Here is a 57,255-nt window from a genome sequence, read left to right as displayed (position 1 = left end):
ATCTGCTTGCCGCTCAGCGGTTGCGAACAGGCCGAACACAGCAGCAGCACGGAGAACGGGTGGTCCGAGTCGCGGTGCCGGAACACGACCGCGGGGCCCTCCGGTGCGAGGAACCAGCGCTGGCCCCACTCGATCGCCGACATGACCACCGGGAAGAACGCGCGGCCCTTGTCGGTCAGCCGGTAGTCGTGCCGGTCGGCGCGGTCGGCGTCGCCGAAGGCCTCCAGCACCCCCAGCGCGCGGAAGGCGCGCAGCCGGTCGGCGATGACCGTGGCGGGGGCGCCGAGCCTGCGCTGGAACTCCGAGAACCGGTGCGCGCCGAGGTAGGCCGCACCGAGCATCGCCGCCGACCAGCGGTTGCCGATCAGCGCCCGGCTCTCCGGGAAGAACCCCGGTCCCAGGTTCGCCGAGCCGCTGGAGCGCCTGCGCATGGTGGTGTTCGGCGCCGACCGGGGCCACGAGCCGCTCGGCCCGAACGCGCCGGTCACCTCCCGCGGCGTCACCACGTCGCCGCACTCGCGGCAGGCCATCAGCGGGTCGAACAGGTTGCCGCAGGTCAGGTGGCGCATCCGGGGCAGGTGCTCGGGGTGCCCGCCCGCCCAGCGCACCTCCCAGGCCCAGATGGTGACCAGCACCGGCCACAGCGCCGCCCCGCGCGGGGTCAGGTGGTACTCGCACCGCGGCGGGTCCCGGTCGTACTCGACCGGGTCGAGGATGCCCAGCTCCGACATCCGGCGCAGCCGCGAGGTCAGCACCGCCTCGGGGATCGGCAGCAGTTCCCGCCACCGCTCGGGGCGGCGCACGCCGTCCTGCATGGCGTGCCGCAGGATCAGCAGCGTCCACTCGTCGGCGGCCACGCCGATGGCGAAGGCGATGGCGTTGTCGCCGCCCGCGCCCAGTCGGCTCGGGCGGTCCGGTGGGTGCATCACGGGGAGGACAGCCCCACGGCCGCCGCCGGGTCCTCGGCGGTGCGCCAGCCGGGGAGCTGCGCGCCCGCCGCCCAGGTGCTGTGCGTGCCGCTGGAAACCCGCTCGGGCAGCCGGACCCTGGCCACCGGCCCGTCGCCGACCCGGGCGGCGTCGAAGACCAGGCACTCGGAGCGGTCCTCGGCCACGTCGGTCGTCATGGTGATCACGTAGCCGTCGTCCTCACCGCGCGAACCCACCCTGGGGGCCACCGCGGTCTCGCTGCCGAACACCCCGTCGCCGTAGCGGTAGCGCTCCTGCGCGCCGGTCAACAGGTCGTGCTTGACGAAACCGTCGAACAGGAACCAGCCGGGAACCCCGGTGGAAGCGTAGGTGTAGCGGTAGGGGCGGCCCGCGTGGCCCGCGTTGACCATGCCGAACTCGGTGATCGAGTCGGTGAGCCGCTCCTCGGTGGTCCGCCCCGTCACCAGGTTCAGCCGCCAGCGGTGCAGCCGGGTCTGCAAGCCGTCGAGGGAGAGCATCCGGAACATCTTCGCGTAGGACTGCTCACCGGGGAACACGCTGCCGCGCCCCTCCGGGTCGGACTGGAAGAAGCCGTCCAGCACGATCTCGTCACCGTCCTCGTAGGCGTTGACGAAGTGCAGCACGAACGTCGACTCCGCCTCGAACCACCGGATGTCACCGCCACCCGCCCGCCTGGGGAGCACCCCCAGGCGCATCGGCATGTCCCGGTGGAACCGGGCGGAGTGCACGCCCCGGGCGAGGAGTTCCGGCTTCCAGAACAGGGGGCAGTCGTTGAGGATCGCGTAGTTCTCGGTGAAGGCCATGTCGTGCGGCAGCCGGGGGCCGGGCAGCTCGACGTCGGTGTAGTGCACGAGCTTGTTGTCGGGGCTGATGACGCCGTAGTGCATGTACGGCGCTTCCGTGCCGTAGTTGAAGAACAGCAGCTCACCGCTCACCGGGTCGACCTTGGGGTGCGCGGACACGCCCTCGGCGGGGAACGCCCCGCCCCAGTCGGCCTTGCCGACGGTGTCGAGGGTGAGCGGGTCCAGCCGGTAGAGGTCGCCGCACTGGTAGAAGCTGGTGAGCGCGACACCCGCGTGCACGACCACGTCGGTGCTGGAGGCGTCCTTCATCCGACCGCGGGCACCCCACCCGTCCTGGCGCAGCGCGTCCTCCGGGCGCTCGGCCACCCCGGCCCACAGCGACTTGCCCGCGTCCTGCTCGGCGAGGAACCCATCGGTGCGCACGAACCTGTTGCGGTAGAAGGCTTTGCCGTCGCGGAAACCGACCACGTGCACCATCGAGTCACCGTCGAACGGGTGATAGTTGGTCAGCGCCGGGTGCACCGGGTTCTCGGTGTTGCGCAGGTACACCCCGTCGAGGTCGGCGGGCAACTCCCCGATGACCTCGCACTCGCCCACCGCCCGCTCAACCGACTGCGGGCGCCACGGCCCGCTGCGGTAGGGGTGGTCGTCGTCGTCGGGCAGCGTGCTCAGCACCCGGCCCAGGATCTCCACGTCCACGCCTGCCATGTGCCGACCGCCTCCTTGCCCCCACCGGGAAATCGAGGCTACAACTGGCGAAGTTCCCAGGCCAGCCCCGGGGAACGAGGGGGTGTCGACGGCATGGGCGACGAGGTCTACCTGCTCGACTACGTCCGGACGCCGCTGGGCCGCGGCCGACCGGGCGGCGGGCTGCACCGGCTGAGCCCGTTGGACCTGGTCAGCGGCCTGCTGCGGGCACTGGCCGCGCGCACCCCGGCGCTGGACCCCGGCCGGGTCGACGACGTGCTGCTCGGCTGCGCCGCCCAGGTCGGCGAGCAGGGCGGCAACCCGGCGCGGACCGCGACGCTGCTGGCGGGCTGGGGCGACCGGGTGCCCGGCGCGACTGTGAACCGCTCCTCGGTCTCCGGCCTGGACGCGGTCGCCCAGGCCGCGGCCAGAATCCGCGCGGGCGAGGCCGACCTGGTGGTCGCCGGTGGTGTGGAGAGCCCGTCGCGGGTCGCGCCGCGCGCCGACCGCGCCCCGCAGTGGGACGACGCGGAGCTGGTGCGGCGCACCGGGGCCGTGCACCCGGGGGTGGCCGCCGACCTGACCGCCACCCTCGACGGCTTCACCCGCGACGACCTCGACGCCTACGCCGCGGCCTCGCACCGCAGGGCAGCGGCGACCACCACCCCGTCCCTGGTCCCGTTCGCCGGGCTGGCCCGGGACGAACTGGTCGACGGCGCCACCTCGGCCGCGGTCCTGGCCCGCCTGCCGCCCGCGTACGCCGCGCTGGGCGCGAACGGCCAGGACGCGCTCGCCCTCGCCGGGCGCGGCGGACCGGTGTCGGTCGACCACGTGCACACCGCGGCCACCTCGGCGGCCCCCGCCGACGGAGCGGCGCTGCTGCTGCTCGGCAGCGCCCGGGCAGCGCACGCCCTTGGCCGGGCACCCCGGGCGCGGGTGGTCGGCTCGGCACTGGTGGCGGGCGACCCGGCGACCACGCCGTTCACCGGCCCGGCGGCGATGGCCGAGGTCCTGCGCCGCACCCGGTTCCCCCCGGACCGGATGGCGGTGCTGGCCCTCGCCGAGGTGTTCGCCGCCCCGTGCCTGCGGGTGCGGCGGGACTTCGACGCGGGCCCCGACCGGCTCAACCCGGCGGGCGGCGAGCTGGCCACCGGGCACGCGGCGGGCGCGGCCGGGGCGATCGTGCTGGGCGGGCTGCTGGAGTCGCTGGAACGCGCGGGCGGGCGGCTCGGCGTCGCCGGGATCGGTGGCGGCGCGGGCCTCGGCGCGGCCGTCCTGCTCGACCGCGGCTGACCGCATCGCGGACCCCACTCCCACCCAGTGGGAAGGCGGCGGTCTGTCCACTCATCCACGCGCAGTGTGACGGCTGTCCCACTCGGCTTCGATGACAAATTCTCAGATCATCCGCCGAAATGCTTGTCCTCGGGTTGCGACGTTGGGGAATAACGCACTAGCGTCGATTTCAGTAGCCCCGGTTCCCCGGAACCGCCGGAACTACTGGGATTCACTTGTTTGTCCACCTCAACGATGAGAGGAACTGCCAGTGACGACAGCCATGGCTAGCAGGACGAAGCGTGCGGTGACCGGTGGCGGAGTGGTGGCTGCCCTCGCCGCGCTCGCGCTGTTCCTGTTCGGCTCGGGCAACGCCCTCGCCGCGGACAAAACACTCACCTTCTCCGGCGAGTTCCCGCTGATCGGCAAGCAGCAGGTCTCGACCGTGGTGCACGTGGACATCCCCGCGACGGCCACCCCCGGCCAGACCGTGTCGGTGCCGTTCAGCATCGATGTGGACGCCGGCGCCTCCGCCTCCGACGGCCTCCGCCTGGTCGGGGCCACCAAGATCTCCGGCAACATCAAGGCCGCGAGCGTCGTGACCCTCAGCGACGGCCAGTCGGTCTCCATCCCGGTCGAGCTGCCCATCGCCGAGACCCCGGTCCCGGCCACCGGTTCGCTGACCTTCACCGCCGAGGGCTCGGTGGACTTCACCGTCCCGACCGGTGTCGCCGCCGGTGACGCCACGGTGAGCGTCGACCCGGCCGCGGTGTCGCACATCGTGACCGACAGCTCGCTGGGTGAGTTCGACGTGAACCTGTCGCTCGACCCGACCGACCAGGACACCACCCTGGGCACCACTACCGTTGGCTGACCCCCGGGTTGTCGAGGGACACGGGATTCAGCGATACGGGGTTTGAGCACGAGAGTATGTGAGTGATTCCGACGGGAGCGGCGGACATGGGAAACCATGTCCGCCGCTTTCGTCTGCCGGGCGGCGGATATCCCTACGCGGATTCCACCGGTATTCCCGGACGCATTGTGGATCTCTGGGTTGCGATCTCGGGATGGTCCTCGGGTTGCGATCTCGATCGCATCTCGGGCGGATCAGCCCCAGCCCCCACCGGCGGCGTCGGGAATGGCGAGCAGCCTGCGCGGACCGGTGTCGTGCCGCGAGGGCGGCGGCCCCACGGTGAACCGACCACCGGTGACGAACGCCCCCGCGGCCGAGACGAGGATCGGCTCCACCGCGGCCGCCCGCACCTCCGGGACGTCCTCGGCCAGGGCGGCCACCCGCAGCACGAGCCGCTCCAGCGCGGCCAGGTCAGCGGGCTCCCCGCCGCCGTACCCGGCCAGCAGCGGCGCCGCCCTGGGCGCGCGCACCAGCGCGGCGGCGTCGGAGTCGGTCATCGGCACCGCCCGGTGCGCCCGGTCCCCGAGTAGGTCGCTGACCATCCCGGACAGCCCGAAGGAGACCAGGGTGCCGAAGGAGGGGTCGTCCTGCAGCCCGACGGTGCAGGAGTTGCCCTTGGGCGCCATGCGCTGCACGTAGACGCCGTCCTCGCCGGAGACGGCGCGCAGGTCGGCGTACGCGGCGCGGATGGCGTCGGCGCTGGTGAGGTCCAGCCGCACCCCCACCAGGTCGGCCCGGTGCCGGAACCGGCGGCTCGCGGTCTTGAGCGCGACCGGCAGCCCCAGTTCCACCCCCGCCACCACGGCCGCCTCGGCGTCGTCGACGATCCGGAACGGCACCATGTCGATGCCGTAGCAGCCCAGCAGCCGCACCACCTGGTTATCGGTCAGCTCCACGACACCCCCGCCCCCACCGGCCAACGCCTCGGCGACGACGGCCACCGCCCCGGCCCGGTCGATCCCCTCCGGCCGGGTGAACGTCCCAGCGGGTGACAGCCGCCAGCGCGCGTACGCGGTGGCCCGCGCCAGCGCCAGCGCCGCCCGCTCCGGACTGGGGTAGGAGGGCACCGAACCCCGCCCCGGGGCGCCGTCGGGCCCGGGCACCACCAGCTCCGCCGGGATGCCCTCGGCGGCAAGGAACGTGCTGACGATCGGCTTGCCCGCCGCCTCGGCCGACTCGGCCACGGCCTCCCGCAGGGCCCGCGCGTAGGCGGTGCCCGGGATGGCCAGCGGCGGCACGAACACCACGATCAGCGCGTCCACGTCGGACCGCAGCAGCGCGTCGGCCACCGCCGAGGCGAACACGTCCGGACCGGCCTGCGCCCCCACGTCCACCGGGTCCCCGGCCAGGGTCAGCCCCTGCCCCACCGCGGCGTCCGCGGCCAGCAGCCCGATCGCCGAGGAGTTGCCGACCACCGCCACCCGGTCCCCCGGCGGCAGCGGCTGGTGGGCCAGCACCAGGGCGGTGTCGAACAGTTGCGCGATCGACTCGACCCGGATCACCCCGGCCTGCTCGAACAACGCCTGCACGCTGTTCTCGTCCACCGCGACCCCGGTGGCGGACAGCGCGGGCAGCACCCCGCGGGCCCCGGACTTCACCGCCACCACCGGCTTGGTGCGGCTGAGCCGCCGCGCCAGCCGGGCGAACTTGCGCGGGTTGCCGAAGGTCTCCAGGTACAGCAGCACCACGTCGGTCGCGCTGTCGGTCTGCCAGTACTGCAACAGGTCGTTGCCGGACACGTCGGCCCGGTTGCCCGCCGAGACGAACGTGGACAACCCCAGCCCGCGCGCGGCCGCGTCGGCGAGGATGGCGGTCCCCAGGGCACCGGACTGGCAGAAGAACCCGGTCCGCCCCGGCCCCGGCAGCGTCGGCGCCAGCGTCGCGTTGAGCCGCACCGCCGGGTCCAGGTTCACCACCCCGAGCGCGTTCGGCCCCACGACGCGCATCCCGTGCGCCCTGGCCTCCTCGGCCAGCCGCCGCTCCGCCCCGCGCCCGTCCGGCCCGGTCTCGCCGAACCCGGAGGTCACCACCATCAGCGTCTTCACGCCCTTGGCCAGGCACCCGTCCATCACCTCGTCGACGCTGGCCGCGGGCACGGTGACCACGGCCAGGTCGACCGGGTCGGGGATGTCCAGCACGGAGGGGTAGGCGCGCACCCCGCGCACCGAGCGGTGCTCGGCGTTGACCGGGAACACCGGCCCGGCGAAGTCGGCGGCCAGCAGGTTCCCCAGCACCGCCCACCCGATCTTGGTGGGGTCGGTGGACGCGCCGATGACCGCCACCGACCGCGGGTGCAGCAGGTTGTGCACGCTGCGCGCCTCGGCGGCCTGCTCCCGCGAGTGCGCCACCTCCACCGAGGCCTCGGTCGGGTCGATGTCGAACTCCAGGTGCAGCACCCCCTCGTCGAACGCCCGGCTCACCACGTACCCCGCGTCGCGGAACACCCGCACCATCTGCGCGTTGTCCGACAACACCTCGGCGACGAACTTGTCCAACCCGCGCTCCCTGGCCGCGGCGGCCAGGTGCTCCAGCAGGATCGACCCGAGCCCCCGCCCCTGGTGGTCGTCCTCGACGACGAACGCCACCTCCGCGGAGTTCCCGTCCGGCAGCCCCTCGTACCGCCCGACGGCGATGATCTCGTCACCGAGCAGCGCGATGAACGCGACCCGGCTGTGGTGGTTGACGGTGCTGAAGCGCTTGAGGTCGCGGTCGGGGATGCGCGGGTACGGCCCGAAGTAGCGCAGGTACCGGGTCCGCTGCGACAACCGCCCGTGGAACGCCCGCAGCACCTCGGCATCACTGGGCACGATCGGTCGCAGGTGGACGGTCCCCCCATCCGACAACACCACATCGGCCTCCCACCGACGCGGGTAGTCGTACGGGTCGTCCGCCACCACCCCACCCGAGCCCGATCCGGAGCCCGCGCTCACCGCTGCGCCACCGCCCGCACCCGTCCCGGCACCCGCGCTCACCCCACCACCCGCACCCACCCCGGCGCCCAAGCTCGCCTCGGCGCCCGCACCCACCCCGGCAGCCGCGCCCACCCCGCTGCTCGCACCTGCCCCCGCCCCGGTACTCGCACCCGGCCCGGCAACCGTGCCCATGCCAGCATCCGCACTCACCCCACCACCACCCGCACCCATCCCGGCGCCCGAAGTCACCCCGGCACCTGCTTTCGCCCCGGTGCCCGGAGCGGCGCCCGGGCTCAGGCCCGCGTTCCCCGCAGAGCCGGGATCAGCACCCGAGCCCGCGCCCGCGGGCATACCGGTGCTGGAGTCGGTGCCCGGGCCCAGGCCCGCGTTCCCCGCAGAGCCGGGATCAGCACCCGAGCCCGCGCCCGCGGGCATACCGGTGCTGGAGTCGGTGCCCGGGCCCAGGCCCGCGTTCCCCGCGAAGCCGGGATCGGCACCCGAGCCCGCGTCCGCGCCCACGGGCGCACCGGTGCCGGGGTCGGCGCCCGAGGCCGGGGTCGTGCTTCTGTCCGCGTCCTGGCCGGCGTCCGCCATGTCAGTCCCTAGGGTCGTCCGGGTCGAGGCCGTGCAGCGGGAAGATCGCCCGGCGCACGTCGCGGATGGCCGCGTCCACCGGCGTCTCCAACGCCCCGTCCCACGGGGCGAAGGCGGTGTCAGTGCCCTCCCCCATGGCCAACGGCAGGTCGGCGTTGGGCGCGACCCGCCGCACGGTGTCGAGCCACTCGGTGGGCACCCGCGTCGCCGGGTCGAGGTCCCGGTCGAGCACGGTCGCCAACAGGTGGGTCCACGACCGGGGTACCACGCGCAGTAGCTGGTAACCCCCGCCGCCGGTGGCCAACCAGCGCCCACCCGCGTGTTCCTCGGCGAGCGCCCGCAGCGCCCGGTAGGTGGCCCGGTGCCCGTCCACCGACAGCGACAGGTCGGCCAGCGGGTCCTCCTCGTGGGTGTCCACCCCGCACTGGGTGACCAGGACCTGCGGCTTGAACGCCCCGAGCAGCGAGGGCACCACGGCGTGGAAGGCCCGCTGCCAGTCCGGATCACGGGTGCGCGGCGGCAGCGGCACGTTCACCGCGCTGCCCTGCGCCGACCGCGAGCCCAGTTCGGTGACGAACCCGGTCCCCGGCCACAGCGTCGCCGGGTGCTGGTGCAGCGAGATCGTCAGCACCCTGGGGTCGTCGTAGAACGCCGCCTGCACACCGTCCCCGTGGTGCACGTCCACGTCGATGTAGGCGACGCGGTCGAACCCGTTGTCCAGCAGCCAGGAGATCGCCACCGCGCAGTCGTTGTACACGCAGAACCCGGCCGCCCGGTCCCGCATGGCGTGGTGCAGCCCACCGGCGATGCTCACCGCCCGCAGGCTCTCCCCCGCCGCGATCCGCTGCGCCGCCAACAGCGTCCCCCCCACCACCAACGAGGAAGCGGCGTGCATCCGGTCGAACACGGGGTTGTCCGCGGTCCCCAACCCGTGCCCGACGTCCCACGACGCCATCGGCGCCTCCCGCACAGCGGCGACGTAGGACACCTCGTGCACGCGTTCCAGGTCGGCGTCGCTCGCGGCCTCCGGCACGTGCAGCTCCACCCCGTCGAGCACCCCGAGCGCCCGGGCCAACCGCATGGTCAGCTCCAGCCGGATGGGGTTGAACGGGTGGTCGCCGCCCAGGTCGTAGTCGAGCAGCGCGGCATCCCAGACGACAGTGGCGGCTCCATCACCCATGCCAGCACCCTAGTGGCCCACCCACCCCCCGGAGCCGTGAGTGCTCCGCGCCACTGACCACCGCCCTGCGGCCCAGCCCCCACGACCACAGCGATCCAGCTCCAAAGCCCCGCGCCTGACGCACAGCAAGCAGGGCACCTCGGTGGCCCGAGCCCAGCGGGCTGTAACCCAGTGGCTGCACCCCAGTGACTCGACCTCAGTGGCTTGCCCACCGAGCAGGCGCCTCGGCACCCAGCCGCACGGGACCGGCACCCTGGCAACTCAGGCCCGGCCGCCGGACAGGTCAGTGGCCGGGTTCGTCTCCCGTCGCGGCGGGGCGGGTCGGGTCAGCCGACCAGGCCGACCACGAGCCCGCGTACAGCGCGGCGGGCGCCTGCGGCCCGGTCACCCCGGCCACCTCCAGCGCCAGCACCACCGACGACGCCGTCACCCCCGACCCGCAGTAGGCGCCGACCTGACCGCCCGGCACGACCCCGAGCCCGGCGAACCGCGCGGCCAGCGCCTCGGGCACCAACCACCGACCGTCCGGCCCCACGTGCCCGGCGAATGGGGCGTTGACCGCTCCCGGCACGTGCCCGGCCCTGGGGTCGACCGGCTCGACGTCACCCCGGTAGCGCTCCGGTGCCCGCGCATCGAGCAGCACCCCGGTCCCGGCGAGCGCGGCGGCGCCGTCCGCGTCGAGCACCGGCATCCCACCCGGACGCACCACGACATCCCCCGGGTCGGGCGTCGGCACCGTCGTGCTGACCGCCCCGCCCCCGGCCACCCAGGCCGCGTACCCGCCGTCGAGGACGGCCACGTCCACGTGGCCCGCCCACCGCAGCAGCCACCAGGCCCGGGCGGCGACCGACCCGTTGTCGGCGTCGTAGACCACCACCGGCCGGTCCGCGCCGACCCCCGCCGCGCGCAGCACGCGTTGCAGATCGGCGGGGTCCGGCAGCGGGTGCCTGCCCCCGGCCCCCGGCGGGGAGGCCAGCTCGGTGTCCAGGTCGACGAAGACCGCCCCGGGGACGTGCCCGGCGTCGTACTCCTCACGCCCAGGCGGACCCCCGAGCCGCCAGCGGACGTCCAGCAGGACCGGCGGGAGGGGTCCGACCAGCGAAGTGGCGAGGTCGGCGGCGGACACGAGCGGACTGGTGAAGGTACCCACGCCGCCCATCCTGCCGAAGCCACCCCACCGGGGCCGAGCCGGTCACCCACCGCGACGGGCACGCTGCTCCGGAGGGGGGAGCGGCTAACATGGTGGTGACGAAGGGGAACCGACGTGAACGATCTCATCGACACCACCGAGATGTACCTCCGCACCATCTACGAACTCGAAGAGGAGGGCGTCGTCCCCCTGCGCGCCCGGATCGCCGAACGCCTCGGGCAGAGCGGTCCGACCGTGAGCCAGACCGTCGGCCGGATGGAGCGCGACGGGCTCCTCGTGGTCGCCGGGGACCGGCACCTGGAGCTGACCGACCACGGCCGCTCCCTGGCCGTCGCGGTCATGCGCAAGCACCGGCTCGCCGAGCGCCTCCTGGTCGACGTGATCGGCCTGGAGTGGGAGCACGTGCACAGCGAGGCGTGCCGGTGGGAGCACGTGATGAGCGAGGCGGTCGAGCGCAAGCTGGTACGCCTGCTCGGCAACCCCACCACCTCCCCGTACGGCAACCCCATCCCCGGGCTGGACAAGCTCGGCGACGGGGAGCCCGCGCCGCCGGTCGAGGCGGGTCTGGTCCGCATCGACGAGGTGGCCAGGCGCGGCGGCGGCCAGGTGGAGATCCGCCGGATCGCCGAGCACGTGCAACTGGACCCGGACCTGATGGCCGACCTCAAGTCGGTCGGCATCCTGCCCGGCAACGTCGTCGACGTCGGCCCGTCCAAGGGCGACGGCAACTCGATCGAGGTGACCGGCGCGGGCAACTCCGCGGAGCTGGCGCCCGCGGTCCTGCACGCGGTCCTGGTCCGCGCGAGGTGAGCCCGTTCGATCGAGCCGCCGAGCGGTTCCGGCGGCTCCTCGACCACCCCCCGGACGGGGTGTGGTCGGCCCCCGGTCGGGTCAACCTCATCGGGGAGCACACCGACTACAACGACGGCCTCGTGCTGCCGTTCGCCCTGCCGCACCGGGTGGCGGTCGCCGCGTCCCCGCGCGCGGACGGCAGGCTCACCATGATCACCGTCGGGGACGACGGCGTGCCGCAGCGCGCCCGCCCCGCCGCGGTGTCCGATTTGGAACCCGGCTCGGTGACCGGCTGGGCGGCCTTCCCCTCCGGCGTGGCCTGGGCGCTGCGCGAGGCCGGTGTCGCCGAGGGCGGTGCCGACCTGGTCATCTCCGGCGACGTCCCAGCCGGAGCGGGACTGTCCTCGTCGCACGCGTTGCAGTGCGCGGTCGCCCTGGCCCTGCTGGGTCTGGCGGGGGTGGTCCCGGACGAGGACTCCTCCCCCACCTTGGCCGAGGTCGCCCGGTGGGTGCAGCGCTCGGAGAACGACTTCGTCGGCGCCCCCACCGGCCTGCTCGACCAGACCGCCTCGCTGTGCTGCGTGGCCGCGCACGCGCTGTTCCTCGACGTCCGCTCCGGGGCCCGCGAGCAGGTCCCGTTCGACGCGGCCGCCGCGGGCCTGGAGGTGCTGGTGATCGACACCAGGACCAAGCACTCGCTGGCCGACTCCGCCTACGGCGAGCGCAGGCGCGGTTGCGAGCGCGCCGCCGCCCTGCTCGGCGTGCCCGCCCTGCGCGACGTGCCCGCGGCGGGCCTGGCCGAGACGCTGGCGGCGTTGCCGGAGGACCTGCGGCCGCTGGTGCGGCACGTGGTCACCGAGAACGAACGGGTGCTGACCGTGGTGACCGCGCTGCGGGCGGGCGCGCTGGCCGACATCGGTCCCCACCTGACCGCCTCGCACACCAGCCTCCGCGACGACTACCGGGTCTCCTGCCGCGAACTCGACGTGGCGGTGGAGGCGGCTGTCGGCGCGGGCGCGCTGGGGGCCAGGATGACCGGCGGTGGCTTCGGCGGCTCCGCGATCGCGCTGGTGCCCCTGGACCGCTCTGACGCGGTGCGCGAGGCGGTGTCGACCGCCTACGACCGCGCGGGCCTGGGCGCGCCGCGGATGTTCACGGCCGTGCCGTCCGCGGGCGCGCGCCGCGACGCGTGACATCCGCTCGGCCCCGGGCACGAGCCGGAGGACGCGGGGCACCCGCGGATGAGAGATCCCGAACAACAGACGAACGAAGGCGAGGAACACGGTGAAGCTGCTCGTGACGGGTGGGGCCGGGTACGTCGGCAGCGTGTGCGCGGCCCGACTGGTCGAGACCGGCCACGACGTGGTCGTGGTGGACGACCTGTCGACCGGCCACGAGGACGCGGTGCCCGAGGGTGCCCGGTTCGTCCGCGCCGACATCGGCGAGGCGGCGGGCGACCTGCTGGCCGAGGGGTACGACGGTGTGCTGCACTTCGCGGCGAAGTCACTGGTCGGCGAGTCCATGGTGGACCCGGCGAAGTACTGGAACGGCAACGTGCTCACCTCCTTGAAGCTGCTGGCGGCCATGCGCGAGCACGGCACGCCCCGGTTGGTCTTCTCCTCCACGGCGGCCACCTACGGCGAGCCGGAGCAGGTGCCGATCCTGGAGACGGCACCCACCCGCCCGACCAACACCTACGGCGCCACCAAGCTGGCCATCGACCACGCGATCACCTCCTACGCCAAGGCGCACGGCCTGGCCGCGGTGAGCCTGCGGTACTTCAACGTCGCGGGCGCCTACGGCGGCTTCGGCGAGCGGCACACCACCGAGACCCACCTCATCCCGATCGTGTTGCAGGTCGCCATGGGCACCCGGGACAAGATCTCGATCTACGGCGAGGACTACCCCACCGCCGACGGCACCTGCGTGCGCGACTACATCCACGTGCTCGACCTGGCCGCCGCGCACCTGCTCGCGCTGGAGCACGCGGTCAAGGGCGAGCACCAGGTCTTCAACCTGGGCACCGGCACCGGCTTCTCCAACCGGCAGGTCGTGCAGACCTGCCGCGAGGTCACCGGCCACCCGATCCCCGCCGAGTTCGCCGCCCGCCGCGCGGGCGACCCGGCCGTCCTGGTCGCCTCCGCCGACGCCGCCGCCGAGGTGCTCGGCTGGTCCCCGGAGCGCGCCGACCTCACCACCATCATCAGCGACGCCTGGGAGTTCACCCGGGCCCGCGGCTGACCGCCCCCGGTCGGGGCCACCGGGTGCGGTGGCCCCGACCGGTCCGGCCGCGGCGCGCCGGTGCCGACCGGTCATCAGCCGATCGACCGGGTGATCATGTCGCGGAATTCGTCCGGCGGCAGGGCCCGTTCCAGGCAGGCGCGCATGAGCGCGGCGAGGTTGTTGTCCGCGTCGGCCGCGTTCGCGAGCTCGAGTGCCATCTGAGCGAGGGCGCCGTCTCCGCGCAGGTAGGCGTGCACGGCCAGCAGGCAGGCGGGAACCGACCGGTGCGGGTCGGGGAGCATCCGGACCAGGCGCGTCCACAGGCGTTCGGCCACCCCGGCGCGTTCGGTGAGGGCGATGGTCAGGCAGTGGCCCCGGATGTCCGCATCGGACAGCGCGATCGCCAGCCCGGCGACCAGGTCGTCGTCGAGCTCGGGTTCCGGTGCGGGCGGGTCGCTCGCACCGGCGGCGAACATCTCCGAGATGGTCTCGTCGATCAGCGACGGGTCGGGCGGCGTGGTGGCGGACCGGATGAGCGCCGCGCGGCGGGCCAGGTCGACCCGGGGGTCCGGGGTCAGGGTGTCGGCGAGCGACTGCCGGTCGGGGTAGCGCACGGCGCCCGCCACGGTCATCGCCACGGCCAGGGCCGAGGTGTCCGGGTCGACGACCGTCCCGGTGCAGGCGCAGTCCGCGTAGCACCACCACGGTTGGCCCTCGACCGTCGCCGGGGCCCACAGGGCGTGCGGGACGGTGACGGAGGCGGCCTCCAGGTTGACCACCACGCGCCGCACCAGGTCCTTGTGCGCCAGGCGTTCACCGCCCACCAGCACGAGGAACGCGGCGGACGCGGAGTGGCCGGTGGTGATCTCGGTGAGGTGTCTGGCCATCCCCCCGTAGTCCTCGGGCACCGGGATGTCGGCCCGGATCACGGTGCCGATGGCGGCGTCGCCCCCGCCGCGGCGCTCGACGACCGTGATCAGGACGAGCGAGTCGACCGGGTGGAAGCCGAGGAGGTTCGGCACGGCGGCCACGAGGTCGCCGCCGTCGTGCAGGGCCAGGGTTGTGCGCAGTGGCGTCGGTGTCATGGGTCCACAGTGCGACCGCGGCCGTGGCGGCCGAAAGGGGTTCTTCCCGCCTGTGGATGAATTTGACCCATGTGGACAGGAAGGCCCGACGGGGCCGCCGGATCAGCGGACTTGTCGGGCCTTCCTGCTAACCTCCGTCGGCCGGGCCGACTGTCCTCTGTAGAGTGAAGAACCTAGCCGCAGTGCTCGAAAGCGCTGGTGTAGGTCGACGAACCCGCGGACCCGCCCCACTTCACGCACTTGGCCGCGGCCGACTTGGTGACCGGTCCGGCGTAGTAGGCGAACGACCCGGAGTCCGTGGTCCGGGTGCCGCCCTGGACCTCCAGGAAGGCGGACACCGACGACGCCGAGCCGATCGAGGTGGACTTGATCGTGGCGACGCAGTTGCTGCCGGTGGAGGCGTTGTACATCAGGTAGACGCGGCCCGCGGTGCCCAGCGCGGCGGAGTCGATCTGGCTGAACGCGCTGCCGCAGACCTCCTCGGCGGTGTACGGGTTGGAGCTGCCGGAGCACCTGTTGTTGCTCGTGTAGTTCTTCGTGCCCCAGTAGAGCGCGGTGGCACCGTTGAACACAGCTCGCTGGGCGACGCCGTTGAGCAGTTCCTCGAAGTGCAGGTGCGCCCCGGTCGACCCGCCGGTGTTGCCGACGTTGCCGATCTGGGCGCCCTGGGCGACGCTCTGGCCCACCGAGACGCGCTGCGCGGAGAGGTGGGCGTACCGGGTGCGCCAGCCGGAGCCGTGGTCGATCTCGATCCACCGGCCGTAGCTGGTGCTGCCCTCGTTGGCGACCCGCGACACGGTGCCGCCCGCGGCGGCGACCACCGGGTCCCCGTCGTCGTTGGTCCGGTTGAAGTCGACCGCGTTCGCCGGGCTGTGGTTGGTGCGGGTCTGCCCCGACCACACCTGGTTGCACGGGAACGGTAGCTGGAACGAAGGCGCCGCGGACGCGACACCGGCCCCGACGACGAGCACACCCGCAGTCACGACGGCGGTGCCCACCAGGGTCATGAGCTTCCGTACCTTACCCATCTCCACCTCCGCAAACGTCGATTCGGAGCGATACGACCACGCTCCGTGCGCAGACCCAAAGCCTTTCCCACCGATTAAGGGGTGAGGGTTTGGCGAACAAGGGGGTGTCCGGGTGACCCGCGACCGCAGGCGATCCGGGGACGGGTGCCGGGTCCGGTGGGTAGCCTCCCCGGCGTGGAGACTCGCGTGGAAGCCCCGATCGTCGCCGTGACCGTCTACCCCGGACAGGCCAGGGTGACCAGGCGCGGCAGGGTGGCGGTGGAGCCCGGGGAGCACCGGGCGCGGGTCGGCGGGCTGCCGCTGGGCCTGCACCCCGACTCGGTCCGGGTCAGCGGCCGCGGCCCGGCGACCGTGCTGGGAGTGGACGTGCGCCACGAGCACAACGCCCGCACCCCGGACGGTGCCCTGGCCGAGCTGGAGGCCGGCCGCGACGCCCTGCGCGCCCGCCTGCACGAGCTCGGCGACCAGGACACCGTCCTCGGCGCCCGGGTCGACCTGCTGACGGCGTTGGGCACGCGCACCGGCAGCACGTTCGCCCAGGCCCTGGCGAAGGGCGAGACCGAGCCCGCCAGGGTGGCCGAGGTGGGCGACGCGCTCGCGGGCCAACTGGCCGCCGTGCTGCGCGAGCGGCGCGCCCTCACCGAGACCCGGCAGCGCGTGCAGGCCGAGCACGACGAGGCGCAGCGGCGGATCGCCGACCGCGGCCGCGAACGCGCCCCGGACCGCCGGGTCGTCGAGGTCGAGCTGGGGGCCGACCAGGCGGGCGAGGTGGAGCTGGAAGTCTCGTACCTGGTCGACGCGGCGGGGTGGGAATCGCGCTACGACGTGCGGCTGACCGGCGGCACCCTGCGGCTGACCTGGTACGGGCTCGTCACCCAGCACAGCGGCGAGGACTGGCCGGAGTGCGAGCTGCGGCTCTCGACCGCGCGCCCGGCGACCACCGTCGAGATCCCGGAGCTGGCACCGTGGTACCTCGACGTACCGCGCCCGCCCGCACCGAGGATGGCCGCCCAGGCGAACTACGGCGCGGCCATGCCGATGGCCGCGGCGCCCGGTGGCGCGGTCCCCGCCCCGAAGGCGATGACCGAGGCGGTGGCCGCGGTCGAGCACAGCACCGCGTCGACCACCTACCGCCCGTCGCGACCGGTCGCGGTGCCCTCGGACGGCGGCGCCCACCGCACGACCGTGGCCGCGGTGGACCTGCCCGCGGCGGTCGACCACGTGACGGTCCCGCTGCGCGGTCCCGAGGCCTACCTGCGCGCCACCGTGGTCAACACCTCCGAGCACGCGCTGCGGCCGGGCCGGGCGTCGATCTTCCACGACAGCGAGTTCGTCGGGGTGACGGACCTGGCGCCGTGGGCGCCGGGCGAGGAGATCGAGCTGACCCTGGGCATCGACGACCGGGTGCGGGTGGAGCGCGAGCTGGTCCGGCGCGCGGCGGGCAAGGCGGTGATGGGCGGGACGCGCAGGCAGGAGGTGTCCTACCGGATCAAGGTGGGCAACTACGGTCCGCACCCCGCCCGGGTCACCGTGATCGACCAGCTCCCGGTCTCCCGCGTCGAATCGGCGGTCGTGCGGGACGTGGCCCTGCACCCGCAGCCCGCCGAGACCACGGAGCTGGGCGAGGTGACCTGGCGGATGGAGCTGCCGCCGGGTCAGACCGGTGAGATCTCCTTCGGGTTCCGCGTGGACATCGCCAAGGGCGTGACCATCACCGGCTGGCGCGACTGACGGAGGACCCGCAACGGTCGTCCCCCCGCTGCGATCGGGCCTGTGGACAACTTCCCCGGCCCGACCCGGCTCGGTGGCAAACTGGCCCCATGACCGACGCCGACACCACCAACGACCCCCACCTCTGGCTCGAGGACGTCACCGGCGAGCAGGCCCTGGCCTGGGTGCGGGAGCGCAACGCCGAAGCCGTCGCCGCGCTGACCGGCGGCGAGCGGTTCGAGACGACCAGGCGCCGGCTGCGCGAGGTCCTCGACGCCGACGACCGGATCGCCTACCCCCGCCGCCGCGGGGAGCACCTCTACAACTTCTGGCAGGACGCGGCGCACCCGCGCGGGCTGTGGCGGCGGACCACCCTGGAGGAGTACCGCGGCGGCGACCCGGAGTGGACGGTGCTGCTGGACGTGGACGCGCTCGCCGAGGCCGAGGGCGAGAACTGGGTGTGGGCGGGCGCAGCGGTGCTGCGGCCCGACTTCCGGCTGGCACTGGTGGAGCTGTCGCGCGGCGGGGCGGACGCGGCGGTGGTCCGCGAGTTCGACGTCGAGGCGCGCGAGTTCGTCGCCGACGGGTTCACCCTGCCCGAGGCCAAGTCCCGGGTGGGCTGGATCGACGCGGACACCGTGTACGTCGGCACCGACTTCGGCGACGGCTCGATGACCGCCAGCGGGTACCCCCGGGTCATCAAGTCCTGGCGGCGCGGCACCCCGCTGGAGGAGGCGGAGACCGTCTTCGAGGGCAAGCCGGACGACGTCAGCGCCTTCGCCTACCACGACAGCACCCCCGGCTTCGAACGCGACTTCGTCGGCAGGCACCCGGACTTCTTCAGCAGCGAGGAGTTCCTGCGCGCCCCGGACGGCACGCTGACCAGGATCGACGTGCCGGACGACGCGAGCACCGACGTGCACCGGCAGTGGCTGCTCGTGTCGCTGCGCTCGGACTGGGAGGTCAACGGCACGACCTACCCGACCGGCGCCCTGCTCGCGGCCGACTTCGACGCCTACCTCGCGGGCTCCCGCGAGCTGACCGTGCTGTTCGAGCCGGACGCGCGCACCTCGCTCAGCGGGTACGCCTGGACCCGCAACCACCTGATCCTCAACGAGTTGTCCGATGTCAAGACCAGGCTGGAGGTGCTCACCCCCGGCGCGGACGGCTGGGCCCGTGAGTCCCTGCCCGGGGCGCCGGAGCTGGGTTCGGCCGACGTGCTGGACACCGACCCGGACAACTCCGACGAGTACCTGCTCAACGTCAGCGGCTACCTCCAGCCGTCCACGCTGATGCGCGGCGAGATCGGCGGGGAGGTCGAGGTGCTGCGGCGCGCCCCGGCGTTCTTCGACACCGACGGCCTCACCGTCGAGCAGCACTTCGCCACCTCGGACGACGGGACGAAGGTCCCGTACTTCGTGGTGCGCGGTGAGCAGCCCGGCGGACCCACGCTGCTCTACGGCTACGGCGGTTTCGAGGTCTCGCTGACCCCCGGCTACTCCGGCGGCCTGGGCCGGGCCTGGCTGGAGCAGGGCGGCACCTACGTGGTGGCCAACATCCGGGGTGGCGGTGAGTACGGGCCCGCCTGGCACCGGGCCGCGCTGCGGGAGAACCGGCCGCGCGCCTACGAGGACATGGCGGCGGTGGCGAAGGACCTGGTCGCCCGCGGCATCACCACCCCGGACCGGCTGGGCATGCAGGGTGGCAGCAACGGCGGCCTGCTCGCGGGTGTGATGCTGACCCGCTACCCGGAGCTGTTCGGCGCGATCGTCAGCCAGGTGCCGCTACTCGACCTGCGCCGCTACCACCTGCTGCTGGCGGGCGCGTCCTGGATGGCGGAGTGGGGCGACCCGGACGACCCCGCCGACTGGGCCTACCTGCAGGGCTACTCGCCCTACCACAACGTCCACAGTGGAACGAAGTACCCACCGGTGTTCTTCGTGACCTCGACCCGCGACGACCGGGTGCACCCCGGGCACGCCCGCAAGATGGCCGCGCGGATGCGGGAACTGGGCTTCGAGCCGATGTACTACGAGAACATCGAGGGCGGCCACGGCGCGGCGGCCGACAACGCGCAGCGCGCCTTCATGTCCGCGATCGTCTACGAGTTCCTGCTGCGGACGCTGGCGCCGGAAGGGGGTGTCGGTGCCGCTGGGTAGTGTCTGAGCGGTGATGGCGCTGCACTGCCTCGCCACAGACGCGGGCGACGTGGCGCTGTGGGCCGAGGACTCCGAACTGCCCGCACGACGGCCCGGCCGGGCCTCCCGGACCGCGGACGCCCACCCGTTCGCCGTGCCCGCGGAGGAGCTGGCCGAGCGGCTCGGCTTCGCCTTGGCCGCCGGGGTGGTCCGCGCCGCCCCGGCGACCGAAGCCGCGGAAGCCACCCGGAGTTCCGGGGGGCTTCCGGCGGCTGATGGGTCCGGCCGGGCCGCCGGGGTGGTCTCGGCGGCTGACGGTCTCGGTGGCACCGGCGGTTCGGGGCCCGAGTCGCGCGAGGCTGTCGGCGGCGAGCCGGGTACTGGGGCACGCGGGATCGCCGGGGGCGAGCCGGGGAACGAGTCACCCGGGGTTGCGAGGGACGAGCCGGAGGCTGGGGTCTCCGGGACTGTCGGAAACGGTCCCGGGAACGGCCCACCTGGCGTTGACGGGGGCACGTCGGAGGCCGGGACATCCGGAGTCGTCAGCGGCGAGCCGGAAGCCGGGACACCCCGGACCGTCGAAGACGGCCACGGGAACGAGCCACCTGGCGCTGACGGGGGCACGTCGAGAGACGAGCCACCCGGAGTCGTCGGCGGCAAGCCGGGTGCCGGGGCATTAGGAGCTGTCGGAGACGGTCCGGGGAATGGATCGCCCGGAGCTGGCAGGGGCGAGTCGGGGGGTGGGGCATCGGGGGCTGTTGAGGGTGAGCCGAAGGGTGAGTCGTCCGGGGATGTCAGCCGTGAGTCGGGAGGTGGATCATCCGGAGTTGTTGCGGGTGGGCGACGCGGGGCTGTTGGGGACAGGTCGGCGTCGGGGGAGGTCGGAGCTTTCGTGACTTCCCTTGTGCCCGGGGCATCCGCAGTGGCCGGAAATGCCCCGGGGGCTGGGGCACCTCGAACCGGTGGGCGGGCACCGGGAGCCGAGGGAGTCCGGGCGGTCGAGGCGGCTGCGGCGGTCGCGCTGACCGGGATCAAGCCGGAGGCCGGTGTCGGTGGGCCGGGAGCCGGTGTCCGTGGGCTGGCGTCCGTGGGCCGTGGGGCAGGGACCGGTGTCGGTGGGCCGGTTGCGGTGGCGCGGGTGGTGCGGGTGTTGTTGCCGTCCCATCCGTCGGCGCCGGTGGCTTCGCCGGAGTTGGTGCGGCATCCGTTGGGTGCGGGGGCCGCGCCCCGGGGGGCGGTGCGGTTGGCGCCGTGGTTGGTGCCCGCGTTGGTGGTGCCCGCGGCGGTGGCGGCGGGGGCGTTGGACGGGGAGGACGTGCGGCCGGGTGCGGCGGTGCGGTTCCTCGGGCGGGTCGCCGCGCTGGCGGAGGACCTGGTGTCCCGGGGGCGGGTGCTGCCCGCCATCGCCGCTGAGGGGGCGGGGCCCGCGGCGCGGTGGCGGCCCGCGTTGTCGGGGGCGGACTCGGCTCGGTACGCGCGGCTGGGTGAGGCGTTGCCGCCCGCGTTGCGGGCCGAGCAGGTCGATCCGGGGCTGCTGGAGGGGCGGATCGGGGAGGAGGTGTTGCGCGGCCTGCTCGACGGGATGGTCGACGCGATGGTGCGGGCCCGGTTGGTGGGGGTGCGGTTGGCGCCGAACGGGCGCTTCGCCGCCGCCGACGAGGCGGCCGGGGCGTTGCTGCGCGGGCTCGTCGGGGACCCGTCGCTGGTCGCGGCGCCGGAGCGGGTGCGGCGGCTGACCGGGGTGTTGGGCACGTGGGCGGCGGGCGCCGAGCACAACGGGCCGGTGCGGGCGTGTTTCCGGTTGCGCCCGCCCGAGGACACCGAGGAGCACTGGCGGCTGGAGTTCCTGCTCCAGGCCGCCGACGACCCGAGCGTGCTGGTGCCCGCCGCGCGGATCTGGCACGGCGATCGGGGCGGGGTGCTGCGCCGGTGGGTGGCCCGCCCGCAGGAGGTGCTGCTCACCGACCTGGGCCGCGCGGCCCGGGTGCTGCCCGCGCTCGACGCCGCGTTGCGGGAGCGGCACCCGGTGGGGCTGGACCTCGACACCGCGGGCGCCCACGACTTCCTGACCCGGGCGGCGGCACTGGACCAGGCGGGGTTCGGTGTGCTGGTGCCGACGTGGTGGAAGCCGTCCTCCGGGGTCGGCCTCAAGCTGACCACGACCAGCCGGGGCACCGCGGGCGCGGTGAGCCGCACCAGCGTGCTGGGCCGCGACGAGCTGGTGGACTACCGGTGGGACGTGGCGCTGGGCGAGCTGACGTTGACCGAGGAGGAGTTGCGCGAGCTGGCCGAGGCGAAGGTGCCGCTGGTCAAGGTGCGCGGCCAGTGGGCGCAGGTCGACCGCCACAGGCTCGCCGCGGGGCTGGCGTTCCTGGAGAGGGCGGGCTCCGGGCGGATGTCGGTGGGCGAGGTGCTGGAGGTGGCCGGGCTGCCCGCCGACGACGAGACCTTCGGGGTGCCGGTGGTCGGGATCGGCGGCAGCGGCTGGGTGTCGGACCTGCTGGCCGGGCGGGTGGAGAACGCGCTGGAGCCGCTCGACCCGCCGCCCGGGTTCGGGGCGGTGCTGCGGCCGTACCAGCGGCGCGGGCTGGCGTGGCTGGCGTTCCTGGACGGCCTCGGGCTGGGTGCCTGCCTGGCCGACGACATGGGCTTGGGCAAGACCGTGCAGCTATTGGCCCTGGAAGCGCTCAAGCGCCACGGCGAGCGGCGGCCCCCGACCCTGTTGATCTGCCCCATGTCGTTGGTGGGGACCTGGTTGCGCGAGGCCCAGCGGTTCACCCCGGACCTGCGCGTGCACGTCCACCACGGCGCCGACCGGGCCACCGGCGAGGACCTGGCCGGGGCACTGGGAGGCGCCGACCTGGTGATCACCACCTACGCCCTGGCGACCAGGGACGCCGCCGAGTTGGCCGAGCTGACCTGGGACCGGATCGTGCTCGACGAGGCGCAGAACATCAAGAACAGCGCCGCCCGGCAGTCGCAGGCGGTGCGGGGGCTGCCCGCGCGGCACCGGGTCGCGCTGACCGGCACGCCGGTGGAGAACCGGCTCGCGGAGCTGTGGTCGGTGATGGACTTCGCCAACCCGGGTCTGCTCGGGCCGCTGAGCAGGTTCCGCGCCCGGTACGCGGTGCCGGTGGAGCGGCACGGCGACGAGGACGCCGCCGCCCGGCTGCGGCGGATCACCCGGCCGTTCGTGCTGCGCCGGGTGAAGACCGATCCGGCCGTGATCGACGACCTGCCGGACAAGCTGGAGATGAAGCAGCTCTGCACGCTCACCGCGGAGCAGGCCTCGCTCTACCGGGCCGTGGTCGACGACATGCTGGAGAAGGTCGCCGAGAGCGACGGGATTCAGCGCAAGGGCCTGGTGCTGGCCACCATGACCAAGCTCAAGCAGGTCTGCAACCACCCGGCGCAGTTCCTCGGCGACGGTTCCCGGGTCGCCGGGCGCTCCGGGAAGCTGGCGCGGCTGGAGGAGATCCTGGAGCAGGTGCTCGCCGACGGGGACCGGGCGCTGTGCTTCACCCAGTTCGCCGCGTTCGGCGGGATGCTGGTGCCGCACCTGGCCGCCCGGTTCGACACCGAGATCGCGTTCCTGCACGGCGGCACCCCGAAGAAGCAGCGCGACCGCATGGTGGAGCGCTTCCAATCCGGCGACGGCCCGTCGGTGGTGCTGCTGTCGCTCAAGGCGGGCGGCACCGGGCTGACGCTCACGGCGGCGAACCACGTGGTGCACCTGGACCGGTGGTGGAACCCGGCGGTCGAGGACCAGGCCACCGACCGCGCCTACCGCATCGGGCAGGGGCGGGCGGTGCAGGTGCGCAAGTTCGTCTGCGTGGGCACGCTGGAGGAGCGCGTCGACACCATGATCGAGCAGAAGAAGGCCCTGGCGCAGCTCGTCGTGGGCGCGGGCGAGGGCTGGCTGGGTGACCTGTCGACCGACGAGCTGCGCGAGCTGGTCACCCTGTCGGGGGAGGCCGTCGGTGAGTGACGACGAGTGGTGGCGCGACGCCCCGGCCAAGCCCGTCATCCGGGTCGAGGACGGGGTCCGCGCCCGCAGCCAGCGCGGGGAGATCGCGCGGTCGTGGTGGTCGCGGCGGTTCCTGTCGGTGCTGGAGTCGCTGGGGCTCAGCGGGCGGTTGGACCGGGGCAAGCGCTACGCCCGGCAGGGGCAGGTGCTGAGCCTGTCGCTGTCCAAGAGCATCGTGGTGGGGCAGGTGCAGGGCACCCGGCCGGAGCCCTACCGGGTGCGGATCGTGGCGCGCGCGTTCACCGACGAGCAGTGGGAGCAGGTGGAGCAAGCGCTTGCGGGGCAGGCGGTGTTCCTGGCGAAGCTCCTCGCGGGCGACATGCCCGACGACATCGAGGCCGTCTTCGACGGGGTGGGCCTGCGCCTGTTCCCGGACGACCTGCAGGACCTGTCGATGGACTGCACGTGCCCGGACTGGCAGGTGCCGTGCAAGCACCTCGCCGCCGCCTGCTACCTGCTCGCGGAGTCGTTCGACACCGACCCGTTCGAGATCCTGGCCTGGCGCGGACGGGGCAGGCAGGAACTGCTGGACAACCTGCGCGGGCTGCGCGAGCGCTCCGGACCGACACCGGCGGAGGAACGCGAACCGCCGTTGTCGGAACTGCTGGAGGAGTTCTGGGGACCGCCCACCACTCCCCCGGCCCCGGTGGCGCAGCCCGCCGTGGCCGCGCCCGACGCGTTGCTGGACCAGTTGGACGCGCTGCCGGTGATCGTGCGCGGCAAACCGTTGGTGGAACTGTTGCGCCCGGCGTACCGGGCCATGGTGGAGGAGTCGGAGTGAGTGCACGGCTGGATCGCCGGGTCGCGGCGATCGCCGAGGAACTGGTGCGGCACAAGAAGGTCGTGACACCGCTGGACGTGGTGACGGGCCTGGGCTGGCTCAGCGGCCGGGTGGTGCAGTCCTGGGAGCTGGGGAAGACACCGAGCCTGGACGCGGTCGCGGCGGTACCCGCCGAACGCCTGGCCGAGGCGGCTTCCTGCCTGGCGAAGTGGGCGTCGAACCGGGGTCTTCTCCAGTCCGAGGTGGAATACCTGTCCGGCACGCGCGATCGGCGCGCTTTGCGTTTCACCGCATCGGGTGACGCGGCGGTGGAACGGCTGTTCACGACACAATGGACTGATCCGACCCTGTCGGCGGAGAGGCGGGCCCGGGTCACAGCGCAGAAGGCGCCGGAACTCATGGTCCTGGTGGCGGAGCGGCCGTGGTACTGCTCGCAGTGCCGGGAAACCGGGGAGTTCCACTTCGTCGAGGACGAACTGCCGGTGTGCTTGGACTGCGCGGACTTCGGGCACTTGGTGTTCCTCCCATCGGGGGACGCGGCGTTGACCCGGCGGGCGCGGAAGGGCAGCGGGCTGGCCGCGGTGGTGGCCCGGTGGAACCGGTCCCGGAAGCGGTACGAGCGACGGGGGCTGCTGGTGGAGCGGGCCGCGTTGGAAGCGGCCGAGGCTTCGTGCCTGGTCGACGAGGAGGCGCGCGAGCGGCGGCGGGTGCGCGACCGGGAACGGCGGGCCGTGCAGGACGTGGAGTTCCAGGCCGCGTTCGCCGAGCGGATCGGGGAGTTGTTCCCGGCCTTAGCGGTCGAGCGGGCGCGGGCGATCGCCGAGCACGCGGGAACGCGGAGCAGCGGGCGGGTGGGGCGGTCGGCGGCGGGGCGGGCGCTGGACGAACACGCCGTGACGCTGGCCGTGGTGGCGGCGATCCGGCACGAGGAGACGGAGTACGACTCGATGCTGATGGCAGGGGTGGCCCGGGCGGAGGCCCGGGAGCGGATTCGGGAGGAGATCGACCGGGTGTTGGCGTTGTGGCGGGGCTAGGCTCGGTCGCCTGCCTTCCGGATCGGCCACGGGCGCGGTGTGTGGCGGTTCCGCGACCAGGGCGGGGCTTGCGGGCCGGTCGTTTTGCTGGGGTGTTTGAGTGGACGATGTCCTCAGCGGCGCTCCGGTTCAAGCGCCGGTCGTTTCGGTGGTGTGCCCGGCTGGGTGGATGTGTTTGGCCGGGGCCCCTATGGCGATCATGTGTTCCAGTGTGACCGGGTGGGGCTGAAAAGATGCCCCACCGCCCAGGCAGGCTGTCACATGATCGCCACCCCCGGCCAAACACATCCACCCACCCGGGCAGTCCGCTCGCCGGGCCGGCGGTTTTCGGGGGTGGCCGGCTGGCAAGCAACACATCTACCCACCCGGCGTTTGCTCGCCGGGCCGTCGGTTGCGGGGGTGGTCGGCCGGCCAAGCGCACATCCACCCACCCGGGCATTCGCTCGCCAGGCCGCCGGTTTCGGGGGCGGTTGGCTGGCCAAGCGCATCCGCCCACCCGGCGTTTCCGTAGCCGGGCCGCCGGTTTTCGGGAGTGGTCGGCTGGGCAAGCGCATCCACCCACCCGGGCATTTGTTGCCGGACAGGGGGTTCTTGGGGTGACTGGTTGTTGTTGCTGCGCCGGTGGTTGGTGACCGGGCCAGAGGTTTGCGGGGTGGCTGGCCGGCTTTGGGGCATGCCCTGGGGCGGTGGTTGCTCCGGCGTGTGGGGCGGCGGCGGGTTCGGGGCGGTGTCTATCGGTGTCTGTCGGTGTGCCGTTGCGCTAGTTGACCTCGGCGTTGGGGGCGGTCCAGGTGTCGCAGGCGTTGGTGTTGCGGCCTTCGAAGCCCCGGGTGGCCCAGCGGGCCTGGGTGTCGGGGGCGCCGTGGGTGTCGGTGCCGGAGGTGTCGGCGAAGCTTCGCAGGGCTTCGTCACCGAGGGCCGTGGTGATCGCGGCGCGGCCGGTGGTGGCGGCGAGGAAGAGGCCCGCGAAGCAGTTGGCCTGCAGTTCGGTGCGCCTGCTCAGGCGGAGGGCCCCCGCCTCATCCACACCGGACTCCAACCTGGTGGAGTCGTCGAGGATGCCGCTGAGCGACTGGACGTGGTGGCCGTACTCGTGGGCCAGGATGGCCAGGTGGTAGGCGGGTTCCGGGCCCGCGTCGCGCAGCAGGCGCGTTCGGGGCATGTAGATGGTGGTGTCGCGGGAGCAGTAGAAGGCGGTGGCCTCGTCCTCGGCCGGGGCGAAGCCGCACTTCGCCGAGGGGCGGTCGCCGACGTCGAGGTACGGGGCGGTGAACGGCAGGCCGGTGGCGCGCAGGGTGGGGCGCCAAGCCTCGTCGAGGCAGTGGATGCCCGCCAGGTAGTAGGCCCGCAACTGGTCGGGGCCGGTACCGAAGGCGGGCAGCGCGCAGTCGACGGTGGGCAGGGTGGCGCCGGGGGTCAGCAGTGGGTTGTCGGCGACGTCTGCGGGGGAGACCGCGTCGGACCGGTGGCGGGCACCGGGGCCGTCCTCCCCCACCGCAAGCGCCGTCCCCGGCACGACCGTGGTGAGGCCGCGTGACACCACCCGGCCCACCACGGCGATCAGCAGCACCCCGACCATCAGGGTGATCAGCACGGCCACCAGCACGACCGGTGAGTTGCGGCGCTCCGGAGGACTGCTCATGACCACCCCAGCGTCAGGTTCCCCGATCCGCCGCCGAGTGTACGGTCAGCCGCGCGGGACGCAGAGGCAGAACGGGTGACCGGCCGGGTCGAGCAGGACCCGCCAGGTCTCACCGGGCTGGAACTCGGGCTTCGCCGCCCCCAGTTCCAGGGCCCTGGCCTCGGCCGCGTCGAGGTCGTCGACGTAGAAGTCCAGGTGGTAGCGCTTGGCGTCCGGGCTGTCGGCCGACCACTGCGGCGCGACGTACCCCTCGACCCGGCCGAAGCCGATCGGGGCGCCCTCGCCGGTGATCATCGCGTACTGCTCCTCGCTGTGCGCGACCTTCCACCCGAGCAGCTCGCTGTAGAACACGGCGAGTGCCTGCGGGTCGGGACAGTCCAGGCTGACCATGGCCAGGCTCGCGGTCACGGGACACCTCCGGGGTTTCGAGTGCTGGTCGACGCCCATCCTGGCACCGGGGACCGACATTCCGCTGCGACACCCCGGATCTGCGCACACCCCGGAAACAACGTGCCAACCACCACGGCAGCCGGTGAACCATCACCCGAAAGAGTCCGGCTCGCCCTCGGCCAGCGCCAGCGCGAACCATCGGGCAACCTCGTGCTCGTACGGGAACGCCTCGGTGAGGTGCGCCGCGACGGCCCTGGCCCGCCCCTCGTCCTGGATCAGGCCGTGGCGCCCCGGCTCCGCGCCCACCACCTGCCGCGCGGAGTCGACGAGACCACCCAGGCACAGCCAGGTGTGGAATGACCCGCCACTCGGCCCGACCGGCTCGAAACCCAGCGGCACCCCGGTCCGGAACGGCGCCCGCCGCCGGAGCCGGTCCAGCAGGTCAGGGTCCCAGCACGCCTCGTCCAGGTCCTCCAGCAGCCCGTCGACGTCGGTTTCGGCGACCCCGACCGCGACGACCCGGGTGCCCGGGTACCTGCGCACGAGTTCGCCCGCGGCCTCCGCCCCCACCGGCGAGGCGGACCACTCGTCGAGTTCCCGCACGTCGACCAGGCAGTTGCTCACCGACGTGATCGCCCGGCCCACCAGGGCGCGATCCACCCAGTCGGTGCCCACCACCGGGTCCGCGACCACGTAACCCGCCAGGACGTAACCCTCCACGGGGTCAGTGTCCCCGGGCTGCGCAGGTCCGGACAAATGGAATCCGACGGGGGAAGGCGATGCGCCCTCCCCCGCCGGGACCGTCGCAGATCAGCTGCAACCGGAGGTGGAGCCGCAGCCCTCGCAGACGTAGCAGGAGCCCGCGGGGCGCATCTTCGTGCCGCAGGTCATGCACAGCGGAGCGTCGGCCGCCTTGCCCAGGTGCAGTTCCAGCAGCTCGGTGGAGCTGTGGGCCGCGGTGGGCTTGGCCTCGACCTCGGTCGTCGGGGTGGCGTCGACCGTGGTGCGGAGGGCTTCGAGGTCGACGTCGGAGCCGGGGGCGTAGTCCACGGCGACCTGGGCGGAGCGCTCGTCGGCGGTGAAGATGCCGAGCTGGGCGCGGCTGTCGTAGGGCAGGTGGTCCAGGGCGAGCCTGCGGAACAGGTAGTCCAGGACGCTGGTGGCGATGCGGACGTCCGGGTCGTCGGTCATGCCCGCGGGCTCGAAGCGGAGGTTCTGGAACTTCGAGACGTAGAACTCCAGCGGGATGCCGTACTGCAGGCCGACCGAGATGGACATGGAGAAGGCGTCCATCACCCCCGCCAGGGTGGAGCCCTGCTTGCCCAGCTTGACGAAGATCTCGCCCAGGCCGTCGTCCGGGTAGGACCCCGCGTGCAGGTAGCCCTCGGCGCCGCCGACGGTGAACGAGACCGTCTGGCTGGGGCGCTTCTTCGGCAGGCGCTTGCGGACCGGCCGGTACTCGATGACCTTCTCCGGCTCGGCCTTCGCCGACGCCGCGTTGCCCTTGCCCGCCGACAGGGGCTGGCCGACCTTGCAGTTGTCGCGGTAGATGGCGAGGGCCTTGATGCCCATCTTCCAGCCCTGGAAGTAGATGTCCTCGACCTCCTCGACGGTGGCCGACTCCGGCATGTTGACCGTCTTGGAGATGGCGCCGGACATGAACGGCTGCACCGCGGCCATCATCCGGACGTGGCCCAGCGGGGCGATGGAGCGCTCGCCCATCGCGCAGTCGAACACCTCGTAGTGCTCGCGGCGCAGGCCGGGGGCGTCGACCACGTGGCCGTGCTCGGCGATGAACTCGACGATGGCCTCGACCTGCTCGTCCTGGTAGCCCAGGGCCTTGAGGGCGCGCGGCACGGTCTGGTTGACGATCTGCATCGAGCCGCCGCCGACCAGCTTCTTGAACTTGACCAGCGCCAGGTCGGGCTCCACACCGGTGGTGTCGCAGTCCATCATCAGGCCGATGGTGCCGGTGGGGGCGAGCACGCTGGCCTGCGCGTTGCGCCAGCCGTTGGCCGCGCCGGTGAGCAGCGCGGTCTGCCACTCGCGGGTGGCGATCCGCTGCACCTCGGAGTCGAGGTGGTCGTAGGTGCGGATGAGGTCGTTGGCGGCGGCGTGCTTGCGCATGACCCGCTGGTGGGCGTCGGCGTTGCGGGCGTAGCCCTCGTACGGGCCGACGACGCCCGCCAGCTCGGCGGAGCGGCGGTAGGCGGTGCCGGTCATCAGCGAGGAGATGGCCGCGGCCAGCGCCCGGCCGCCCTCGGAGTCGTAGGCGTGGCCGGTGGCCATCAGCAGCGCGCCCAGGTTGGCGTAGCCGATGCCGAGCTGGCGGAACTTGCGCGTGGTGTCGGCGATCGGCTCGGTCGGGAAGTCGGCGAAGCAGATCGAGATGTCCATCGCGGTGATGATGATCTCGACGGCCTTGGCGAACCGCTCGGCCTGGAAGACGCCGTCGTCGCCGAGGAACTTCATCAGGTTGAGCGACGCCAGGTTGCAACTGGAGTTGTCCAGGTGCATGTACTCGCTGCACGGGTTGGACGCGGTGATGCGGCCCGACTCCGGGCAGGTGTGCCAGGCGTTGATGGTGTCGTCGTACTGGATGCCGGGGTCGGCGCACTCCCAGGCGGCCTTGGCCAGCTTGCCGAACAGGGACTTGGCGTCGACCTGCTCGATGATCTCGCCGGTGGTGCGCGAGCGGAGGCCGAACTGGCCGCCGGACTCGACCGCGTGCATGAACTCGTCGGACACCCGGATGGAGTTGTTGGCGTTCTGGTACTGCACCGAGGTGATGTCGGAGCCGCCCAGGTCCATGTCGAAGCCCGCGTCGCGCAGCACGCGGATCTTGCGCTCCTCCTTGGCCTTGGTCTCGATGAACTCCTCGACGTCGGGGTGGTCCACGTCGAGCACGACCATCTTCGCCGCGCGCCGGGTGGCGCCGCCGGACTTGATGGTGCCCGCGGACGCGTCGGCGCCGCGCATGAACGAGACCGGGCCGGAGGCGGTGCCGCCGGAGGACAGCAGCTCCTTCGACGAGCGGATGCGGGACAGGTTCAGGCCCGCGCCGGAACCGCCCTTGAAGATCAGGCCCTCTTCCTTGTACCAGTTGAGGATCGAGTCCATCGTGTCGTCCACCGCGAGGATGAAGCAGGCGCTGACCTGCTGCGGCGAGGACGTGCCGACGTTGAACCACACCGGGGAGTTGAAGCTGAACACCTGGTGCAGCAGCATCCAGGTCAGCTCGTGCTCGAAGACCTCGGCGTCCTGACCGGACTGGAAGTAGCCGTGCTCGACGCCCGCGGCGACGTACTTGCCGACCACGCGGTCGATCAGCCCGCGCAGCGAGTTCTCGCGCGCCGCGCTGCCCGCGGCGCCGCGGAAGTACTTGCTGGTGACGATGTTCGTGGCGTTGACCGACCAGAAGTCAGGGAACTCGACGCCGCGCTGCTCGAAGTTCACCGTGCCGTCGCGCCAGTTCGTCATCACGACGTCGCGGTGCTCCCAGGTCACCTCGTCGTAGGGGTGCACCCCCTCGGTGGTGTGGACGCGCTGCACGCGCAGCCGCTCGCGCGGTGCCCCGCCGCGCTCGGCCGTGGTCTCGACGGTCTCGGTCATGACCGTTCCCTCTCGTTCGTCAGTCCGCTGCTGTGCTGTGGCCACGGCCGTGCTCGCCGTCCGCTGCGACCCCGTGCTCTTGCTGTGGTCCCCGCTGTTGTTCCCGCCGCGGGGGTGGGGCGGCGCCGAGCGCCGTCGCCTCGTCTGCCGCCTACTGCTCATCTCGTTGCGCCGCCCCGTCCGCCATGGCGGCGCGGAGGTCGGCGATCTCCTTCTCGAAGTCCTCCACCGAGGAGAAAGACCGGTACACGCTGGCGAAGCGCAGGTACGCCACCCCGTCGAGTTCGCGCAGCGGGCCCAGGATCGCCAGGCCCACCTCGTGACTGGGGATCTCCGCGCTGCCGGTGGCGCGGATGGTCTCCTCGACCTTCTGCGCGAGCAACTGGAGCTGGTCCTCGTTGACCGGCCGCCCCTGGCAGGCCCGGGCCACGCCGCGCACGACCTTGTCGCGGCTGAACGGCTCGGTCACCCCGGAGCGCTTGACCACGGCGAGGATCGCCTCCTCGACCGTGGTGAACCTGCGCCCGCACTCGGGGCACGACCTCCTGCGCCGGATCACCTGGCCGTCGTCGACCTCCCGCGAGTCCACGACCCGCGAGTCGGCGTGACGACAGAACGGACACCGCACCGGCTTCCCCCACTTCCCTGTCCCGGCACCCGGCCACCACGACCACGGATGGTGATCAATCTGTGGACAACCCTGTGTACAACTGCCACAACCTGTGGACTACTTACAGGGGTGCAACTACCAGATGTTGTGGTGGACAGTAGAGGGCACCACCAGAGAAGACAAATTGGCGCGCCGCCGTGTTCCCGGGAAATCCGCTACCGCGCGTGACTCGACCAGGGCACGCGGAGGCCCGGGAGTCACGGAGGCGAGGCCTCGGCGCCGCGGCACCCGGCGACGACCTGCCAACACACCCGAAGCGGTCATCGGCCGACAGCGGACGGTTCCGTGCAGGCGACCACGGACCGTGAATACACCGAGGAGTGACCCCGGCCACCCCGGCCCGCGCGAGTGGGCATGATCATGCCAGGTCGCGGGACGTCGGCACCGCGGACGACCGGAGTGGGGCGGGTCAGCGCGAGAACGGGACGGTCAGCGGCTGGCCGGATCGCAGGGAACCGCCGGACAGCCGGTTCAGCTCCCGAATCCTGGCGACCACGGCGGCGTTGTCGCTGTCGGGAGCCATCCGCGCGGCCACGTCCGACAGGCCCTCCCCGGGCTGCACGCGGACCACCGTGGTCGTCACCGGGACGTCCGCGCCGCCCGCGACCGAACCCGCGAACAGGCCGAGGCCGTAGACCGCGGCGGCGGCGAGGGAGGCGAGGCCGAGCAGCACGGGGACCGGTACGGGTCCGCGCCGGGCGCAGCGGGCCTGCGCCACCACGCGCGGCGCACCGGCCACCCGCCTGCGCGTCGGCGGGCGCAACCTGCCCTGCCCCGGGCGGCGCGCGGGGCGGTCGAGCGGCGGCACCGGTATGGTCCGCACAGGGGTCATGAGCTGCGCGTACTCCCCGCCGGTGGGGATGACCGACTCAGCCGCAGGCGCTGCCGCCATCGCTGCCTCCTCGAACTGTCGTTCGATCGAACGTCCGTGCGAATGTCTACCACCCGGAACCGGTGGAATTCCAGACCCGACCGGCGTGTCGCTCGAACAGGTGTTTGATCTCCGCAGGTCGGCGGACTACCGTCGGGTTCGGAGATGATCGACAGTTGATCGACCGGCGATCGGCTCGGACTCAGCCCGGCGCGCGGTGCCGCGCCGGTACGCACGGGAGGCACAGCAGTGGCAGGCACAGGTGGTCGGAAGCCCTCGGGGGCGCCGAAGAGGAAGCCGTTGGCGGGGGGCAACGTGCGCAGCTTCCCCGAGCTCGACCAGACGCCCGACGGCGTGGAGCTGCCGCTGCGCCAGCGCCAGGTGCTGGAGGTCATCCGGTCCTGGGTCCAGCGCTTCGGCTACCCGCCCAGCGTGCGCGAGATCGGTGAGGCCGTCGGCCTGACCTCCACCTCCTCCGTCGCCTACCAGCTGCGCGCGCTGGAGGAGAAGGGCTACCTGCGCCGCGACCCGAACCGCCCGCGGGCGATCGGCGTGCTCCCCGCGGACGCGGGCCAGGCGCGGCTGCGCGGCGAGCAGGTCGCCCCGGTGCTCATCGAGCAGGCCGACCAGGGCCCGGTGCCCGCCTACGTGCCGGTCCTCGGCCGGATCGCCGCCGGTGGTCCGATCCTGGCCGAGCAGGCCATCGAGGACGTGTTCCCGCTCCCCAAGGAGCTGGTCGGCGAGGGCGCGCTGTTCATGCTCAAGGTCGCGGGCGATTCGATGATCAACGCCGCCATCGCCAACGACGACTGGGTCGTGGTGCGCCAGCAGCCGACCGCGGACAACGGCGAGATCGTCGCCGCCATGATCGACGGCGAGGCCACCGTGAAGACCTTCAAGCGCCGCGAGGACGGCCACGTGTGGCTGCTCCCGCACAACGACGCCTACGACCCCATCCCCGGCGACGAGGCGACCATCCTGGGCAAGGTCGTCGCGGTGCTGCGCAGGCTCTGACGACCGGGGGCCGGTGGTCACCCGGAAACCGCCGGCCCCCGGTTGTGCCGCTGCTCGGGTGGACCCGCCTCGGACGAGGCGCGGCCTACGAGCGCCGGACCGCCCGTCGGTGCATGGCGAAGAGGATGCCGCCGACGACAACAGCGGTCACCCCGAGCGCCGGGAGCGTCGACAGCCCGCTGTCCTCGCTCGCCACCGCTTGCACCCCGTCGGTGGCAGCCGCGGCTCCCTCGCTGCTCTTCGGTGCGGTCGTGGACCCATCGGTCGCGGCGGGCGCGAGCGCCGCCGCACCCGGGACCACCCGGATCGGCTGACCGATCCCTTCCGAGGCCGAGACCAGCGAACCGTCCGGTTGGAACGCGATCGCCTCCCCCTGCTTCTCCCCCGCCAGGGGTATCCGCGCCGCCGTGCCCTTCAGCAGCGCGGCGGCCACATCACCACCGGGTGCCGAGAAGACGTACGCGTCGGTGTAGGTGCGCAGGGCGACGAGGTTCCCGTCGGCGCTGACCGACCCCCCGGTCACGGCCATCGAGCCGATGATCGGGTTGATGGGCCCGCCCTTGGTGTCGGTCCCCTCGATCTGCACGGACCCGAGGTGCTCCAGCGCGGTCGGTCCCGGACTGCTCAGCGGCCCCTTGGGCCGGTAGACGTCGGAGACGCCGAACGGGCTCTTGGCCACCAGGTACGGGACGCCGTTCTTGTCCAGGAGCAGCGTCTCGGTGTCGTGTGCACCGTCCGGGTAAGTCAGTCGGTGGAGGGTGGCCTTGCCCCCGGGGGTGAGGGCGATGAGCGCCACCGTCTCGCGCTTGCCGCCGTTGTCCCCGGTGTCGGACAGCCAGAACGTGCCGTCCGCGCCGCGTGCGAGGTCCTCGACGTCGAACGGGTCCACCGGGCCGCTGATGACGTCCTGGACCTCGCAGGTCTCGCGGCTGAGGACGTAGACGGTCGACCTGGTGCCGCCGTCGTTGACCGCGTACCAGTTCTCCCCGTCGGACACGAGCCCGGACAGCTCGTTGAGCCGCTTGTCGTTCATCACGCAGGCGTCGACCGGCGCGGGCTGCGCGGACGCCACCGCAGGCCAGAGCACGGCGAGCGCCGTGGTGGCCAGGGCGACGAGCACAGCCCGCACCGGGGTCGACGCGGGTCGCACCGCCGGGGTCAGGCGGACGAGCCGTTGACCGCGAAGCGCTCCAGCGCTCCCGCGAGGTCGGGCTTGACCTTGGCGTGCAGCGCCGTGCCCGTCTCGGTGTGCCGCTCGCCGAGCACCTCACCCTCCCGGTGCACCCGGGCCACGACCTCGCCCCGGTCGTAGGGGACGAGGACGTCGACCTCGACGTCGGGCCGGGGGATGAGCTCGGCGATCCGCTCGCGCAGTTCGTCGATGCCCTGCCCGGTCCGCGCGGAGACGAACACCGCGCCGGGCAGCAGGTGCCGCAGCCGGGCCAGCGCGATCTCGGTGCTCGCGTCGACCTTGTTGACCACCACCAGCTCCGGCGGCATCCGCGTGTCGCGGCGGTCGCCGATGTCGTTGAGCACCTCGCGCACGGCGGTGACCTGCCACTCCGGCATCGGGTCGGCGCCATCGACGACGTGCACGACCAGGTCCGCGTCGGCGACCTCGTCCAGCGTCGAGCGGAACGCCTCGACGAGCTGGTGCGGCAGGTGCCGGACGAAGCCGACGGTGTCGGTGAGGGTGTAGACGTTGCCCTCGGCGGTCTCGGTGCGCCGGGTGGTCGCGTCGAGGGTGGCGAACAGCGCGTCCTCCACCAGCACCCCCGCCCCGGTCAGCGCGTTGAGCAGGCTCGACTTGCCCGCGTTGGTGTAGCCGGCGATGGCCACGCTGGGCACGTCGTTGGCCACCCGGCGACTGCGCTTGGTGTCGCGGAAGGCGGACATCTCCTTGATGTCCTTGCGCAGCTTGGAGATCTTGTTCCGGATTCGGCGCCGGTCGGTCTCGATCTTCGTCTCACCGGGGCCGCGCAGACCCACACCGCCGTTGCCGCCGCCCGCCCGGCCACCGGCCTGCCGCGACAGGGTGGCGCCCCAGCCGCGCAGCCGGGGCAGCAGGTACTGCAACTGGGCCAGCTCGACCTGGGCCTTGCCCTCCCGGGAGCGGGCGTGCTGGGCGAAGATGTCCAGGATGAGCGCGGTGCGGTCGACGACCTTGACCTTGAGCCGGGCCTCGAGCTGCTGCAACTGCGACGGCGACAGCTCACCGTCGCAGATCACCGTGTCGGCGCCGGTCGCGCGGACGACGTCGGCCAGCTCGGTGACCTTGCCGGAGCCGATGTAGGTCGCCGGGTCCGGCCGGTCGCGCCGCTGCACCAGGCCGTCGAGGACCTCCGAGCCCGCGGTCTCGGCGAGTCGGGCCAGCTCGGCCAGCGAGGACTCGGACTCCAGGGCCGTGCCCTCGGTCCAGACGCCGACCAGGACGACCCGCTCCAGCCGCAACTGGCGGTACTCGACCTCGGTGATGTCCTCGAGTTCGGTGGAGAGTCCGACGACGCGCCGGAGCGACGAGCGCTCCTCGAGTTCGAGTTCACCGAGGGAGAGCTCAGCCGGACCGGTCCCGTCGCCGTGGATGTCGCGCTGGATGCTTTCCTCAGTCACGTGGTGAACCCGTCCTTCGTGTCGGTTGCCAGGCCTGCCCCGCGAGGGGCCGTGACCCCATCTTCCCACGTCGGCGCTCCCATTTCGACCTGGTTACCCGCCGGGGTGGCCGCTGGTGGCGGCGGTGGCGGGCTTCGCGGTGGTCAGCATGGGGGTGCTGGTGCCGGGTCCGGTGGTGCGGGTCAGACCTGGGCGTCCCACCAGGCCTGGTCGAGTTCGCCCTGGGCGACGAAGGCGGCCGGACCGGTGAGGGTGCTGCCGGTCTCGGTGATCTCGACGGTCACCGTGCCGCCGGGGACGTGGACGGTGACCGTGCCGGTGGTGCGGTCCTGGGCCGCCAGTGCGGCGGCCGCGGCGGCGACCGTGCCGGTGCCGCAGGACCGGGTCTCGCCGACGCCGCGCTCGTGGACGCGCATCCGGACCTCGTCGGCGCCCAGGGGTTGCACGAACTCCAGGTTGACGCCGTTCGGGAACACCGCCCGGTCGAAGTCCGGCTGGGTCGTGAGGTCCAGGGTGGGCACGTCGTCGGTGACGCAGGCCAGGTGCGGGTTGCCGACGTCGATGCCGAGACCGGGGTAGGTGCGGCCGGTGACCGTGGTCTCGGAGCGGCCGGTGCGGCGCACCGGTCCCATGTCGACGGTGACCTGCCCGTCGGGGTGGACGGTGGCCGGGCGCAGGCCCGCGCGGGTGCCGACCGGGAACACCGGGCCGTCGACCAGGCCCTGGTCGCTGAGGTGGCGGGCGAAGACGCGGACGCCGTTGCCGCACATCTCGGCGAGGGAACCGTCGGCGTTGCGGTAGTCCATGAACCAGACGTCGCCGTCGATGCCCTCGGGTGCGTCGGGCAGGGCCTTGGTGCGGATGACCCGGAGGACGCCGTCGGCGCCGAGGCCCCGGCCGCGGTCGCACAGGGCGCGCACCCTCGCCCCGGTCAGGTCCAGGTCGCCGTCGGGGTCGGGCAGCAGCACGAAGTCGTTCTCGGTGCCGTGCCCCTTGCGGAACTCGATCGCCACGGCACCAGGTTACGACCGGGCGAGCGCGAGGGCGGCGGCGGCCAGGTCCGGGCGGGCGGCGTCGAGCCAGGTGATGCGGCGGTCGCGGCGGAACCAGGAGCGCTGCCTGCGGACGAACCGGCGGGTGGCGCGGGCGGTCTCCTCGGCGGCGGCGGCCATCGGGGTGTCCTCGTCGAGGGCGGCGAGGACCTGCTGGTAGCCCAGCGCGCGCGAGGCCGTGCGGCCCTCGCGCAGGCCGCGGGCGTCGAGCGCGCGGACCTCCTCGACCAGGCCGCCCGCGAACATCCGCTCGACCCGCAGGTCGACGCGGGCGTCGAGTTCGGCCGGGTCGCGGTCCAGGCCGAGCAGGACCGTGCCGTAGCGGGGTGGGCCGGGTTTGGGCATGGTCGCCGAGAACGGCTCGCCGGTCAGCTCGATGACCTCCAGCGCCCGCACGACCCGCCTGCCGTTGCTGGGCAGGATCGCCTCGGCGGCCACCGGGTCGAGGCCGCCGAGCCTGCGGTGCAGCGCCTCGGCGCCGACGGAGACGAGTTCGCCCTCCAGCCGGGCCCGCACCGCCGGGTCGGTGCCCGGGAAGCGCAGGTCGTCGACGACGGCCTGGACGTAGAGGCCGGAACCGCCGACCAGGATCGGCACCCGGCCGCGGGCGAGCACGTCCTCGACGGCCGCGCGCGCGTGCCGCTGGTAGGCGGCCACGGACGCGGTCTCGGTGACGTCGAGGACGTCGAGCTGGTGGTGCGGCACCCCGCGCCGCTCGGCCGGGGTGATCTTGGCGGTGCCGATGTCCAGGCCGCGGTAGAGCTGCATGGCGTCGGCGTTGACCACCTCGCCGCCGAGGCGCTCGGCCAGCTCGACACCCAGGTCGGACTTGCCGGTGGCGGTCGGTCCGACCAGGGCCAGGGCGGTGCTCATCCGGTCACCGGCGCCCAGACGGCCACGTGGTAGGCGACCCCGAAGGGCACGAAGGTGCGCGAGCGGGTGCCGCGCCAGCGCCTGCCGTCGGCGCGCACGGCGGCGGCCAGCACCTGCCACGGGGCGCGGCCGACCGCGCCGAGCTCGGTGGCCAGGCGCGCGTCGAGCCGGTCGAGGGCGTCGAGGTCGGCCGCGGCCAGGGCGCGGGAGACCGCGGCGTCGAAGTCGGCGGCCCGCTCGTCCGGCCTGCCGACCGCGTGGTCGCCGTGGCGGTGCGAACCGTCGCCGAGGACCAGCAGGCCCACCGGGTCGGGTCCGGCCAGCTCACCCGCCAGCGCGGCGCCGTCGTGGGCGCAGCGGGCGGGGTCGGAGTCGGCGGCGACCAGCCGCACGCCGACGTCCTCGGCGTCCGCCTGGCCGCGCAGCCAGGCCGCGACCAGCACCGGCAGCGGCAGCTCCGGGTCCGGCGCGGTGGGGTTCACCCGGGAGAGGGATACCGGGACGTCGACGCCGAACCCGCGGAAGGTGCCCGACACCCCCGCGTCGAAGCGTGCCGCGGCGGGGTGCGCGCCGACGGCGAGCCAGTGCCGCGAGCTGTCGGCCAGCGCCTTCGCCGCCTCGACGCACGCCGCGCGCACGGCGGCCGCCCGCGGGTCGTCCCCACCGACCAGTTCCGGGACGACGAGGGGCGGCTGCGGCAGCACCGCGACACACGAGATCACGGTGGCGAGGTTACTGTCCGTCAAACTATCTTGGCCGCCGCAGCCCACGGATGGACGATTTGCGGCACCATGATGACCACAGCGGCTCTCGAAGTACCCTGGCGCGCCCTGACCTGTTTGAATGCGCCCGGGTACGCCAGAGCCGCACGGCCCGTGGGCCGTACGCACAGTGCTGGGCCCCGCGCGAGCGGGGCGCCCGCGGGGCACGCGGGCAACGCAGGCGGGAGGAGCCGGGTATGACCGACAACAACGAGAGCGCCGAGGTGGCGGCCGAGGACGGCACCACCGCGACCCCGGACGCGGCCCCCGCCGCCGCGCCGGTCGACACCGCCGCCACCGAGACGACGGCCCCGACCGGGGCACCCGCCGAGACCGCCCCCGAGGCGACCAGGGACGCCGCGACCGGCGGCGCGGCAGCGGACGACACGGCGGCGGACGACGCGGCAGTGGACGCGGCCGCAGCCGACGAGCCTGCCGCGAGCGAGCCGCCCGCCACCGCGCCGAGCCCGGCGGCGGTGAGCCCGGCCTCGATCAGCCCGGCCTCGGTCACCCCCGCCACCGTCACCCCGGCGACCGTCGCGGCCCCGGCGGCGGCACCGGCGGCGCCCACCGCACCCGTGGGCACTCCCCCGGTGGTGGCCGTCGCCTCGTCCGACCCCGGCAGGTGGGGCCGGGTGGACGCGGACGGAACGGTCTACGTCAAGACCGCCGACGGCGAGCGCGCCGTCGGCTCGTGGCAGGCGGGCGAGCCCGCCGAGGGGCTGGCGCACTTCGCGCGCCGCTTCGACGACATCCGCACCGAGGTCGAACTGCTGGAGGCCCGGCTGACCTCCGGGTCCGGCGACCCGAAGCAGGCCGCGGCCAGCGCCAAGCAGATCCGCGAGAGCCTGGACGAGGCGCACGTGGTGGGCGACCTGGCGGCGCTGTCCGCGCGCATCGACTTCGTGCTCGGGCACGCGGCGGTCGCCCTGGACAAGGCCAAGCACGCCCGCGAGGAGGCCAAGGCCGCGGCGGTCGCGCGCAAGCAGGCGCTGGTCGAGGAGGTGGAGCGGCTCGCCGAGGAGTCCACCCAGTGGAAGGTCGCCGGTGACCGCCTGCGCGCCGTCCTCGACGAGTGGAAGACCATCAAGGGCGTCGACCGCAAGACCGACGAGCAGCTCTGGCGCCGCTTCTCCAAGGCCCGCGACACCTTCAACCGCCGCCGCGGTTCCCACTTCGCCGACCTGGACCGCCAGCGGGCGACGGCGAAGTCCCGCAAGCAGGAACTCGTCGAACTGGCCGAGGCCCTGTCCGAGTCCGACGACTGGGGCCCCACCGCGGGCCGCTACAAGGACCTCATGCAGGAGTGGAAGGCGGCGGGCCGGGCCCCGAAGGACGCCGACGACACCCTGTGGCAGCGCTTCCGCGCCGCCCAGGACAAGTTCTTCGCCCGCCGCTCCGCGGTGTTCGACGAGCGCGACGCCGAGTTCTCCGACAACGCCAAGGCCAAGGAGGAACTCCTCGTCGAGGCGGAGAAGATCGACCCCGCCACCAGCGGCCTGGAGGCGGCCCGCGGCGCCCTGCACAAGGTCCAGGAGCGCTGGGAGGAGATCGGCAAGGTCCCCCGCGAGCGCATCCGCGAGCTGGAGGGCCGCCTGCGCGCGGTCGAGGACCGGGTCCGCCAGGCCTCCGAGGCCCAGTGGCGCCGCACCGACCCCGAGGCCGAGGCCCGCGCCGCCCAGTTCCGCGAACGCGTGGCCCAGTTCGAGGCCCAGGCCGCCAAGGCCCGCGCCGCGGGTGACAAGCGCCGCGCCGAGCAGGCCGAGGCCCAGGCCGCCCAGTGGCGGGAGTGGCTCGCCGCCGCCGAGCAGGCGGTCGCCTCCCGCTGAGCGGTCCGCACCGACGAGAGCCCCGTTTCCACTGCGGAAACGGGGCTCTCGTCGTTCGTCGGGCCGGTGCGCCCGGCGGAGCGGTCAGTCGCGGGACCAGGCGGTGCGGAACCAGAGGACGGCGAGGACGACCATGGCGACCTCGCTGATGACCATCCCGATGCCGGGGCCACCGGTGTTGCCCGCGGACTGCCGGGTCCAGATGGCGAGGACGCCGTCGACCGAGGCGAACCAGCCGCCCAGGGCCGCCACCCAGGTCAGGGCCCAGCGGCGGGTGGTGAGGGCGAGCGCCGAGGTGAGGATGCCGAACAGGATGGACGTGCCCGCGAACAGCCGGGGGACCGCCCCCGCCTTGCCCGCGGCGTCGCCCTGGGCCAGCAGGACCTGCCAGCCCGCCGCGTCACCCATCCACGGCAGGACCTGCCCGACGATCAGGACGAACACCGCCACCGAGATCACCACGGCGCGGGCGCCCAGCTCGACCGTGCGGGCCGCCGGGCGCTCGATGGCGTCGATCTCGTCGCGGAGCTGGTTCTCGCTCATGTGACGGCGCATCCTTCCGCGGCGGGGGTGGGCGGCGGGGCGCCGAACGACGGCAACCCCAGGCCCACGCCGCCCGTCTTGGGGCGCAGGCCCGCCTCGTGGTTGTCGCCCGCGCGGGTCCGGCGGTGGGAGAGGGGTTCGCCGTCGGCGACGAGGTGGTGCGGGGCGGCGTAGGTGATGACGGTCTCCACCACGTCGCCGGGGCGGACGTCCGCCGCGCCGGGGGCGAAGTGGACCAGGCGGTTGTCCCTGGCCCGGCCGCTCATGCGGTGGGTGTCGGCGTCCTTGCGGCCCTCGCCCGTGGCGGCGACGACCTCGACGGTGCGGCCGACCTGCTCCTTGTTGAGCTGCCAGGCGATGTCGTTCTGCAGGGTGACCAGGCGGTCGTAGCGCTCTTGGACGACCTGCTTGGGCAACTGGCCGGGCATCGTCGCGGCGGGGGTCCCGGGGCGCTTGGAGTACTGGAAGGTGAACGCGCCGGAGAAGCGGGACTCGCGGACCACATCGAGGGTGGCCTGGAAGTCCTCCTCGGTCTCACCGGGGAAGCCGACGATGATGTCGGTGGTGATGGCCGCGTCCGGCATCGCCGCGCGGACCTTCTCGATGATCGACAGGTAGCGCGCCGAGCGGTACGAGCGGCGCATCTCGCGCAGCAGCCGGTCCGAGCCCGACTGCAGCGGCATGTGGAGCTGGTGGCACACGTTCGGCGTCTCGGCCATGGCGGCGATGACGTCGTCGGTGAAGTCCTTCGGGTGCGGGGAGGTGAAGCGGACCCGCTCCAGGCCGTCGACGTCGCCGCAGGCGCGCAGGAGCTTGCCGAAGGCGAGGCGGTCGCCGAACTCCACGCCGTAGGAGTTGACGTTCTGCCCCAGCAGGGTCACCTCCAGCACGCCCTCGGCGACCAGGGCCCGCACCTCGGCCAGCACGTCGCCGGGGCGGCGGTCGCGCTCGCGGCCGCGCAGCGACGGGACGATGCAGAAGGTGCAGGTGTTGTTGCAGCCCACCGAGATCGACACCCAGCCCGAGTGCGCCGAGTCGCGGCGGGCGGGCAGCGTGGAGGGGAAGACCTCCAGCGACTCCAGGATCTCGACCTCGGCCCGCCGGTTGTGCCGGGCCCGTTCCAGCAGGGCGGGCAGCGAACCGATGTTGTGCGTGCCGAACACCACGTCGACCCAGGGGGCCCGGCGGACGATCTCGCCGCGGTCCTTCTGCGCCAGGCAGCCGCCGACGGCGATCTGCATGTCCGGGTTGTCGGTCTTCGCGGGGGCCAGGTGGCCCAGGTTGCCGTACAGCTTGTTGTCGGCGTTCTCCCGGACCGCGCAGGTGTTGAAGACGACCACGTCGGCCGTGGTGCCCTCGGGCACGGCGACGTAGCCCGCGTCCTCCAGCAGGCCCGAGAGCCGCTCGGAGTCGTGGACGTTCATCTGGCACCCGTAGGTGCGTACTTGGTAGGTGCGCGCGCTCATCTCGGTGTCCGAGGGTACGCGGACCCCGGTGGGCCGGTTCTGGCACCATCGGCGAATGGCGCGCACCCCACGGCTGACCCGGCTCGGCGCGCTGGTCCTCGCCCTGCTCGCCGCGGCGGGCCTGACCGCGGGCTGCGACACGACCTTCCCCGGGACCAGCCTGCGCATCGCCACCGGCGTGCCCACGGGGGTCTACTCCAAGCTGGGCGGGGCGCTCGCCACCGCCTGGGAGGGGCAACTGGACCTGGCGCCGTCGGACGTCAAGTTCACCAACGGCTCGGGGGAGAACGTCCAGCTCCTGCTCGACGGCGAGGTCGACGTCGCGTTCTCCGCCGCCGACGTGGCCACCGAACCCAGGGTGGGCGAGCACGGGGTGCTGGCCCTGGCCCGCATCTACGACGACTACCTGCACGTGGTGGTGCGCTCCGACGGTCCGATCCACTCGCTGGGCGAGCTGGCGGGCAAGCGGGTGTCGGTGGGCACCCGCGACTCCGGCACCTCGGTGATCGCCAAGCGGGTGCTCAAGGTGACCGGGCTGCCCACGCAGATCACCGAGTACAACCTCGACGAGTCGATGGCGCGGTTGCAGCGGGGCGAGGTCGACGCGTTCTTCTGGTCCGGCGGCCTGCCCACCGGCGGCATCACCGCCGCGGGCGACTCGGTGCGGCTGGTCGACCTGGCCGAGGAGCTGCCCGCCATCCGCGAGCAGTTCCCGATCTACAACGCCTCGTCGGTCCCGGCCGCCGTCTACGGCAGCGAGACGGCTGTGACCACGCTCGCGGTGCCGAACTTCCTGCTGGTCAGCGACCTGATGTCGGACGACATGGCGGAGGCCCTGGTCAGCGGGATGTTCGCCGCCCGGGGGGAGCTGGTGCGGGCCAACCGGGCGGCGCAGGCGATCGACGTGCTGCCCGGGATCGAGACCGACCCGGTGCCGCTGCACCCCGGCGCGGTCCGCTACTACCGCGAGGCCGACATCTAGTCGGCGACCGGGATCTCGACGGTCACCGCCAGGCCGCCGCCGTCGGGCAGGACCAGGGTCAGTTCGCCGTCGACCCGTTCCACCAGTTTGCTGACGATGGCCAGGCCGAGGCCGGAGCCGGGGACGTTCTGGTGGCTGTTGCCGCGCCAGAAGCGGTCGGTCGCGCGGACCAGTTCCTCCTCGCGCAGGCCCGGGCCGTGGTCGCGGACGGTGAGGCGGACGCGGTCGTCGTCGACCGAGGCGGACAGCTCGACCGCGCTGCCCGGTCCGGTGAACTTGAGGGCGTTGTCGAGGAGCGCGTCGAGGATGGCGTCGACGCCGCGCGGGGGCATCAGGACCCGGGTGGGGCCGACCGAGGTGTCCACCTCCAGGGTGGTGCGCCTGGCGTCGGCGACGACCCGCCAGTCCGCCGCGCGCTCGGCGACGACCGCGTCCACGTCGACCGGCACCAGGTCGCCCCGGGTGTTCTCGGCGCGGGCCATGGCCAGGAGTTCGTCGAGGATGCGGTTGAGCCGGTCGGACTCGGCGACCGCGGCCGTGCGGTGGACGTCCGCGGCGTCGTCGACGTGGCCCTCCAGGTTGACCAGGCGCAGCTTGAGGGCGGTCAGCGGGTTGCGCAGTTGGTGCGAGGCGTCGGCGACGAAGGCGCGCTGGGCGGCGAGGGCGTCGCCGACGCTGGCGGCCATCCGGTCGAACGAGCGGCCCAGCTTGCGCAGCTCCGGCGGGCCGTGCGCGTCGCCGACCGGGTCGACGTCGCGGCCGCTGACCACGGCCGAGACCAGGTCGCCGGTGGCCTCGTCGAGCCTGCGGACCGGGCGCAGAATCCACTGCACGACCGGCACCGCCAGCGACAGCGCCAGGCCGAACGCGAGCAGCCCGCCCGCGCCGATGGCCAGCCACCACAGCGCGATGCTCTCCCGGCTGGCGTCGGTCGGGGAGACGATGACGACCGCGCCGCGCACCTCGCCGTCGGCCAGCACCGGACCGGCCAGCACCAGCGGGTCGCCGTCCCAGGGCGTCAGCAGCGAACCGGGGCTGCCCCGGCGGCCCGCCAGCGCGGCCTGCAGCGCGGTGGCGACCACCGGGTCGGCGGTGCTGATCGCGGGGCGGCCCGGGACGGGCCGGGAGTCGACCGCGGGCTCCTGCTCCGGGTTCACCACCAGCACCGACACCCCGTAGACCTCGGCGTAGCGGTCGAGCTTGCCGCGCAGCAGTTCCGGCTGGTCGTCGGTCAGCGGTTGCTGGGCCAGCGACGAGAACCGGTTGAGCGCGGTCAACCGGTCCAGGAACAGGTCCTGCTGCTCCGCGCTCGCCACCGACAGGGCGAGCGGGACGCCGAGGCCGAACACCAGCAGCGCGACCAGGAACCACACCATGCCCAACAGCCGTGCCCGCACGAGAACCCCTTCCCCCGACCGCGGCTCAGCCGGGCTGCCCGGACAGCCGGTACCCGACCCCGCGCACCGTCTTGATCAGTTCCGGCCTGCCCAGCTTGGTGCGCAGCGTGGCGACGTGCACGTCGAGCGACCGGTTCTCCGCGGGCGAGGCGTGCCCCCACACCTCGTCGAGGATCAGCTCCCGCCCGCAGACCGCGCCGCGCGCGCCGAAGATGAGCGCGAGCACCTGGAACTCCTTGCGCGACAACGCCACCGGCCTACCGTCCACAGTGACCTCGTGCCGGTCCAGGTCGACCCGCACCCCGTCCAGCTCGGTGCTCCCCGACGGCCGCGCGGCGCGGTCGGTGCGGCGCCTGCGCACCGCCTGCATCCTGGCCACCAGCTCGTCGACGTTGTACGGCTTGACCACGTAGTCGTCCGCGCCCGAGCCCAGCCCCAGAATCCGGTCGTTGACCTCGCCGCGGGCGGTCACCATGATGACGGCGACGTCGCCGGAGACCTCGCGGATCTGTCGACAGAGGACCACGCCGTCCACGTCGGGCAGGGTCAGGTCGAGCAGGATCACCTCGACCTCGGGCACCGCGTCGAGCACCCCGGCGGCCGAGGGGAGCCTGCGCACCGACAGGCCGCGCCGGGTCAGGGCCGGGATGAGCGCCTCGGCGACGGGGTCGTCGTCCTCCACGAGCAGCACTCGCACGCGTGTCCTCCGCTTCCGGGACGGTCTGTGTGACAGAGTTGAGACCCTAAGTGTTGCTCAAGCGACATGGACAACGGCACGAGCGAGGGTAGGTTTCCGCCATCGCGAGCCAGTCATCCAGCGCCAAACCGTCACGAAAGCCCTCGTGGGAGGACTCAATGACCGCCTCGGAACCCTCCGAGCCGATGATCCGCATGCAGTCGGTGGAGAAGCACTTCGGCCCACTGCACGTGCTCAAGGACGTCAACCTGGAGGTTCCCCGGGGGCAGGTGGTGGTCGTCCTCGGGCCGTCCGGCTCCGGGAAGTCCACGCTCTGCCGGGCCGTCAACCGGCTCGAGCCGATCGACTCCGGCGTGATCGAGATCGATGGGAAGCCGCTGCCCGCCGAGGGCAAGGAGCTGGCCAGGCTGCGCGCCGAGGTCGGCATGGTGTTCCAGTCGTTCAACCTCTTCGCGCACAAGACCATCCTGGAGAACGTCACCCTCGCCCCGGTGAAGGTGCGCGGCACCAGCCAGGCCGAGGCCCGCAAGACCGGGTTGGAGCTGCTGGAACGGGTCGGCATCGCCAGCCAGAGCGAGAAGTACCCGGCCCAGCTCTCCGGCGGGCAGCAGCAGCGCGCGGCGATCGCCCGCGCCCTGGCGATGCGCCCCAAGGTGATGCTGTTCGACGAGCCGACCTCGGCGCTGGACCCGGAGATGGTCCAGGAGGTGCTCGACGTGATGACCGGCCTGGCCGGTGAGGGCATGACCATGCTCGTGGTCACCCACGAGATGGGCTTCGCCCGCAAGGCCGCCAACCGGGTCGTGTTCATGGCCGACGGCGAGATCGTCGAGGACACCGTCCCGGACAAGTTCTTCACCGCCCCGGAGTCCGCGCGGGCGCGCGACTTCCTTGGCAAGATCCTCACGCACTGACCTGACAGAACGAACCACACCGCTCGGCTCCCTCGGGGCCGACGAGAACAAGGAGCAGACATGCGACTCCGGGGCCTCATGGTCGGCGCCGTGACCGCCGCCCTCGCCGTCTCGACGGCCGCGTGCGGCGGGTCGAGCGACACCTCGAACCAGCCGTCGGTCAACACCGACGTGACCTTCGAGTCCGGCACCACCATGGCCACGCTCAAGTCGGCGGGCAAGGTCAAGATCGGCACCAAGTTCGACCAGCCCCTGTTCGGCCTCAAGGGCCTCGACGGCAAGCCGACCGGCTTCGACGTCGAGGTCGCCAAGCTGATCGCGGCGAAGCTGGGCCTGGCCGCGGACAAGATCGAGTGGGTCGAGGCCCCCTCGAAGGTCCGCGAGGAGGTCATCGAGCAGGGCAAGGTCGACTTCGTGGTGGCGACCTACACCATCAACGACAAGCGCAAGGAGCGCATCTCCTTCGCCGGGCCGTACTACGAGGCGGGCCAGGACCTGATGGTCAAGTCCGACGACTCGGCCATCACCGGCCCGGAGGCCCTCAAGGCCGCCAACGCCAAGGTCTGCTCGGTCACCGGGTCCACCCCGGCCGAGAAGATCAAGGAGTACGCCGACCCGGCGAACATCGTGCTCTTCGACGTGTACTCCAAGTGCGCCGACGCGCTGCGCACCGGCCAGGTGCAGGCCGTGACCACCGACAACGTCATCCTGCTGGGCCTGGTCGACGGCTCGAAGGGCGACTTCAAGCTGGTCGGCAAGCCCTTCACCAAGGAGCCGTACGGCATCGGCATCAAGAAGGGCGACACCAAGTTCTGCGAGTTCATCAACAAGACGCTGACCGACGCGGTCGCCGACGGCAGCTACGACAAGGCGTGGAAGGACACCGCGGGCAAGGTCTCCCCGGAGGCCCCGAAGCTGCCCGCGCTGGGCACCTGCAGCTGACCACCGTTTGATCCCGTGCCCGGGGCGCCCGCCTTCCCGCCGGTCGGCAGGCGCCCCGAGCCGTGACCGGGCTCGGAGACCACGTTGAACGTCATCCTCGACAACTTCGCCTATTACCGGGACGGGTTCTTCACCACGCTGGAGTTCTGCGCCTACGCGCTCATCGGGTCACTGCTCCTCGGCACGATCATCGCCGCGTTCCGCGTCTCGCCCGTCCCGCCGCTGCGCTGGGTCGGCACCTCCTACGTGAACGTCTTCCGGAACTGCCCGTTGACCGTGGTGCTGTTCTTCTGCGCCTTCGGCCTGCCCGAGATCGGGGTCAACGGCAAGTACTTCTGGTTCGGCGTGGCCGGGCTGGTGCTCTACACCGCCGCGTTCGTCTGCGAGGCGGTCCGCGCGGGCATCAACTCGGTGCCCGCGGGCCAGGCCGAGGCGGCGCGCGCGGTGGGCCTGACCTTCACCCAGTCGCTGTCGAACGTCATCCTGCCGCAGGCGCTGCGCACCGTGGTGCCGCCGCTGGGCAGCGTCATCATCGCGATGGTGAAGAACTCCGCCATCGCGGGCGCCTTCGGCGTCGGCGGCGACCTGTTCTCGGTCAGCGACACGCTGACCAGCTCGCGCGGCGAGGCCATCCTGCCGGTGCTGATCGGTGTCGTGATCGGCTACCTGGTGATCACGATCCCCGGTGGCCTGCTGCTGAACCTGCTCGAGCGCAAGGTGGCGATCGCCCGATGAGCACCACGTCCGTCCTCTACGACGTCCCCGGCCCGCGCGCCAAGCGCCGGGTGCTGGTCCTCAGCGTCATCGCCGGGCTAGCCGTCCTCGCGGCGCTCGCCCTGGTGGGGATGCGGCTCAACGACCAGGACCAGTTCGCGCCGGAGAAGTGGGCGCCGCTGTTCGACCCGACCGACGAGCAGTTCCCGCTGGTGTGGGAGCGGATCGGCACCGCGCTCGGCGCCACGCTGACCGCCGCCGCGCTGGCGATGGTGTTCTCGCTGGTCATCGGCACCCTGCTGGCGGTCACCCGGGTCACCGCGGCCCGCTGGTACCGCTGGGCGGTGGTCGGGCTGATCGAGTTCCTGCGCGGCGTCCCGGTCGTCATCGCGATCTTCTTCGCCGCCCGCGTGCTGCCCACGCTGGGCGCGGACATGGACCCGCTGTGGTACCTGGTGATCGGCCTGACGCTCTACAACTCGGTGGTCATCGCCGAGATCGTCCGCGCGGGCATCAACTCGCTGCCGCGCGGGCAGAAGGAGGCGGCCGACTCGCTGGGCCTGACCCGGGGGCAGGTGCTGCGGCTGGTGCTGCTGCCGCAGGCGTTCCGGGCGATGCTGCCCGCGCTGATCAGCCAGCTGGTCGTGGTCCTCAAGGACACCTCACTGGGCTTCATCATCAGCTACGAGGAACTGGTGCGGGTGGCCGGGCAGATCAAGGAGGTGCTCAGCAACCCGATCCAGACCTACCTGCTGATCGCCGTCATCTTCATCGTGGTCAACTACGCGCTGAGCAGGCTCGCGGTCTACACCGAGCGCCGGTTGAGCCAGGGCAAGAAGACCGCCCGCAACGACGACGGGGAGGCGGCGATGCTGACCGCGACCGCGGTCGGGGGCGCCGGAACGGGCGCGGGGGCGGCAGGCGGCGGCTGATCGCCGCACAGCCGACAAAGCACGGTGGCCCGGTCCTCCTGGACCGGGCCACCGCTCTTTCCACGGAAGTCTCAGCCGCGCCGGAACAGCTTGTTGCCCAGCCACACGATCGGGTCGTACTTGCGGTCGGCGACGCGCTCCTTCATCGGGATCAGCGCGTTGTCGGTGATGGCGATGTGCTCCGGGCAGACCTCGGAGCAGCACTTGGTGATGTTGCAGAAGCCGAGGCCGTGCTCGTCCTGGGCGGCGGCGACGCGGTCGGCGGAGTCCAGCGGGTGCATCTCCAGCTCGGCCACCCGCATCAGGTAGCGGGGGCCGGCGAAGTTCTCCTTGTTCTCCTCGTGGTCGCGGACCACGTGGCAGGTGTTCTGGCACAGGAAGCACTCGATGCACTTGCGGAACTCCTGCGAGCGCTCCACGTCCACCTGCAGCATCCGGTACTCCCCCGGTGCCACGCCCGGCGGCGGCGCGAACGACGGGATCTCGCGGGCCTTGGTGTAGTTGAACGACACGTCGGTCACCAGGTCGCGGACGACCGGGAAGGTGCGCATCGGGGTGACGGTGACCGTCTCGTCCTCGGTGAAGGTGGACATCCGGGTCATGCACAGCAGCCGGGGGCGGCCGTTGATCTCCGCGGAGCAGGAGCCGCACTTGCCCGCCTTGCAGTTCCAGCGGACGGCCAGGTCGGGGGTCTGGGTGGCCTGGAGGCGGTGGATGATGTCGAGGACGACCTCGCCCTCGTTCACCTCGACCAGGTAGTCCCTCAGCTCGCCGTCGCTGTCGTCGCCGCGCCAGACCCTGAACTTCGCCTCGTAGGCCATCTCACTCCGCCCTTCCCGGGTGGGCGGCGAGTTCGCCACCGGTGTAGTACTTCTCCAGCTCCGGGAGTTCGAAGAGGGCCAGCAGGTCCTCGCGCATCGGCACCTGCTCCTTGCGCTCCACGGCGACCGCGTCCCCGTCGGTGGAGCACACCAGCAACGTGTTGCGCCACTGGGAGTCCATCGTCGGGTGGTCGTCGCGGGTGTGCCCGCCGCGGCTCTCGGTGCGGGTGAGGGCGGCGCGGGCCACGCACTCGCTGACCAGGAGCATGTTGCGCAGGTCGAGGGCCAGGTGCCAGCCGGGGTTGAACTGGCGGTGCCCCTCGACGACGAGGTTGGGCAGGCGGCGCTTGAGATCGTCCAGCGTGGCCAGCGCCCGCCGCATCTCGTCCGCCTTGCGGATGATGCCCACGAGGTCGTTCATGGACTGCTGGAGTTCGTTCTGCAACGTGTACGGGTTCTCCGCCGGACCGCCCACCTCCGGGTCGAACGGGTCGAGCGCCAGCGCCGCCGCCGCGTCGACCGCGTCCGGGGCCACCGCGGGCCGGGTGTCCAGGCCCGCCACGTAGGCGGCCGCACCCAGGCCCGCGCGCCTGCCGAAGACCAGCAGGTCCGACAGGGAGTTGCCGCCGAGGCGGTTGGAGCCGTGCATCCCGCCCGAGCACTCCCCCGCCGCGAACAGGCCGGGCACCGACGCCGCGCCGGTGTCCGGGTCGACCTCGACGCCGCCCATGACGTAGTGGCAGGTGGGGCCGACCTCCATCGGCTCGGCGGTGATGTCGACGTCGGCCAGTTCCTTGAACTGGTGGTACATCGACGGCAGCCTGCGGCGGATCTCCTCGGCGGGCAGCCTGCTGGCGATGTCGAGGAACACCCCGCCGTGCGGGGAGCCGCGCCCCTCCTTGACCTCGGTGTTGATCGCGCGGGCCACCTCGTCGCGGGGCAGCAGGTCGGGGGTGCGCCGGTTCTGCTCCTGGTCGGCGTACCAGCGGTCGGCCTCGTCCTCGCCCTCGGCGTACTGGCCCTTGAACACGTCCGGCACGTAGCCGAACATGAACCGCTCGCCGTCGCTGTTCTTGAGCACGCCGCCGTCGCCGCGCACGCCCTCGGTGACCAGGATGCCCTTCACGCTCGGCGGCCAGACCATGCCGGTGGGGTGGAACTGGACGAACTCCATGTTGATCAGCGTGGCGCCCGCGCGCAGCGCCAGCGCGTGCCCGTCGCCGGTGTACTCCCAGGAGTTCGAGGTGACCTTGAAGGACTTGCCGATGCCACCGGTCGCCAGCACCACGGCCGGGGCCTCGAACAGCACGAAGCGGCCGGACTCGCGCCAGTAGCCGAACGCCCCCGCGATCCGGTCGCCGTCCTTGAGCAGCTCGGTGACGGTGCACTCGGCGAAGACCTTGATCCGCGCCTCGTAGTCGCCCGATTCGGCGAAGTCCTCCTGCTGCAACGACACGATCTTCTGCTGCATGGTGCGGATCAGCTCGAGGCCGGTGCGGTCGCCCACGTGCGCCAGCCGGGGGTAGGTGTGCCCGCCGAAGTTGCGCTGGCTGATCCGGCCGTCGGGGGTGCGGTCGAACAGCGCGCCGTAGGTCTCCAGCTCCCACACCCGGTCGGGGGCCTCCTGGGCGTGCAGCTCGGCCATCCGCCAGTTGTTGAGGAACTTGCCGCCGCGCATGGTGTCGCGGAAGTGGACCTGCCAGTTGTCGTTGGGGTTGGCGTTGCCCATCGACGCCGCGCAGCCGCCCTCGGCCATCACCGTGTGCGCCTTGCCGAACAGCGACTTGCACACCACCGCGACGCTCAGGCCCCGCTCCCTGGCCTCGATCACCGCGCGCAGCCCCGCACCCCCGGCACCGATCACGACGACGTCGTAGGAGTGCCGCTCAACCTCGGTCATTGACGTCCTTTTCCTCAGATGATCCGCAGGTCGGAGATGGCGCCGCTGGCCACGAGCATCACGTAGAGGTCCGTGAGCACCAGGGTGCCCAGGGTCGTCCACGCCAACTGCATGTGGCGCGCGTTCAGCCGGGAGACGAGCGTCCAGGCGCGGTAGCGCACCGGGTGCTTCGAGAAGTGCTTGAGCCTGCCGCCGACGACGTGCCTGCACGAGTGGCACGACACCGTGTACGCCCACAGCAGGACCACGTTGACCAGCAGGATGACGTTGCCGAGGCCGAGGCCGTGGGTGAACGCCACGACGGCGTCGTAGGTGTTGACGACCGAGACGAGTACGGCGACGTAGAAGAAGTAGCGGTGCGCGTTCTGCACGACCAGCGGCAGCCGCGTCTCACCGGAGTAGCTGCCGTGCGGCTCGGCCACCGCGCAGGCGGGCGGCGACTGCCACACCGAGCGGTAGTAGGCCTTGCGGTAGTAGTAGCAGGTCAGCCGGAACCCCAGCAGGAACGGCAGCGCGATGAAGCCCAGCGGAACCCACCCGGGCAGCTCCGGCAGCGGGGTGCCGAAGTGGCTGGCCCCCGGCAGGCAGGAGTCGCTGAGGCACGGCGAGTAGAACGGCGTCAGGTACCCGTACTCGCCGACCCAGTACCACTTGCCCATGAACGACCTGATCGTCGCGTAGACGACGAAGGCCAGCAGGCCCAGGTTCGTCATCAGGGGCGGGAGCCACCACCGGTCGGTCCGCAGCGTGCGCGCGGTGATCTTCGCCCGGGTGGGGGCGCCAACGCCTGACGTCATGGATTCCTCGTCTTTGAGAAGTGGTCCGGGTCGGCGAGCGCCGGGTCAGCGCTGGTAGCCGCCGACCCCCTCGTCGTCGGCGCCCTGCCACAGCGCCGGGTCGTAGGGGGTGTCGGGGATGTGCACGAACTCCGTCTCGGCGAAGACGGGAACCCGGGGTGCGGGTGCCGCCGGGGCGGCCACCAGGTCACCGGCATCGATGTCGATGCGCTCCAGGTCGTTGGTCAGCCGTTGCACAGCGGGGACGTCGCCATAGCGGGCCCGCAGCGCCCCCACGCAGTGCCGCAGTTGTCCGATGGTCCGCTGCAGCTCGCTGAACTCCGTGCTCGTCATGTCGCACCTCCAGTACACCGATCCATTCGCGGCCTGTGGCCGATACGCCGTCGTACCGGTGCCGCTCCCCACCCACTTTTCCGGTCGAGAGCAGATGTGACAAGTACCACAGGGTTTTCGGGCGGAGGGCGCCACGCCCTCCAGGTGGCGCAAAAGCGCGTATGACGTGCACCACATGGCAGTCGCCCTCGACCCGGGGCTCCTCCTTGTTTCGCCTGGTCAGGTGATGAAAATGACGAGGCTGACCGGATGTGAAGCGCGCCACTGGCCGCCGTCGGAGGCAGGCGGTGGGGCGGTCGAAAAACAAGGGGGTCGGCGTCTCGCAGTGCGGGATGAGCGGGCTCGCTCAGGGCGCTCGGGGGTGCCCCTCGGGGTGGTCGACATCGCCTCGGGATCGCACCTCAAGGCACCCGACGCCCTGGAGGCGACCAAGGCGACAGACCGGGCGCAGGCAACCCCCACCCCGAGTGGTGCCTGCAAGCAGGCACCACTCGGGTGGACAGCAGCCGGGACAGGCGGCAACCCAGGCTGGCCAGCAGCCCAAGGCAAGCGACAACCAGGGCAGGCGGGCAACCCGGGCCGACCAGCAGCCAGAACAGGCGGCAACCCGGGCCGACCAGCGGCCAGAACAGGCGGCAGCCCAGGCCGGCCAGCAGCCCGAGGCAAGCGGGCCACCCAGGCTGGCCAGCAGCAGCCAGAACAAGCAGCAGCCCAGGCCAGTCGGCAGTCAGAACAGGCAGCAGTTCGGGGCAGCAGGCAGCCCGAGGCAAGCGGCGGCCAATGCAGGCAGCAGTCCGGGGCAGCAGGCAGCCCGGGGCAAGCGGCAACCGGGGCTGCCAGGAGGCCGGTGTGGGCGGCAGCCCCGGGGCGGGCAGTCGCGGGGACGCGGGCTGCCCGCCAGGGTGCGCTGCGGGTGGGATCGAGCGGGGTGGGTCAGTCGAGGTCGGCGGACCAGCCCGGGGTGTCCGCGTCCGCGTCGATGCCCTCGTTCTCCAGCTCACTGCGGACCACGCGGAAGGCGAGGCCCTCGGCGTAGCCGCGGCGGGCGAGCATGGCCACCAGCCTGCGCAGGCGGACCTGGGGGTCCTGCCCCCGGGTGCCGCCCAGCTTGCGGCGGACCAGGTCGTGGGCCCGGGACTCCTCGGCCTCGGCGTCGACCGCGGCCAGGGCCTCGGCGGCGGTGGTGTCGTCAACCCCCTTGCGGCGCAGCTCCTGGGCGATGGCGCGGCGGCCGAGGCCGCGGTGCCGGTGCCGCGCCTCGACCCACGACTCGGCGAACGCCTCGTCATTGATCAGGCCCGCCTTGTCGAACTTGCCCAGGACCACCTGGGCGACGTCCTCGGGGATCTCGCGGCGGAGCAGGGCCTGTTCGAGCTCGAGGCGGGTGTGGTCGCGCAGGGCCAGCAGCCGGTAGCAGATGTCCCGGGCGCGGGTGGCCGGGTCCTGCTCGTCGGCGGCGCGGGGGTGTTCCCGTGCGCCGGGGGCCCGGGAGGTCGAGTCGGTGCCCGACCCCCCGGTTCTGCGCGCGTACCGGCGTTCGGTCATGACGACCGGCCGATCAGAACTCGACTGGGGCGGCCGCCTCGACCGCGGGGGTCTCGTCGGCGTCGAGCTTGGCACCGATGCCGAGCTTGTCCTTGATGCGCTTCTCGACCTCGTTGGCCACGTCCGGGTTCTCCAGCAGGAACTTGCGGGCGTTCTCCTTGCCCTGCCCGAGCTGGTCGCCCTCGTAGGTGTACCAGGCACCCGACTTGCGCAGGATGCCCTGGTCGACGCCCATGTCGATGAGCGAGCCCTCGCGGCTGATGCCCTTGCCGTAGAGGATGTCGAACTCGGCCTGCTTGAACGGCGGGGCGACCTTGTTCTTCACGACCTTGACCCGGGTGCGGTTGCCGACCGGCTCGCCGCCGTCCTTGAGGGTCTCGATCCGGCGCACGTCCAGGCGCACCGAGGCGTAGAACTTGAGCGCCTTGCCACCGGTCGTGGTCTCCGGCGAGCCGAACATGACGCCGATCTTCTCGCGGAGCTGGTTGATGAAGATCGCGGTGGTGCCCGAGTTGCTCATCGCACCGGTCATCTTGCGCAGCGCCTGGCTCATCAGCCGGGCCTGCAGGCCGACGTGGCTGTCGCCCATCTCGCCCTCGATCTCCGCGCGCGGCACCAGGGCCGCCACCGAGTCGATGACCAGGATGTCGAGCGCGCCGGAGCGGATCAGCATGTCCGCGATCTCCAGCGCCTGCTCACCGGTGTCCGGCTGGGAGACCAGCAGGGCGTCGGTGTCGACGCCGAGGTTCTTGGCGTAGTCCGGGTCGAGCGCGTGCTCGGCGTCGATGAAGGCCGCGATGCCACCGGCGCGCTGGGCGTTGGCCACCGCGTGCAGGGCGACCGTCGTCTTGCCGGAGGACTCCGGGCCGTAGATCTCGATCACGCGGCCACGCGGCAGGCCGCCGATGCCCAGCGCCACGTCCAGCGCGATGGCGCCGGTGGGGATGACCTGGACGGGGGCGCGCCCCTCCTCGCCGAGGCGCATCACCGAGCCCTTGCCGAAGTTCTTGTCGATCTGGGCCAAGGCGAGTTCGAGCGCCTTGTCCCGGTCGGGTGCTGCTGGTGCCATCTTCGATCCACCTCGAGTCTGTTTCGTACTCACGCCGTCGACGCTACGGGCAGGGTCTGACGATTTCCGGCAGGCACCGCCGTCTGTGGACAACTCGGCCGTCGGATCTGCGCTGTGCCGGTCAGGGTAGCGAACACGTGTTCGATCGGCGGCACCGACACACCCGGTCGGGGTCAGCGGCGCTCGACTGGGACCTCGAAGGCGTCGCAGACGGCCTGCCAGATGTCCTTGGTCGGCAGGCCCGCGTCGAGGGCCTGGTCGACGGTCCGGCCGCCGAGGGCGGCGAAGACGTGGTCGTGGGCGATGGTGTCGGCCCGGAGCGCGCCGAACTCCTCGGCGAGCCGGGCTCGGAAAGCGGTGATGCGCATCGGTGCCCAGTCTACGGCCGGCAGGATGGGGGCATGCTGCTGCTCGCGATCGACCAGCCCACGGCCGCCGAGGGCCTCTGGCTCGACATCGGCGTCGCCGCGAGCTGCGTGGCCGCGCTGGTGTTCGGGATCGCCTGGTTCGTCCGCAACCGGCGGCGGTAGGTCAGGTGCCGGGCTGGACGCGCTGGGCGAAGTAGTCCGCCAGCGCGTCCGGGGTGAGTTCGGCGGACTCGTCGCCGCCGGAGCGGGAGAGCCAGCCGACCAGCGGGCGGCCCTCGACGGTGAACACCAGCACCCCGGTACCGCCGCTGACCCCGGCCCGGTACTTCCCGTCCAGGCCGTTGCCGTGCCAATCGGCCAGCACGTGCTCGCCCTCGGTCATCTCGCCGAGTTCGGCGCGCAGCACGCCCTGGACCTCGTCGGGTGAGCCGACCTGGGCGTAGCTGACGGTGTAGGAGTCCGGCAGCGCGCAGGTGACGTCGGCCGCGGCGTCGGCGTCGGCGGCCTGGCACCGGTTGCCGTCCGGCACCGCCCCGGCCAGTTGCCGCAGGCACGCGGTGAAGCCCTGCGCGTCCCGGGCACCCGCGGTCCGGCACGACTCGGCGGTGGGCAGGTCGTCGCCGGAGGTGAACAGGAAGATCCCGCCCACGACGGCCAGCGCGAGGACCACCGCGGCGGCCACCCCGACGAGGACCCCGGGCCGCTTGCCGCCCGGCCGGGGCGGGGTGGGGAAGTCGTTCTGCCGCGGCGGGGTGGGGAAGTTGGCCTGCTGCGGGAAGCCCTGCGGGGTGGCCGGGAAACCGCCGGTCGGCAGCGGTTGCGCGGCGGTCTGCGGCCCGGGGTTCGGCGGCTGCGGCGCGTGCGGGGGCTGCTGGGTGGGGAAGGGCCCCGAGCCGGGCTGGGCGGAGCCGGGCGCGACACCCGCGGTGCGCAGGCTGATGCCCTCCTGGGTCACCTGGTGCGCGCCGAGGGCGACCGCGGTCTCCGGCTGGTCGAGGCTGGTCGGCACGATCCGCAGTTGCTCGGCGATCAGCGTCGCCACCAGCGGGATGCGGCTGGAACCGCCGACGAGGTAGACGCCGCCGAGGCGGTCCGGGCCGAGCCCGGTGGCGCGGATGGTCGACGACAGCAGCTCCACGCTGCGCAGCAGGCTCGGCCGGATCAGCGCCTCCAGCTCGGCGCGGGTGACCAGCACGTCGTCGAACGGCTCCGGCATCGGCACCTCGGTCTGC

48 protein-coding genes (2 of these 48 running past the window's edge) are annotated in these 57,255 nt (G+C 72.8%); 18 read left to right on the top strand and 30 right to left on the bottom strand.

What is annotated here, in order from left to right; genetic code table 11:
- Together DFQ13_RS23585 and DFQ13_RS23580 are read right to left on the bottom strand one after the other, a co-directional pair.
- Positions 1-926, bottom strand: the 5' portion of a protein-coding gene (locus DFQ13_RS23585; RefSeq protein ID WP_110081394.1) for a winged helix-turn-helix transcriptional regulator. Its footprint begins 13 nt before the window's first position; 926 of the gene's 939 nt are visible here — the first part of the coding sequence; the start codon lies at positions 924-926; its stop codon lies off the left edge, out of view.
- Positions 926-2,461, bottom strand: coding sequence for a carotenoid oxygenase family protein (locus DFQ13_RS23580; RefSeq protein ID WP_233438543.1), 1,536 nt, complete (start codon positions 2,459-2,461; stop codon positions 926-928). Before DFQ13_RS23580 ends, DFQ13_RS23585 begins: the two co-directional genes overlap by 1 nt.
- A gap of 93 nt (positions 2,462-2,554) precedes the next feature.
- Between DFQ13_RS23580 and DFQ13_RS23575 the strand changes: the two genes are divergently transcribed.
- Both DFQ13_RS23575 and DFQ13_RS23570 read left to right on the top strand, forming a co-directional pair.
- Complete coding sequence (locus tag DFQ13_RS23575; RefSeq protein ID WP_035280064.1) at positions 2,555-3,733, top strand: acetyl-CoA C-acyltransferase; 1,179 nt, start codon at positions 2,555-2,557, stop codon at positions 3,731-3,733.
- Between the two features lie 304 nt (positions 3,734-4,037).
- Entirely contained in the window at positions 4,038-4,586 is a 549-nt protein-coding gene (locus DFQ13_RS23570; RefSeq protein ID WP_035280083.1) for a DUF6801 domain-containing protein, read from the top strand.
- Between the two features lie 233 nt (positions 4,587-4,819).
- On the opposite strand, the gene DFQ13_RS23565 is transcribed toward DFQ13_RS23570, so the two are convergent.
- The 3 genes from DFQ13_RS23565 to DFQ13_RS23555 all read right to left on the bottom strand — a co-directional run bounded on the left by DFQ13_RS23565 (position 4,820) and on the right by DFQ13_RS23555 (position 10,470).
- Positions 4,820-8,131, bottom strand: coding sequence for a GNAT family N-acetyltransferase (locus DFQ13_RS23565; protein WP_233438542.1), 3,312 nt, complete (start codon positions 8,129-8,131; stop codon positions 4,820-4,822).
- Between the two features lies 1 nt (position 8,132).
- Positions 8,133-9,311, bottom strand: coding sequence for an acetoin utilization protein AcuC (locus DFQ13_RS23560; protein ID WP_110081370.1), 1,179 nt, complete (start codon positions 9,309-9,311; stop codon positions 8,133-8,135).
- 283 nt (positions 9,312-9,594) lie between these two features.
- Positions 9,595-10,470: a sulfurtransferase gene (locus DFQ13_RS23555; protein ID WP_110081369.1), complete on the bottom strand. Its 876-nt coding sequence runs from the start codon at positions 10,468-10,470 to the stop codon at positions 9,595-9,597.
- Between the two features lie 105 nt (positions 10,471-10,575).
- On the opposite strand from DFQ13_RS23555, the gene DFQ13_RS23550 reads away from it, so the two are divergent.
- The 3 genes from DFQ13_RS23550 to galE all read left to right on the top strand — a co-directional run bounded on the left by DFQ13_RS23550 (position 10,576) and on the right by galE (position 13,494).
- The gene (locus DFQ13_RS23550) at positions 10,576-11,271 is read left to right on the top strand and encodes a metal-dependent transcriptional regulator (protein WP_035280068.1); all 696 of its coding nucleotides are present in this window, start codon (positions 10,576-10,578) and stop codon (positions 11,269-11,271) included.
- Positions 11,268-12,446 (top strand): galactokinase, encoded by a 1,179-nt coding sequence (gene galK / locus DFQ13_RS23545; protein WP_110081368.1) that lies wholly within the window; start codon positions 11,268-11,270, stop codon positions 12,444-12,446. Before DFQ13_RS23550 ends, galK begins: the two co-directional genes overlap by 4 nt.
- Before the next feature lie 91 nt (positions 12,447-12,537).
- Positions 12,538-13,494 (top strand): UDP-glucose 4-epimerase GalE, encoded by a 957-nt coding sequence (gene galE / locus DFQ13_RS23540; RefSeq protein ID WP_035280071.1) that lies wholly within the window; start codon positions 12,538-12,540, stop codon positions 13,492-13,494.
- A 74-nt stretch (positions 13,495-13,568) separates the two neighbouring features.
- On the opposite strand, the gene DFQ13_RS23535 is transcribed toward galE, so the two are convergent.
- Positions 13,569-14,561: a DUF4192 domain-containing protein gene (locus DFQ13_RS23535; RefSeq protein ID WP_035280072.1), complete on the bottom strand. Its 993-nt coding sequence runs from the start codon at positions 14,559-14,561 to the stop codon at positions 13,569-13,571.
- Between the two features lie 173 nt (positions 14,562-14,734).
- On the bottom strand, positions 14,735-15,589 hold the full coding sequence (locus DFQ13_RS23530) for a M23 family metallopeptidase (protein ID WP_035280074.1): 855 nt from the start codon (positions 15,587-15,589) through the stop codon (positions 14,735-14,737).
- A gap of 174 nt (positions 15,590-15,763) precedes the next feature.
- Here DFQ13_RS23530 and DFQ13_RS23525 point away from each other — a divergent pair, with 174 nt between their 5' ends.
- From DFQ13_RS23525 to DFQ13_RS23505, 5 genes are all read left to right on the top strand, one after another.
- Positions 15,764-17,320, top strand: a complete 1,557-nt coding sequence (locus DFQ13_RS23525; protein ID WP_181400124.1) for a mucoidy inhibitor MuiA family protein — start codon at positions 15,764-15,766, stop codon at positions 17,318-17,320.
- 89 nt (positions 17,321-17,409) lie between these two features.
- Complete coding sequence (locus tag DFQ13_RS23520) at positions 17,410-19,458, top strand: prolyl oligopeptidase family serine peptidase (protein WP_110081366.1); 2,049 nt, start codon at positions 17,410-17,412, stop codon at positions 19,456-19,458.
- Between the two features lie 1,174 nt (positions 19,459-20,632).
- Entirely contained in the window at positions 20,633-23,425 is a 2,793-nt protein-coding gene (locus DFQ13_RS23515) for a DEAD/DEAH box helicase (RefSeq protein ID WP_233438540.1), read from the top strand.
- The gene (locus DFQ13_RS23510) at positions 23,418-24,245 is read left to right on the top strand and encodes an SWIM zinc finger family protein (RefSeq protein ID WP_110081364.1); all 828 of its coding nucleotides are present in this window, start codon (positions 23,418-23,420) and stop codon (positions 24,243-24,245) included. The genes DFQ13_RS23515 and DFQ13_RS23510 overlap by 8 nt, the downstream gene beginning before the upstream one ends.
- A complete protein-coding gene (locus DFQ13_RS23505) occupies positions 24,242-25,279 on the top strand; it encodes a DUF2293 domain-containing protein (RefSeq protein ID WP_110081363.1) in 1,038 nt (345 codons plus the stop codon). The genes DFQ13_RS23510 and DFQ13_RS23505 overlap by 4 nt, the downstream gene beginning before the upstream one ends.
- A gap of 760 nt (positions 25,280-26,039) precedes the next feature.
- Here the strand turns inward: DFQ13_RS23505 and DFQ13_RS23500 are convergent.
- The 6 genes from DFQ13_RS23500 to DFQ13_RS35230 all read right to left on the bottom strand — a co-directional run bounded on the left by DFQ13_RS23500 (position 26,040) and on the right by DFQ13_RS35230 (position 32,485).
- Entirely contained in the window at positions 26,040-26,921 is an 882-nt protein-coding gene (locus DFQ13_RS23500; RefSeq protein ID WP_110081362.1) for a neutral zinc metallopeptidase, read from the bottom strand.
- Between the two features lie 45 nt (positions 26,922-26,966).
- Positions 26,967-27,329, bottom strand: a complete 363-nt coding sequence (locus tag DFQ13_RS23495) for a VOC family protein (protein ID WP_233427921.1) — start codon at positions 27,327-27,329, stop codon at positions 26,967-26,969.
- A gap of 132 nt (positions 27,330-27,461) precedes the next feature.
- A complete protein-coding gene (locus tag DFQ13_RS23490) occupies positions 27,462-28,031 on the bottom strand; it encodes a hypothetical protein (RefSeq protein ID WP_110081361.1) in 570 nt (189 codons plus the stop codon).
- Between the two features lie 90 nt (positions 28,032-28,121).
- Entirely contained in the window at positions 28,122-30,923 is a 2,802-nt protein-coding gene (locus DFQ13_RS23485; RefSeq protein ID WP_110081360.1) for a vitamin B12-dependent ribonucleotide reductase, read from the bottom strand.
- 151 nt (positions 30,924-31,074) lie between these two features.
- A complete protein-coding gene (gene nrdR / locus DFQ13_RS23480; protein ID WP_035290220.1) occupies positions 31,075-31,551 on the bottom strand; it encodes a transcriptional regulator NrdR in 477 nt (158 codons plus the stop codon).
- 451 nt (positions 31,552-32,002) lie between these two features.
- Positions 32,003-32,485, bottom strand: coding sequence for a LysM peptidoglycan-binding domain-containing protein (locus DFQ13_RS35230; protein ID WP_146241340.1), 483 nt, complete (start codon positions 32,483-32,485; stop codon positions 32,003-32,005).
- Between the two features lie 279 nt (positions 32,486-32,764).
- Here DFQ13_RS35230 and lexA point away from each other — a divergent pair, with 279 nt between their 5' ends.
- Complete coding sequence (gene lexA, locus DFQ13_RS23470; RefSeq protein ID WP_035290223.1) at positions 32,765-33,478, top strand: transcriptional repressor LexA; 714 nt, start codon at positions 32,765-32,767, stop codon at positions 33,476-33,478.
- 85 nt (positions 33,479-33,563) lie between these two features.
- Here lexA and DFQ13_RS23465 read toward each other — a convergent pair whose 3' ends face one another.
- From DFQ13_RS23465 to DFQ13_RS23445, 5 genes are all read right to left on the bottom strand, one after another.
- Complete coding sequence (locus DFQ13_RS23465) at positions 33,564-34,628, bottom strand: hypothetical protein (RefSeq protein WP_407643196.1); 1,065 nt, start codon at positions 34,626-34,628, stop codon at positions 33,564-33,566.
- Between the two features lie 8 nt (positions 34,629-34,636).
- Positions 34,637-36,088 carry a GTPase HflX gene (gene hflX, locus DFQ13_RS23460; RefSeq protein ID WP_407643195.1) on the bottom strand — a complete coding sequence of 484 codons (1,452 nt, stop codon included), beginning with the start codon at positions 36,086-36,088 and terminating at the stop codon, positions 34,637-34,639.
- A 182-nt stretch (positions 36,089-36,270) separates the two neighbouring features.
- On the bottom strand, positions 36,271-37,101 hold the full coding sequence (gene dapF, locus DFQ13_RS23455; RefSeq protein ID WP_110081357.1) for a diaminopimelate epimerase: 831 nt from the start codon (positions 37,099-37,101) through the stop codon (positions 36,271-36,273).
- 9 nt (positions 37,102-37,110) lie between these two features.
- A complete protein-coding gene (miaA, locus tag DFQ13_RS23450) occupies positions 37,111-38,013 on the bottom strand; it encodes a tRNA (adenosine(37)-N6)-dimethylallyltransferase MiaA (RefSeq protein ID WP_110081356.1) in 903 nt (300 codons plus the stop codon).
- On the bottom strand, positions 38,010-38,735 hold the full coding sequence (locus tag DFQ13_RS23445) for a class III extradiol ring-cleavage dioxygenase family protein (protein WP_035290229.1): 726 nt from the start codon (positions 38,733-38,735) through the stop codon (positions 38,010-38,012). The genes miaA and DFQ13_RS23445 overlap by 4 nt, the downstream gene beginning before the upstream one ends.
- Positions 38,736-38,971: 236 nt before the next feature.
- Between DFQ13_RS23445 and DFQ13_RS23440 the strand changes: the two genes are divergently transcribed.
- Complete coding sequence (locus tag DFQ13_RS23440) at positions 38,972-40,603, top strand: DUF349 domain-containing protein (RefSeq protein WP_110081355.1); 1,632 nt, start codon at positions 38,972-38,974, stop codon at positions 40,601-40,603.
- An 84-nt stretch (positions 40,604-40,687) separates the two neighbouring features.
- On the opposite strand, the gene DFQ13_RS23435 is transcribed toward DFQ13_RS23440, so the two are convergent.
- Positions 40,688-41,146 carry an Rv2732c family membrane protein gene (locus DFQ13_RS23435; protein WP_035290233.1) on the bottom strand — a complete coding sequence of 153 codons (459 nt, stop codon included), beginning with the start codon at positions 41,144-41,146 and terminating at the stop codon, positions 40,688-40,690.
- Positions 41,143-42,612, bottom strand: a complete 1,470-nt coding sequence (miaB, locus tag DFQ13_RS23430; RefSeq protein WP_035290236.1) for a tRNA (N6-isopentenyl adenosine(37)-C2)-methylthiotransferase MiaB — start codon at positions 42,610-42,612, stop codon at positions 41,143-41,145. The genes DFQ13_RS23435 and miaB overlap by 4 nt, the downstream gene beginning before the upstream one ends.
- A 55-nt stretch (positions 42,613-42,667) precedes the next feature.
- On the opposite strand from miaB, the gene DFQ13_RS23425 reads away from it, so the two are divergent.
- A complete protein-coding gene (locus DFQ13_RS23425; protein ID WP_110081354.1) occupies positions 42,668-43,594 on the top strand; it encodes a TAXI family TRAP transporter solute-binding subunit in 927 nt (308 codons plus the stop codon).
- Here the strand turns inward: DFQ13_RS23425 and DFQ13_RS23420 are convergent.
- Positions 43,591-44,991 carry a sensor histidine kinase gene (locus DFQ13_RS23420; protein WP_035290239.1) on the bottom strand — a complete coding sequence of 467 codons (1,401 nt, stop codon included), beginning with the start codon at positions 44,989-44,991 and terminating at the stop codon, positions 43,591-43,593. The genes DFQ13_RS23425 and DFQ13_RS23420 overlap by 4 nt on opposite strands.
- Before the next feature lie 25 nt (positions 44,992-45,016).
- On the bottom strand, positions 45,017-45,688 hold the full coding sequence (locus tag DFQ13_RS23415; RefSeq protein ID WP_035290242.1) for a response regulator transcription factor: 672 nt from the start codon (positions 45,686-45,688) through the stop codon (positions 45,017-45,019).
- Between the two features lie 185 nt (positions 45,689-45,873).
- Here DFQ13_RS23415 and DFQ13_RS23410 point away from each other — a divergent pair, with 185 nt between their 5' ends.
- The 4 genes from DFQ13_RS23410 to DFQ13_RS23395 all read left to right on the top strand — a co-directional run bounded on the left by DFQ13_RS23410 (position 45,874) and on the right by DFQ13_RS23395 (position 49,190).
- Positions 45,874-46,602 carry an amino acid ABC transporter ATP-binding protein gene (locus DFQ13_RS23410; protein WP_181400126.1) on the top strand — a complete coding sequence of 243 codons (729 nt, stop codon included), beginning with the start codon at positions 45,874-45,876 and terminating at the stop codon, positions 46,600-46,602.
- A 60-nt stretch (positions 46,603-46,662) separates the two neighbouring features.
- Positions 46,663-47,544 (top strand): glutamate ABC transporter substrate-binding protein, encoded by an 882-nt coding sequence (locus DFQ13_RS23405; RefSeq protein ID WP_035290248.1) that lies wholly within the window; start codon positions 46,663-46,665, stop codon positions 47,542-47,544.
- An 84-nt stretch (positions 47,545-47,628) separates the two neighbouring features.
- Positions 47,629-48,279, top strand: coding sequence for an amino acid ABC transporter permease (locus DFQ13_RS23400; protein WP_035290251.1), 651 nt, complete (start codon positions 47,629-47,631; stop codon positions 48,277-48,279).
- Positions 48,276-49,190, top strand: a complete 915-nt coding sequence (locus DFQ13_RS23395) for an amino acid ABC transporter permease (protein WP_110081353.1) — start codon at positions 48,276-48,278, stop codon at positions 49,188-49,190. Before DFQ13_RS23400 ends, DFQ13_RS23395 begins: the two co-directional genes overlap by 4 nt.
- Positions 49,191-49,261: 71 nt before the next feature.
- On the opposite strand, the gene DFQ13_RS23390 is transcribed toward DFQ13_RS23395, so the two are convergent.
- The 7 genes from DFQ13_RS23390 to DFQ13_RS23360 all read right to left on the bottom strand — a co-directional run bounded on the left by DFQ13_RS23390 (position 49,262) and on the right by DFQ13_RS23360 (position 56,023).
- A complete protein-coding gene (locus DFQ13_RS23390) occupies positions 49,262-50,011 on the bottom strand; it encodes a succinate dehydrogenase/fumarate reductase iron-sulfur subunit (protein ID WP_110081352.1) in 750 nt (249 codons plus the stop codon).
- 1 nt (position 50,012) lies between these two features.
- A complete protein-coding gene (locus tag DFQ13_RS23385) occupies positions 50,013-51,911 on the bottom strand; it encodes a fumarate reductase/succinate dehydrogenase flavoprotein subunit (protein WP_110081351.1) in 1,899 nt (632 codons plus the stop codon).
- Positions 51,912-51,925: 14 nt separating this feature from the next.
- Positions 51,926-52,708, bottom strand: a complete 783-nt coding sequence (locus DFQ13_RS23380; RefSeq protein ID WP_035290261.1) for a hypothetical protein — start codon at positions 52,706-52,708, stop codon at positions 51,926-51,928.
- A gap of 45 nt (positions 52,709-52,753) precedes the next feature.
- Positions 52,754-53,041, bottom strand: coding sequence for a hypothetical protein (locus DFQ13_RS23375; RefSeq protein WP_035290264.1), 288 nt, complete (start codon positions 53,039-53,041; stop codon positions 52,754-52,756).
- Positions 53,042-53,974: 933 nt separating this feature from the next.
- Positions 53,975-54,586 carry a regulatory protein RecX gene (locus DFQ13_RS23370; RefSeq protein WP_110081350.1) on the bottom strand — a complete coding sequence of 204 codons (612 nt, stop codon included), beginning with the start codon at positions 54,584-54,586 and terminating at the stop codon, positions 53,975-53,977.
- A gap of 13 nt (positions 54,587-54,599) precedes the next feature.
- Positions 54,600-55,655, bottom strand: a complete 1,056-nt coding sequence (recA, locus tag DFQ13_RS23365) for a recombinase RecA (protein ID WP_035290269.1) — start codon at positions 55,653-55,655, stop codon at positions 54,600-54,602.
- Positions 55,656-55,828: 173 nt separating this feature from the next.
- Entirely contained in the window at positions 55,829-56,023 is a 195-nt protein-coding gene (locus tag DFQ13_RS23360) for a DUF3046 domain-containing protein (protein WP_035290272.1), read from the bottom strand.
- 33 nt (positions 56,024-56,056) lie between these two features.
- On the opposite strand from DFQ13_RS23360, the gene DFQ13_RS35675 reads away from it, so the two are divergent.
- Complete coding sequence (locus DFQ13_RS35675) at positions 56,057-56,185, top strand: hypothetical protein (RefSeq protein WP_267880633.1); 129 nt, start codon at positions 56,057-56,059, stop codon at positions 56,183-56,185.
- 1 nt (position 56,186) lies between these two features.
- Here DFQ13_RS35675 and DFQ13_RS23355 read toward each other — a convergent pair whose 3' ends face one another.
- Positions 56,187-57,255, bottom strand: the 3' portion of a protein-coding gene (locus DFQ13_RS23355; RefSeq protein WP_110081349.1) for an Hsp70 family protein. Its footprint extends 776 nt past the window's final position; only the last 1,069 of its 1,845 coding nucleotides appear in the window; its start codon lies off the right edge, out of view; its stop codon occupies positions 56,187-56,189.

The organism is Actinokineospora spheciospongiae (assembly GCF_003182415.1).
In the GTDB taxonomy this organism is placed as follows: domain Bacteria; phylum Actinomycetota; class Actinomycetes; order Mycobacteriales; family Pseudonocardiaceae; genus Actinokineospora; species Actinokineospora spheciospongiae.
Note: the sequence above shows the minus strand (reverse complement) of the source record. Positions and strands in the feature narration are given on the sequence as shown.

What these genes read in the sequence shown, in the direction of transcription:
- DFQ13_RS23580 (WP_233438543.1), bottom strand. Translation starts at nt 2,461, where the DNA reads ATGGCAGGCGTGGACGTGGAGATCCTGGGCCGGGTGCTGAGCACGCTG.
- DFQ13_RS23575 (WP_035280064.1), top strand. Translation starts at nt 2,555, where the DNA reads ATGGGCGACGAGGTCTACCTGCTCGACTACGTCCGGACGCCGCTGGGC.
- DFQ13_RS23565 (WP_233438542.1), bottom strand. Translation starts at nt 8,131, where the DNA reads ATGGCGGACGCCGGCCAGGACGCGGACAGAAGCACGACCCCGGCCTCG.
- DFQ13_RS23560 (WP_110081370.1), bottom strand. Translation starts at nt 9,311, where the DNA reads ATGGGTGATGGAGCCGCCACTGTCGTCTGGGATGCCGCGCTGCTCGAC.
- DFQ13_RS23555 (WP_110081369.1), bottom strand. Translation starts at nt 10,470, where the DNA reads ATGGGCGGCGTGGGTACCTTCACCAGTCCGCTCGTGTCCGCCGCCGAC.
- DFQ13_RS23535 (WP_035280072.1), bottom strand. Translation starts at nt 14,561, where the DNA reads ATGACACCGACGCCACTGCGCACAACCCTGGCCCTGCACGACGGCGGC.
- DFQ13_RS23530 (WP_035280074.1), bottom strand. Translation starts at nt 15,589, where the DNA reads ATGGGTAAGGTACGGAAGCTCATGACCCTGGTGGGCACCGCCGTCGTG.
- DFQ13_RS23520 (WP_110081366.1), top strand. Translation starts at nt 17,410, where the DNA reads ATGACCGACGCCGACACCACCAACGACCCCCACCTCTGGCTCGAGGAC.
- DFQ13_RS23500 (WP_110081362.1), bottom strand. Translation starts at nt 26,921, where the DNA reads ATGAGCAGTCCTCCGGAGCGCCGCAACTCACCGGTCGTGCTGGTGGCC.
- DFQ13_RS23485 (WP_110081360.1), bottom strand. Translation starts at nt 30,923, where the DNA reads ATGACCGAGACCGTCGAGACCACGGCCGAGCGCGGCGGGGCACCGCGC.
- DFQ13_RS35230 (WP_146241340.1), bottom strand. Translation starts at nt 32,485, where the DNA reads ATGGCGGCAGCGCCTGCGGCTGAGTCGGTCATCCCCACCGGCGGGGAG.
- miaA (WP_110081356.1), bottom strand. Translation starts at nt 38,013, where the DNA reads ATGAGCACCGCCCTGGCCCTGGTCGGACCGACCGCCACCGGCAAGTCC.
- DFQ13_RS23440 (WP_110081355.1), top strand. Translation starts at nt 38,972, where the DNA reads ATGACCGACAACAACGAGAGCGCCGAGGTGGCGGCCGAGGACGGCACC.
- DFQ13_RS23435 (WP_035290233.1), bottom strand. Translation starts at nt 41,146, where the DNA reads ATGAGCGAGAACCAGCTCCGCGACGAGATCGACGCCATCGAGCGCCCG.
- miaB (WP_035290236.1), bottom strand. Translation starts at nt 42,612, where the DNA reads ATGAGCGCGCGCACCTACCAAGTACGCACCTACGGGTGCCAGATGAAC.
- DFQ13_RS23425 (WP_110081354.1), top strand. Translation starts at nt 42,668, where the DNA reads ATGGCGCGCACCCCACGGCTGACCCGGCTCGGCGCGCTGGTCCTCGCC.
- DFQ13_RS23410 (WP_181400126.1), top strand. Translation starts at nt 45,874, where the DNA reads ATGATCCGCATGCAGTCGGTGGAGAAGCACTTCGGCCCACTGCACGTG.
- DFQ13_RS23405 (WP_035290248.1), top strand. Translation starts at nt 46,663, where the DNA reads ATGCGACTCCGGGGCCTCATGGTCGGCGCCGTGACCGCCGCCCTCGCC.
- DFQ13_RS23395 (WP_110081353.1), top strand. Translation starts at nt 48,276, where the DNA reads ATGAGCACCACGTCCGTCCTCTACGACGTCCCCGGCCCGCGCGCCAAG.
- DFQ13_RS23390 (WP_110081352.1), bottom strand. Translation starts at nt 50,011, where the DNA reads ATGGCCTACGAGGCGAAGTTCAGGGTCTGGCGCGGCGACGACAGCGAC.
- DFQ13_RS23385 (WP_110081351.1), bottom strand. Translation starts at nt 51,911, where the DNA reads ATGACCGAGGTTGAGCGGCACTCCTACGACGTCGTCGTGATCGGTGCC.
- DFQ13_RS23380 (WP_035290261.1), bottom strand. Translation starts at nt 52,708, where the DNA reads ATGACGTCAGGCGTTGGCGCCCCCACCCGGGCGAAGATCACCGCGCGC.
- DFQ13_RS23375 (WP_035290264.1), bottom strand. Translation starts at nt 53,041, where the DNA reads ATGACGAGCACGGAGTTCAGCGAGCTGCAGCGGACCATCGGACAACTG.
- DFQ13_RS23370 (WP_110081350.1), bottom strand. Translation starts at nt 54,586, where the DNA reads ATGACCGAACGCCGGTACGCGCGCAGAACCGGGGGGTCGGGCACCGAC.
- recA (WP_035290269.1), bottom strand. Translation starts at nt 55,655, where the DNA reads ATGGCACCAGCAGCACCCGACCGGGACAAGGCGCTCGAACTCGCCTTG.
- DFQ13_RS23360 (WP_035290272.1), bottom strand. Translation starts at nt 56,023, where the DNA reads ATGCGCATCACCGCTTTCCGAGCCCGGCTCGCCGAGGAGTTCGGCGCG.
- DFQ13_RS35675 (WP_267880633.1), top strand. Translation starts at nt 56,057, where the DNA reads ATGCTGCTGCTCGCGATCGACCAGCCCACGGCCGCCGAGGGCCTCTGG.